The sequence below is a fragment of the Nocardioides ginsengisegetis genome (genome assembly GCF_014138045.1).
In the GTDB taxonomy this organism is placed as follows: Bacteria; Actinomycetota; Actinomycetes; order Propionibacteriales; family Nocardioidaceae; genus Nocardioides; species Nocardioides ginsengisegetis.
The window spans coordinates 224079-279541 of the sequence record NZ_JACGXA010000001.1 but is presented as its reverse complement, the minus strand read 5'-3'; the positions used below and the strand labels follow the sequence as shown (position 1 = coordinate 279541).

Below are 55463 nucleotides of genomic sequence, written 5' to 3'. Positions count from 1 at the left end.
GATCGGCCGGGCCTTCTCGATGACCTTGTCCACCGCCTTGACCAGCGCCTCGCCACCCACGACCAGCGAGCGGGAGCCGTAGGTGTCCAGGCCCTTGTGGGCGATCTGGGTGTCGCCGTGCAGCACCTCGACGTCCTCGAAGGCGACCCCGAGCCGGTCGGCCACGATCTGGCTGAAGGCCGTCTCGTGGCCCTGCCCGTGCGCGGACGCGCCGGTGACGACCTCGACCTTGCCGGTCGCGAGCATCCGCACGCTCGCGTGCTCCCAGCCGCCGGCGCCGTAGTTGAGCTGGCCGAGCACCCGGCTGGGCGCCAGCCCGCACATCTCGGTGAAGGTCGAGACGCCGATGCCGAGCTGGACCGGGTCGTTGGACTCGCGGCGCCGCCGCTGCTCGGCGCGCAGCTCGTCGTACCCGAACATGTCCATCGCCCGGGCGGTCGCGGCCTCGTAGTTGCCGGAGTCGTACTCCAGCCCGGCGACGGTGGTGAAGGGGAACTCCTCGTGCCGGATCCAGTTCTTCTCGCGCACGGCGATCGGGTCGACCCCGAGCTCGGCGGCCAGCTCGTCCATCAGCCGTTCGATGGCGTACGTCGCCTCCGGGCGCCCGGCGCCCCGGTAGGCGTCGGTCCAGGTCTTGTTGGTGAAGACCGTCTGGCAGTTGAACCGGTAGGCCGGGAACTTGTAGATCGCGTTGAACATGAAGGCGCCGAGGACCGGCACGCCGCCGCCGACGATGGCGACGTAGGAGCCGAGGTCCGCCAGCAGGTCGACCTTGAGGCCGGTGACCCGGCCGTCCTTGGTCGCGGCGAGGGTGAGCTTCTGCCACTGGTCGCGGCCGTGGTGCGCCGAGACCAGGGACTCGCTGCGGGTCTCGGTGTACTTCACCGGCTTGCCCAGCCGGCGCCCGACCGCGAAGGCGATCATCTCCTCGGGCGTCTGCTGGAGCTTGCCGCCGAAGCCGCCGCCCACGTCGGGAGCGATCACGCGGATCTTGGACTCCGACACCCCGGTGGTGGCAGCGAGCGCGAACCGCAGGATGTGCGGGATCTGGGTCGCCGACCACACGGTGATCTGCTCACCCGTCGGGTCGACCACGACCGACCGGGGCTCCATGAAGGCCGGGATGAGCCGCTGCTGGCGATACTCCCGCTCGATCAGGATGCCCTCGGAGCGGGCCCGGTCGATCGCCTCGTCGACGTTGCCGCCAGTCCCGGCGTCGGCGGAGTCGAAGCTCCAGAACGCCGACTTGTTGGTGCCGAGGTCGGGGTGCGCCAGGACCTTGTCCTCGGCAGCCTCCTTGAGGTCGAGCGCGGCGGGGAGCTCGTCGTAGTCCACGTCCACGAGCTCGGCGGCGTCACGGGCCTCGGCGGCGCTGCGCGCGACCACGACGGCCACGATCTCGCCGGCGAAGCTGACGCGGTCGCTCGGCATCGGCAGGTGCGTGGGCGTGAGCTGCTCGGTGGTGATCGCCCAGGCGTTGATGCAGACACCCTGGGACTCGCCGAGGTCGGCGCCGGTCAGCACTGCGACGACGTTGGTCGCCGCCTGCGCGGCGCTCGTGTCGATCCCGGTGATGCGGGCGTGGGCGAAGGGGCTGCGCACCATCGCAAGGTGCAGCATGCCCGGCAGCGTGATGTTGTCGGTCCAGCGCGTGCGGCCGGTGATCAGCCGCTGGTCCTCCTTGCGGCGCCGGTCGCGACCGATCTCGCGCTCGACCTCGGGGCGTTGCTCGACCGCGGTCATGACGTCGCCCCCGCGGTGGCGCCGGCCGCGTGCTGCACGGCCTTGACGATGTTGTGGTAGCCGGTGCAGCGGCACAGGTTGCCCTCGAGCCCGAGGCGGATCTCCTCCTCGGTCGGGTGCGGGTTCTCCTTGAGGAGGTCGACGCTCTGCATGATCATGCCGGGCGTGCAGAAGCCGCACTGGAGGCCGTGGCACTCGCGGAACGCCTCCTGCACCCGGTGCAGCTGGCCGTCCTGCGCGAGGCCCTCGATGGTGGTGACCTCGTGGCCGTCGGCCTGGACGGCCAGGACGTTGCACGACTTCACGCTCGTGCCGTCGAGGTGGACCGTGCACGCGCCGCAGTTGCTGGTGTCGCAACCGATGACGGTGCCGGTCTTGCCGAGGCGCTCGCGGAGGTACTGCACGAGCAGCATGCGGGGTTCGACGTCGTCGGAGACCGATGCTCCGTCGACGGTCAGGCTGATGCGCGTCATGGACGACTCCCTGGGCATGGCCGGATACGTGTGATGCCGATCACGCTAGGAGCGCGGGGTTGCCAACAGGTTGGCCAGGGCGTCCGCTAGGAGCGGGCGACCGCCAGCCGGCCCTTGAGGAGCGGCACGGCGGGGTGCCGGCGCCCCGCGAGCGAGGCGAGGCAGACCTCGATCACCTCGGCGTCGTACGGCGCGAGCTCGCTGTAGCGGACCACCGCATCGGGCTCGGGGTCGGCGAGGAGCGCCTCGCGGACGGCGACGGCGACGTACTCGGCCAGCTCCCCCAGCGCCGGGGAGTTGGTGCCGGGGAGCAGGTCGCCGCCGTAGGCCTCGACGGCCGCCCGGACGTGGCCGCGGCGGAGCAGGCCGAGGACGTGCTCCACGTCGGTGACGACCGGCATCATCAGCCGGTAGGGCCGCGAGGACAGCTGGCCACCGAGCGCGGAGCGCAGGTGGGAGACCTCGGCCTTGAGGGTCGAGAAGGTCACCGCCTGGTCGCCGTAGACGAGCGCGTGCAGCTGCTCCAGCGACAGCCCCTCCGGGTGCATGGCGAGCAGCGCGAGCACCTCGGTCTGGCGGCGGTTGAGCAGCAGGCGCTGGCCGTCGAGCCGCGTCTCGGCCGTGCCGAGCAGCGTCATCACCAGACCGGGGTCGTCGGTCTCGTCGGCGACGACGCCCGGGTGGTGCGCGGAGTGGGGCATGGCGGTCTCGATGAGCGCGGCCATCACCCGGGCCGTCGCGAGCCCGATCGGGTGGGTGCGGTCCCAGGTCGTCGATAGGTCGAGGACGCCGAGCTGCGCGCCCGTGACGGGGTCGTGGACCGGAGCGGCCCAGCACACCCAGTTGTGCACGATCGGCGCATAGTGCTCCGCACTGAAGACCATCGCCGGCCGGTCGAGCCGGTTGGCCAGGTCGAGGGCATTGGTGCCGACGCTCTGGTCGTCCCAGCGGCCGCCGGCCACGAAGTTGACCGTCTCGGCCTTGCGTCGCATGACCCGGCCGCCGTAGGTCCACAGGATCCGGGTCTGCGCGTCGGTGACCGCGATGACCAGGTCGCCGTCCTCGGCCGTGCGGCGCAGCTCGGCCTCCACCCGCTGGACCGCGGTCTGCAGCGGGGAGCCGCGCCACAGCGCGGCGGTCTCGCCCTCGTCGGCCAGCGGGGCGTGCGTGACGTCGTGGCTGATGGCGGCCTCGGAGCGGGCCCAGCTGCTCAGGATCTCGGGCCGGACGAGCGGCTCGGCCTCGTCGCCCTCCTCGACGAACGCGGTCCAGGCGCGCATGGCCTCGACCCTGCGTCCCTGCAGCTCGCTGCGCGCCACGGTCCCCCCTGGGAGTCGTCGTTGCCGCAAAACTAGCACCGGCCAGGTGACGGGCGTCACAGTCCGTCTGGGCCTGCCCGGGTCAGGCCAGGTCGCGGTGGATCCGACCCTCGGTGGCGCCGAGCCGCTCCCCCGAGCCGCCCCACCGGCCGGCGATGATCTCGGCGGCGATGCTGATGGCGGTCTCCTCCGGGGTGCGGGCGCCGAGGTCGAGGCCGATCGGGCTGGAGAGCCGGTCGAGCTCCTTGTCCTCCAGGCCCGCCTCGCGCAGCCGCGCGATCCGGTCGTCGTGGGTGCGGCGCGAGCCCATCGCGCCGACGTACGCCACGTCGGGGAGGCGGAGTGCCACCTCGAGGAGGGGGACGTCGAACTTCGGGTCGTGGGTCAGCACCGTGATCACCGTCCGGCTGTCGATGCGGCCGGCGTCGCGCTCGGCCTGGAGGTAGCGGTGCGGCCAGTCCACGACCACCTCGTCGGCCTCGGGGAAGCGGGTGTTGGTCGCGAAGACGGGCCGGGCGTCGCAGACGGTGACGTGGTAGCCGAGGAACGAGCCCACCCGCGCGACCGCGGCGGCGAAGTCGATGGCGCCGAAGACCAGCATCCGCGGCTTGGGCGCGAACGCCCACACGAACACCCGCATCCCCTCGCCGCGGCGCTCGCCGTCGGGGCCGTAGGTCAGGGTCGCGTTGTGGCCGCTCGCGAGCAGGCCGAGGGCGTCGTCGTGGACGGCGTCGTCGGCGCGCGTCGAACCGAGCGATAGTCCGGCACGTTTCTGTTGTTCCGGATCGGTCCCACCAACGATTTCGTGACGGACTATCCCCTCGTCGGGGCGGACGACCAGGCGGCGCCCGAGCCACGCCGGGTCGGGGTGCTCGATGACGGTGGCGAGGGCGACCGGGCGGCCCGCCTCGATGTCGGCGGCGATCTGCCCGAGCTCGGGGAAGGTGTGCTGGTCGACCTTCTCGACGTAGACGTCGAGGATGCCGCCGCAGGTCAGCCCGACGGCGAAGGCGTCGTCGTCGGAGACGCCGTAGCGCTGGAGGACGGGGGTGCCGGAGGCGACCACCTCGCCGGCCAGCTCGTAGACGGCGCCCTCGACGCAGCCGCCGGAGACCGACCCGACGGCGTCGCCGGAGGGCCCGACCAGCATCGAGGCACCGGCCGGGCGGGGCGCGGACTGGAAGGTGGCCACCACGGTGGCGACGCCGACGGTCTCGCCGGCCCGCCACCAGGTCAGCAGCTCGGGCAACACGTCACGCACGGGAGACCACCTCCACGAGGTCGGCATAGGTCGCCAGCGAGTGGCCGGCGAGGAAGTCGTCGACGTGCGGCAGGACCGCCAGCACGCCCTGCTGGACCGGCTCGTAGCCGGCCTTGCCGCGGTGCGGGTTGACCCACACGACGCGGTGGGCGACGCGGTGCAGCCGCTCGACCTGCTCGGCCAGCAGCGCCGGGTCACCGCGCTCCCAGCCGTCGCTGAACACCACGACGACGGCGCCGCGGGCCATCCCGCGCTGGCCCCACCGGTCGAGGAAGATCTTGAGGGTCTCGCCGAGCCGGGTGCCGCCGGACCAGTCGGGCACGGTCTCGCCCGCGGCGACCAGCGCCCGGTCGGGGTCGCGCAGCCGCATCGCCCGGGTCAGGTGGGTCAGGCGGGTCCCGACCGTGAACGTCTCGACCACGCCGCGGCGGCGGCCGGTCGCTGCCGCGACGGTGAACCGGTGGGCCAGGCGCAGCAGGGCGTCGGCGTACCCGCTCATCGAGCCCGACACGTCGACCAGGAGCACCAGCCGTCGGGGCCGGACCCCGCGGCGGCGCCAGGAGATCTCCGCCGGCTCCCCCATCCGGCGCAGCGAGGAGCGCAGGGTGCGGGAGGCGTCGACCTGCCCGCGGCGCCAACGTTGGTGGCGGGCCGTGCGGCGCACCGGCGGCCGGGGCCGCAAGCTGGCGAACATGCCGGCGAGCCGCTGCCGCTCGGCCGGGGACAGGCGGGCGACGTCGCGGTGCCGCAGCACCTCGGCGGCGCTGGCGCGCGCCCGCACCACCTCCTCGGACTCCTCGCCCTCCCCCTCCCCGTCGGTCTCCGGCAGGTCGGAGAACGCCGGCACGGTCGGCGGCGCCGGGCGCGAGCGCGGCAGCCCGTCGCGGGCGTTGAAGTAGGCCTCGAAGACCTGGTCGTAGCGCTCGAGGTCGTCCGGGCCGGCGCACAGCGTGGCCCGACCCGCGTCGTACGTCGTCCTCCGGTCGTGCAGCCCCAGCAGCGCGACCGCCTCGAGGAAGCCGTGGGACCGGTCCTGGGTGACCGGCACGCCGGCCGCCCGGAGCGCGCGCGTGAAGCCGAGCAGCACCTCGTCGGCGCCGCGCACCCAGACGTCGGTGTCGCTCATGTGCGCAGCATCTGGTCCAGGGCGTGCCGGACCCGGTCGGCGTCCTCGCGGTACTTCACGAGGGCGCCGAGCGTCGCGGCGGCGGTCGCCAGGTCGAGGTCGGTCGTGCCGAGGTGGTGCAGCGCCCGGGCCCAGTCGAGGGTCTCGGCAACGCCCGGTGGCTTCTGCAGGTCCTGGCGGTCGCGCAGCTGCTGCACGACCTCGACGACCTGGCGGGCCAGCCCGGCCGCGACCTCGGGCGCGCGGGATCGGACGATCTCGACCTCGCGCTCCAGGCCCGGGTGCTCGATCCAGTGGTAGAGGCAGCGGCGCTTCAGCGCGTCGTGCAGCTCGCGGGTGCGGTTGGAGGTGAGCACCACGATCGGCGGGGTCGCGGCCCGCACGGTCCCCAGCTCGGGGATCGTCACCTGGTAGGTCGAGAGCACCTCCAGCAGGAACGCCTCGAACTCGTCGTCGGCGCGGTCGACCTCGTCGACCAGCAGCACCGCGGGGCTCTGCTGGAGCGCGGCCAGCACCGGGCGGGCGAGCAGGAAGCGGGCGTCGTACAGGCTCTTCTCGGCCTCCTCGACGTCGGCGGTGCCGCCGGCCGCCTCGAGGGCGCGCAGGTGCAGGATCTGCCGCGGGAAGTCCCAGTCGTAGAGCGCCTGGGTGGCGTCGATCCCCTCGTAGCACTGAAGCCGCACGAGCGGCAGGTCGAGCGCCTCGGCCAGCGCCTCGGCCAGCGCGGTCTTGCCGGTGCCGGGCTCACCCTCGAGCAGCAGCGGCCGCTGCATCTTCAGCGCGAGGAAGCCGACGGTGGCCAGCGAGTCGTCGCAGAGGTAGCCGGTCCCGCCCAGGGCGGCGGCGACGTCGCCGGTCGACTGCAGATCCATGTGTCGAGGCTACTTCGGGGCGCGTTGGCCCGGGGTTGGCGGCCGGTCGGCTGCAGGTCAGCCGGGGGTGTCGCGGTCGCGGCCCGTGGCCAGGTCGCCGCACTCGACCAGGAAGACCATGTGGGTCGCGAGGTAGTCGCGGGCCCCGCGGTCACCGGTCGCCGTCTCCAGCACGCCGTGCCAGTGGTCGCGGCCGATCAGGACCGGGTGGCCGGGCTCCCCGGCGTACGAGGCCCGCGCGAGCGTGCCGTGGTCGGTGCCGAGATCGGTGACCCGGCGGACCACGTCGGCCGAGACATCCGGTAGGTCGACCAGCGAGACCACCGCGGCCGAGGCGTCGCCGTCGGCGACCGAGGCGAGCCCGGCACGCAGCGAGGCGGACATGCCCTCGGCCCAGTCCTCGGCGACGACGACCGCCACGCCGAGGTCGCCCAGCAACGGGGACGCCTCGTCGGCGGCCGCGCCCAGGACCACGGTCACGTGGTCGCAGCCGCCCTCACGCAGCGCCCGGACGCCTCGGACGAGCCACGGCTCGCCGCCTTCGTCGCGGACCAGCGCCTTCGGCTGGCCCATGCGGGTGCCGGCACCGGCGGCGAGGAGGATTCCCTGGAGCGTCACGCGCCCACCTTGGCAGACGGACCCCGATCAGCCGGGGAACGCCTCGGCGTAGAGCGCCGCGAGCCGGGCGTCGTAGGGGCCGCTGAGCCCGCAGACCGTGACCCGGCCGTCGGTGGCCGAGACGAGGTAGCGGCCGCCGTCCTGGAACTTCACCGCCCCGACGAGGGCCTGCATCACCTCCGGGTCGGCCTCGACCTTGACCAGGTCGGTGGCGTCGCCGGCGTAGAAGTGGGTCGGGACCAGCGTCACCAGGTCGGCGGAGATGTCGGTGACGGTGCCGTCGAAGGCGATCGCCTGCGTCGAGAGGATCCGCGCGGACGGGACCATGCACTTGCCGCTGGTGGCGGCCGGCGCGGAGAGCTGGGTCACCGTCGGGTCGCCGCCGGCGCTGGGGACCTCGTTGCCGGAGTCGTGCCTGAGGAACCCGAAGACCCCCACGCCGGCGATCAGGACGACCGCCGCGGCGGCGACGATCCAGGTCAGCAGGCCGCGGCCGTGGGTGCCGTCCTCGCGCGTCTCGGGCGGCTCGTAGTGGTGCACGTCGTTGTGCAGGTCCTCGGTCCGGTCAGTGGCCATCGTGTCCTCCAGGAGTCTGGCCACCCGAGACGGGTCAGCCGGTGGCAGGGCGGACGCCGGGTCGATCGCGCGCAGGCGGGCCAGCAGCGCGTCGTCCCGGTCGAACTCGTCGAGCTCGCTCATGACGTCCTCCCTTCTCTCGACTCCTCATGTCCGGCCACCCCGGAGGCCTTTCGCAGGGCCTCCTTGAGCTTCTGCCGGGCCCGGTGCAGCCGGATCGAGGCGGCGTTGGAGGTGATGTCCAGGACGGTCGCGATCTCACCGGGACCCAGCTGCTCCCATGCCCACAGGCGCAGCAGCTCGGCGTCGTCGGGGCGCAGCCGGGCGAGCGCCTCGGCGAGCTCGTCGTCCCCGTCCTCCCCCGGCCCGGGCACGGTGGCACGGGGCGGGTCGACCGCCGCGATCTTCGCGGCCAGCCGCTCCTGGCGCCGCGCGCTGCGCTCGGCGTTGGCCAGGCAGTGGCGGGCCACGCCGTAGGCGTAGGGCAACGGCTCGGCCGGCAGGTCCTCCAGACGGCGCCAGCAGACCAGCAGGGTCTCGGCCAGCACGTCCTCCGCGGTGGCGGGGTCGGTACGCCGGGCCAGGAACCGCCGCAGCGGCTCGACCAGGCCGGGCGCGGCCCGCTCGAAGCGGGCGCGCCGGTCGTTGCCGTGTCGGTCGTCGTGTCGGTCGTCCCCGTGTCCGTCCACCTGCCCCACGGTGTCACATGTCCGGACGGGGGCCGATCCTTTCACCGCCGCACGGACGGGTGCCTGCGGTAGTGGTCGCGCCAGATCAGCCGGTGCACCGGGATCCAGCGCGGGATGTCACGCAGGCCCGGGATCAGCGGGACGAACATCAGGGCCAGGGTGAGGACCATCATCAGTCCCCACACGAGCGCGTCGGCGTTCTCCGACGTGGAGAACGGCTGCACCTGGTACCAGAACGTGTAGAGCCACATCCACGGCTGCCCCGGGTAGTTGCCCGTCTCGTTCATCATGCCCCACTGGTCACCGCCGAGCTTCTGCGCGACCGCGAGGTCCTCCAGGTAGGCGCCGTCCGAGAGCAGCAGCATGGCTCGTGTCTGGTCGCCGCCGTAGAAGTTGCCGGACGACGTCAGGCCGCCCTCGAGACCGCCCGACTGCGCCACGGCGAGGAGCCCTGCGGCCAGCTCCGGCACGGGGCCGTAGTCACCGGTCGCGGCCTTGGCCGGGTCGCCGCCCGGTGCGGCGGCCAGTGCGTCCGAGTAGCCGGTGGCCCAGGCCTGCTGCTGGGTGGAGGACGCGGCGCGCCACTGCTGGACGGCCGACGTGACGGCGTCGTTCCCCGTCTGGGCCTCGAGGGGCTGGAGCACCAGGTCCGCGGAGTCGACCGGGATCCGGACCCCGCCCCACTTCTGCAGGGGGAGCCCGAGGAGCTTCTGGCCGTCGCTCGCGTGGTTGTACGGCGCGCCGTACGTCGCGCTCGTGGTCGTGCCGGCCAGCTCGGCGGTGGCCGTGGCCACGACGTCGGCGGGATCGGCCGTGGCCCAGCCCTGCATCGTGATCGCCTTCTCGTCCGGGGAGGAGAAGGCAGCGGCGAGGACCGCGGTGAGCAGCGTCATCGCCACCAGCGCGATGACGAACTCCTTGACCAGGTCGTAGGGGCGGGTCGGGAAGTCGTGGGAGTCCGGGGTCGTTCCCCGCGGCGGCCGGACGGCGATGGTGACCATGTCAGCGTCCCTCCCCAGAATCCGGCAGAGCATCGAGCGGCGGGACGACGCCGTGGCGGCGGACCAGCACGATGTGCCACACGACGACCGCCACGACCACGACGGGCACGAGCAGCGCGTGCCACAGCAGCATCTGGCCCGGGTTGAGCACGTTGAACCAGGCGCCGACGCCGATGGAGTTGATGCCGTCCTTGGCCTCGGCGCTGATCCACTGCGAGTCGAAGTTCGACTGCGAGAGGTAGCCCGTGAACGCCGCGCCGATCGAGGTCACGAACGCCACGACGCCGGTGCTCCAGGTCAGCGCGCGCCGGCCGCGCCAGGCCGCCATCCAGAACTTGCCCCAGAGGTGCACGACCATGGTGGCGAAGAACAGCTCCACGCTCCACAGGTGCATCGAGTTCACGAAGTGCCCCAGCGACGACTCGTGCCACCAGGCCGCGCCCCCGACGGCGAGAGCGGCACCCGTGCCGAGCACCACCAGCAGCGAGGCGAGCGAGAGCACCCCGAAGACGTAGATCCAGGAGGCGACGTACGCCGGCTGCCGGTCGGGCAGGGCCTGTCCCGGCGGGACGAGCGTGGACAGGCGCGTGCGCAGCCCGACGGTCCAGCTGCGCTGGTCCTCGGGTGCGACCCGGGTGCTCATCGCGGGTCCCGGTCCGTCGGGTCCTCACGCTTCCCGTGCGGGAAGGGCAGGACGATGGCGAGCAGGAAGACGACGACCATCGAGACGATGATCGAGGCGTTGGTGGCGCTGATGCTGATGACGCCCCAGTGGAAGTAGTGCCCCGCCGCGAGGGCGATGGAAGGGTGGAGCCACATGTCTGACCACCTCGTGCCCGGGGCGCCGGGTGTGGCACCCGCTGGCTCCAGCGTGGGGCGCGGAGCGGGTCACCGGTAGGGCCGATGGCCCGGGCCGAAGGTCCCCTCGTGGGTCAGCCGACCCGGTCCCAGCCCCGCCGCGGCCGGTGGCTGCCGAGCTGGACGTCCCGGCTGCGGTAGACGATGTAGGGCCGGGTCAGGTAGCCCAGCGGCGCGCTGAAGACGTGCACCAGCCGGGTGAACGGCCACAGCGCGAAGAGCCCGAACGCGACCAGCGCGTGCAGCTGGAAGCCCAGCGGGGCGTCGGCCATCAGGGACGCATCGGGGTTGAAGGCGAGGAACGAGCGGTACCAGACCGAGACGCCCTCGCGGTAGTTGTAGTCCCCGCCGACGGTCAGGATCGAGCCGGCCACGGTGTTCCACATCCCCAGGACGATCACCGCCGCCAGGAAGGCGTACATGACCTTGTCCATGGTGGTGGTCGCGGAGAACACCGGTCCCGTGGTGCGGCGGCGGTAGACCAGGATCGCCATGCCGACCACGGTCATCACGCCGGCGAGCAGCCCGCCGGCGACCGCCACCACGTGGTAGGCGTGCTCGCTGATCCCCACCGCGTCGGTCCACGACTGTGGCACCAGCAGGCCTATCACGTGACCGCCCACCACCCCCAGCATCCCGAAGTGGAAGAGCGGGCTGCCGATGCGCAGCAGCCGGCTCTCGTAGAGCTGGGAGGACCGCGTCGTCCAGCCGAACTTGTCGTAGCGGTAGCGCCACAGGTGCCCCACGACGAAGGTCGTCAGGCAGACGTAGGGCACGACGACGAACAGGAAGGCGTTCATGGGCGGGCTCCCGGGAAGGACGGCATGGGCAGCAGGGTGGTCTCGTAGGACGCCCCCGGGCTGAACTGCGGGCTCGCGAACGGCGCGAGCCCCACCTCCTCCTCGGGCGGGCCCTCGGCGGCCAGGCGGCGTACGGCGTCCCGCTCGTCGCCGCGCAGCCGCGGCAGCGTGGCGGTCACCGCGTCCACCAGGGGTGCCCACGGCGAGGACGCGTCCTGCAGCGAGAGCCGCAGCAGCTCGAGCCCGGCGCGGTGGTCGAGCATCAGGTCGCGGCCGCGCTCGGGGTCCACCGTCGCGGCAAACTCGAGCACGACGCACAGGTGGTCGGGCAGCTCCGCGTCGTCGAGCTGCCACCCCGCCTCCAGGTAGGTCTGCTTGAAGCGCAGCAGGGCCATGCCCCGCTTGCGGGTGTCCCCGTGGGCGAAGTAGGTCAGGAACAGGTTGCAGCGACGCCGGGTGTCGAAGGTCTCGACGTAGTCGGCCTGGAGCTCGGGCAGCGGCGTCGTCTCGAGGTGGTCGAGGAACTCCCGGATCCGGTCCCCGAGCGTCGGCGGCAGCCCCCGGGACGCCGCCCTGATCAGCCCGGCCCGGTCGAGGACCGCCTCGTCGGGATAGTCCAGGAGCAGGGAGACCGACTGCCACGCGATCGTGAGCTGCTCGGCCGGCAGCGCCGGCCGCGGCCGCCGGCCGCTCATGACTCCGGCCCCTTCGGTGGGAACAGCCCGGGAGGTGAGCCCTTGCCGTCCCAGTTGAGGAGGTTGACCCGGCTGCCCTTGTTCGTCGGCCCGGCCAGCGTGTCGGAGGTCTGCCGGTCCTGCAGCATCTGGAAGTTCTCGACCGCGATCGGCGTCGGCACGCCGGACCCCTCGCCGAAGAGGTCCTGCTGGCCGCCGCCGTAGTCCGAGACCGAGCACTCCGTGGACAGCTCCTCCAGGGAGTGCGCCTGCTCGGCGTGGGCCGGCGGGATCACGTAGCGCTCGTCGTACTTCGCGATCGCGAGGAGGCGGTACATGTCGTACATCTCCTCCTCGGTCATCCCCACGGCTGCCGGGATCGAGGCATCCGGCTCGCGGCCCATGTTGATGTCGCGCATGTAGCAGCGCATCGCGGCGAGCTTCTTCAGCACGGCGTCCACGGGTGCGACGTCGCCTGCCGTGAACAGCTCGGCGAGGTACTCGACCGGGATGCGCAGGGCGTCGATCGCCGCGAACAGGTTGCCCGTGTCCTCGGCGTCCTCACCCGTGTCGCGCACGACGTCGACCACCGGCGACAGCGGCGGGATGTACCAGACCATCGGCATCGTGCGGTACTCCGGGTGCAGCGGCAGCGCGACCTTGAAGGTGTTGATCAGCGCGTGGATCGGCGAGCGCTGGGCGGCGTCGACCCAGTCCCGCGGGATGCCGGCCTGCTCCGCCGCACGCACCACCTCAGGGTCGTTCGGGTCGAGGAAGACCTCGCGCTGGGCCTCGTAGAGCCCGTGCTCGTCGGTGGTCGACGCCGCCTCGAGCACCTTGTCCGCGTCGTAGAGCACCAGGCCGATGTAGCGCAGCCGGCCGACGCAGGTCTCCGCGCAGACGGTCGGGAGACCGACCTCGATCCGCGGGAAGCAGAACGTGCACTTCTCGGCCTTGCCGGTCTTGTGGTTGAAGTAGACCTTCTTGTACGGGCATCCGGAGACGCACATCCGCCAGCCACGGCACCGGTCCTGGTCGACCAGGACGATGCCGTCCTCCTCGCGCTTGTAGATCGCGCCGCTCGGGCACGACGCCGCGCACGAGGGGTTCAGGCAGTGCTCACAGATCCGGGGCAGGTAGAACATGAACGTCTGCTCGAACTCGAACTTCACCTTGTCGGCGATGTTCTTGAGCATCGGGTCGCGGTGCGCGTTCGCGGTCGAGCCACCGAGGTCGTCGTCCCAGTTGGCCGACCACTCGATCTTCATGTCCTTGCCGGAGATCAGCGACTTGGGCCGCGCCACGGGCGTGTGCTCCTGGGCGGGCGCGTCGGTGAGCGTGGCGTAGTCGTAGGTCCACGGCTCGTAGTACTCACCGATCGAGGGCAGCTTGGGGTTGGAGAAGATCGTCAGCAGCTTCCGGAACCGGCCACCCGCCTTGAGCATGAGCCGGCCCCGGCCGTTGAGCTCCCAGCCGCCCTTCCACTTCTCCTGGTCCTCGTAGGTCCGGGGGTAACCCAGCCCGGGCCGGGTCTCCACGTTGTTGAACCAGACGTACTCGGTGCCGGTCCGGTTGGTCCACGCCTGCTTGCAGGTGACCGAGCAGGTGTGGCACCCGATGCACTTGTCGAGGTTCATCACCATCGCCATCTGCGCCATGACCTTCACTGGTAACGCACCTCCTGCGAGCGCTTGCGGATCACGGTGACCTCGTCGCGCTGGTTGCCGGTGGGCCCGAGGTAGTTGAAGGCGAAGGCCAGCTGGGCGTAGCCGCCGATCAGGTGCGAGGGCTTCACCAGCAGCCGGGTGAGCGAGTTGTGGATGCCGCCGCGCTTGCCCGAGGTCTCCGCCAGCGGGACGTCGATCAGCCGGTCCTGCGCGTGGTACATGTACACCGTCCCCTCGGGCATCCGGTGGGACACGATGGCCCGCGCGACCACGACCCCGTTGCGGTTGACCGCCTCGATCCAGTCGTTGTCCTCGATCCCGACCTTGCGGGCGTCGACGTCGCTCATCCAGATGTTCTGGCCACCGCGCGAGAGCGACAGCATGAAGAGGTTGTCCTGGTACTCCGAGTGGATCGACCACTTGTTGTGCGGGGTGAGGTAGCGGACCGTGAGCCCCTCGACGCCCTGTCCGGGCGAGCCGTCGGAGACGTTGCCCAGGTCGGGCTCGGCGAACAGCGCCGCCATGTTGAGCGGTGGCCGGTAGACCGGCAGTCCCTCACCGAGCTCGGTCATCCAGTCGTGGTCGAGGTAGAAGTGCATCCGGCCGGTCAGCGTGTGCCACGGCTTCTTGCGCTCCACGTTGATCGTGAACGGCGAGTAGCGCCGCCCGCCGGTCTCCGAGCCCGACCACTCCGGCGAGGTGATGACCGGGACGGGCGGGCCCTGGGTGTCCGCGAAGGTGATCCGCTTGCCCTCGTGCTCCTCGGCGAGGTCGGCGAGCCGGACGCCGGTGCGCTTCTCGAGGGTCCGGAAGCCCTGCGTGGCGAGGTGGCCGTTGGTGGTCCCGGACATGGCCAGGATCGCCTCGCACACGTGGACGTCCCGCTTCAGCGACGGTCGTCCGTCGGCCACGCCGCCGCGCACCGCGCCGTTCTTGCGGCGCAGGTGCTCGACCTGCGCACCGAGCTCGAAGGTGACCCCCTTGGTGGTGGCGCCCAGGGTGTCGACCAGCGGGCCGAGCGCGTTCATCTTCTCGGCGACCGCGCCGTAGTCGCGCTCCACCTCGACCAGGCGGGGCATCGTGACGCCGGGGACCGGCTCGCACTCGCCCTTCTTCCAGTCCCGGACCACGCCGTGCGGGTTGGCCATCGCGTCGGGGGTGTCGTGCGTGAGGGCGACCGCGACCACGTCCTTGCGGACGCCGAGGTGGGTGGCGGCGAGCTCACTGAACTTCTCGGCGATCGTCTGCCAGGCGTCCCAGTCGGTGCGCGTCTGCCAGGGCGGGGCGATGGCGGGGTTGAAGGAGTGCACGAAGGGGTGCATGTCGGTGGTGTTGAGGTCGTGCTTCTCGTACCAGGTGGCGGCCGGGAGGACGACGTCGGAGAAGACCGTGGTGCTGGTCTGCCGGAAGTCGATCGTCATCAGCAGGTCGAGCTTCCCCTCGGGTGCCTCGTCGCGCCAGCGGACGTCGACGGGGCGACGCCCCTCGGGGGTCTCGGTTGCCCGCAGCGACGAGTCGGTGCCCAGCAGGTGCTTGAGGAAGTACTCGTTGCCCTTGCCCGACGACCCGAGCAGGTTGGCCCGCCAGATCGACAGGATGCGGGGGTGGTTGCCCGGGGCGTCGGGGTCCTCGCCCGCGAAGTCGAGCGCGCCGGACTTGAGCTGCTCGACGACGTACTCGCCGACGGGCTTGCCCGCGGCGGCCGCGTCGTCGCTGAGGTCGAGCGGGTTGCGGTCGAAGGTCGGGTACGACGGCATCCAGCCCATCCGGGCGCTCTGCGCGATCACGTCGGCCGTCGTCCGCCCGGCGAGCTGGCCCTGCCCGGTGGTCGCCGACAGGGTGTCCGCGCCGAACTGGTCGTAGCGGAACTGGTCGGTGTGGAGGTACCAGAACGCCGTCTGGATCATGTTGCGCGGCGGGCGGTTCCAGTCGAGCGCGTTGGCGATCTGGGTGTAGCCGGTGATCGGCCGGACCTTCTCCTGGCCGACGTAGTGGGCCCAGCCGCCGCCGTTGACCCCCTGGCAGCCGGTCAGGTTGGTGAGCGTGAGGAACGCGCGGTAGATCGTGTCGGAGTGGAACCAGTGGTTGGTGCCCGCTCCCATCAGGATCATCGAGCGCCCCTTCGACTCCTCGGCGTTCTGGGCGAACTCGCGCCCGACCCGGGCCGCGGCCGCGGCGGGGACGCCGGTGATGGCCTCCTGCCAGGCCGGCGTGTACGGGGACGCGGCGTCGTCGTAGCCGCTGGCCCACTCACCGGGCAGTCCGGGGCGCCCGACGCCGTACTGCGCCAGGAGCAGGTCGAAGACGGTCGTGACGAGGTGGCCGCCCACCCGGCGCGCGGGCACGCCTCGGGGCAGGTCGGCGGCGGCACCGTCGGCGGTGTCGAAGCGGGGCATCCGGACGACCACCGACTCCGTCGCCGTGTCGAGCAGGGAGAGGAGCGGGTCCACGTCGCCGAGCTCGAGGTTCCACCGGCCGACGCCGGCCTCGCCGTAGCGGTGACCGAGGGAGCCGTTGGGGACCACGGCCTCGCCGGTGCGCGCGTCGATCAGCACCGTCTTGAAGGCGGCGTTCTCCTCGCCCGCGTGCTCGGCCAGGTCAGCGGCGGTCAGGAACTTGCCGGCGGTGTATGTCGGCGTCCCTTCGTTGGTCGACCCTTCGGTGGTCGAGCCTGCCGACACCTCGTCGAGCCGCACGAGGTGCGGCAGGTCGGTGTAGGTCTTGACGTAGCCGGTGAAGTACGGCGTCTCCCGGTCGACGAAGAACTCCTTGAGCACGACGTGGCCCATCGCCATCGCCAGGGCGGCGTCGGTGCCGGGCTTCGCCGGCAGCCACTCGTCGGCGAACTTCACGTTGTCGGCGTAGTCCGGGGCGACCGCGATCACCTTCTGGCCGCGGTAGCGGGCCTCGGTCATCCAGTGGGCGTCGGGCGTGCGCGTGACCGGGACGTTCGAGCCCCACATGATCAGGTATCCGGCGTTCCACCAGTCCCCCGACTCGGGCACGTCGGTCTGGTCGCCGAAGACCTGCGGGGAGGCGACCGGGAGGTCGGCGTACCAGTCGTAGAAGCTCAGCATCGAGCCACCGATGAGGTTCAGGAACCGGGCGCCGGACGCGTGGGACACCATCGACATCGCCGGGATCGGCGAGAACCCCGCGACGCGGTCCGGCCCGTACTTCTTGATCGTGTGCACGTGGGCGGCGGCGACGATCTCGCTCGCCTCCTCCCACGTGGCGCGGACCAGCCCGCCCTTGCCCCGGGCGGACTTGTAGGCCTTGGCCCGCAGCGGGTTCTCGACGATGTGCTCCCAGGCCTTGACCGGGTCGCCACCGTGCTGGGCCCTGGCCTCGCGGAACATCTGCAGCAGCACGCCGCGCACGTAGGGGTAGCGCACCCGGGTCGGCGAGTAGGTGTACCAGGAGAACGCGGCGCCGCGGGGGCAGCCGCGGGGCTCGTACTCCGGGGAGTCGGGGCCGACCGAGGGGTAGTCGGTCTGCTGGGTCTCCCAGGTGATGATCCCGTCCTTGACGTAGACCTTCCACGAGCAGGAGCCCGTGCAGTTCACCCCGTGCGTGGAGCGCACGACCTTGTCGTGGCTCCACCGGTCCCGGTAGAAGTCGTCGGCCTGCCGGCCCCCGACCTTCGTGAGGGTCCGCAGGTCCGCCGAGACGGTCCCCTTGGTGAAGAAGCGCCTGCTGCGCACGAGCGCGTCGGCGAGCGACCCATCCATCCCGATCTGGCTGCTGTCGTTCGGCGTCTTCGTCAACGGATCCCCTGTTCCTGGGTGGCGTGCTGAGCGGCGGTGTGGCGGACGACGGTCAGGGTGAGCAGGAGCGCGAGGGCGGCGGTCACCGACAGGAGCCACAGCCCGATCGCGTAGGAGTCGGTGCGGCCGTAGACGTAGCCCATGACCAGCGGCGGCGCGAAGCCGCCGAGCCCGCCGGCCGCTCCCACCAGTCCGGTGACCCCACCGACCCGGGACGGCTCGGTCACCAGCGCGATGAGGGCGAAGGTCGCCCCGCTGCCGGCGCCGAGCGCGGCCGCCATCGCGAGGAACGCGACCGTGCCGACGTGCTCGAGCAGCGGGTGGGTCGCGGCGACGCCCGCGCCCACGACCACGACGGCGTAGCCGGAGGCGAGCACGGGGATCGGTCCGAAGCGGTCCGAGAGCCAGCCGCCGAGCGGCCGCATGACCACGGCGACGACGACGAAGCCGGCCATCCGGTTGGCGGCGTCGGCCGGGGTCAGGCCGTAGTCGGTCTTGAGGTACGCCGGCAGGTAGACCGAGAACGCGACGTACCCGCCGAAGGCGACGGCGTAGAGCAGGCACGCCTGCCAGGTGATCGAGAGCCGCGCGTTGGCCGAGAGCCGGGTCAGCAGGGAGCTGGTCGGGGCGGTGCGGCCGGGGGCGTCACGCAGCACCAGCCAGGCGACGACGGCGTACACCGCCAGGACCGCGGCCGTGATGAGGAAGGGCGCGCGGGAGCCGACGTTGGTGTAGAGCTTGACCGTCGTCAGCGCGCTGATCGCGGTGCCGCCCATGCCGGCGCCGAAGACGCCGATGGCCAGGCCGCGGCGCTCGGGCGGGAACCACGCGTTGACGAAGGGCACCCCCACGGCGAAGGCGGTGCCGGCGATGCCGAGGAAGAAGCCGCCGAACAGGAGGGCGGCGTACGAGGTCTGGGCGAAGAAACCGATGAACAGGACCGGGACGATTGTCACCGCGGAGATGATCGGGAACATCACCCGGCCGCCGAGCTTGTCGGTGAGGGCGCCGACCAGGATCCGGCCGAGCGAGCCGACGATGACCGGGACGGCGACCATCAGGGCGACGTCGGACTCGGTGAGGTGACCGAGCGTCCCCTTCTCGCGGAAGAGCGGGCCGAGCGGGCTGATCAGCGCCCAGGCCCAGAAGTTCACCGCGAACCCGATGGTCGCGGTGACGAGCATGACCATCGGCGACCGGGTGGCCACCCCCGACCGCGGTTCGTCGAGCATCAGGTCGTCCATGTGCGTCTCCTCACGCGGCCCACCCACCGTGGCAGACCCACGGCTCCCACTCCACCCGAATCGCGAAATGCCGGTGAGGGTCGGAGGTCCCGGACCGTCGGGACGCTCGGCCCGTCGGCAGTCCCCCCGGAGACGCAGCAGGGCCCCGGTCCGAAGACCGGGGCCCTGCTGGTGGAGCGTGTGGTGAGGCTGGACTCAGGTTTCGAGACGCGTCGCCGTTCCTCGCTTCGCTCGGTCCGGCCGACGCTCCTCAACCTGGCACCTGGCTTTGACGGGGTGCCAGCAAGCTGGCCCCCGTCAAGGGGTGCTCAGAAGTCCATGCCGCCCATGCCACCGGACGGGTCGCCCATCGGGGCGGCCTTCTCCGGCTTGTCGGCCACGACGGCCTCGGTGGTGAGGAACAGCGCGGCGATCGACGCGGCGTTCTGGAGCGCCGAGCGGGTCACCTTGGCGGGGTCGATGATGCCGGAGGCGATCATGTCGACGTACTCGCCGGTGGCCGCGTTGAGGCCGTGACCGGGGGTCAGGTTGCGCACCTTCTCCGCCACGACGCCGCCCTCGAGGCCGGCGTTGATCGCGATCTGCTTGAGCGGGGCGTCGGACGCGAAGCGCACGATGTTGGCCCCGGTCGCCTCGTCACCGACGAGCTCGAGCTTGTCGAACGCGGTGGCCGCAGCCTGCACGAGCGCCACGCCGCCACCGGCGACGATGCCCTCCTCGACGGCCGCCTTCGCGTTGCGAACGGCGTCCTCGATGCGGTGCTTGCGCTCCTTGAGCTCGACCTCGGTGGCCGCGCCGACCTTGATGACCGCAACGCCGCCGGCCAGCTTGGCCAGGCGCTCCTGCAGCTTCTCGCGGTCGTAGTCGGAGTCCGACTTCTCGATCTCGGCGCGGATCTGGTTGACCCGACCCTCGATCTGGGCGGTGTCGCCGGCACCCTCGACGATGGTGGTCTCGTCCTTGGTGATGACGACCTTGCGGGCCTGGCCGAGCATCTCGATGCCGGTCGACTCGAGCTTGAGGCCGACCTCCTCGGAGATGACCTGGCCGCCGGTCAGGATCGCGATGTCCTGGAGCATGGCCTTGCGGCGGTCACCGAAGCCCGGGGCCTTGACGGCGACGGACTTGAAGGTGCCACGGATCTTGTTCACGACGAGCGTGGACAGGGCCTCGCCGTCGACGTCCTCGGCGAGGATCAGCAGCGGCTTGCCGGACTGCATGACCTTCTCCAGGAGCGGCAGCAGGTCCTTGACCGAGGAGATCTTGGAGTTGGCGATGAGGACGTAGGGGTCCTCCAGCACGGTCTCCATGCGCTCCGGGTCGGTCACGAAGTACGCCGAGATGTAGCCCTTGTCGAAGCGCATGCCCTCGGTGAGCTCGAGGTCGAGCCCGAAGGTGTTGGACTCCTCGACGGTGATGACACCTTCCTTGCCGACCTTGTCCATCGCCTCGGCGATGATCTCGCCGACGGTGGTGTCAGCGGCGGAGATCGAGGCCGTGGCCGCGATCTGCTCCTTGGTCTCGATGTCGATCGCCATGTTGGACAGCTGCTCGGAGACAGCGGCCACGGCGGCCTCGATGCCGCGCTTGAGGCCCATCGGGTTGGCACCCGCGGCCACGTTGCGCAGACCCTCGCGGACCATCGCCTGGGCGAGAACGGTCGCGGTCGTCGTGCCGTCGCCGGCGACGTCGTCGGTCTTCTTGGCGACCTCCTTGACGAGCTCGGCGCCGATCTTCTCGTAGGGGTCCTCGAGCTCGATCTCCTTGGCGATGCTCACACCGTCGTTGGTGATCGTGGGGGCGCCCCACTTCTTCTCCAGGACGACGTTGCGGCCCTTGGGACCGAGGGTGACCTTGACGGCGTCAGCGAGCGTGTTCATGCCACGCTCGAGGCCGCGCCGGGCCTCCTCGTTGAAAGCAATAAGCTTGGGCATTTCAGCCATTCCTCACGCGTATGAGTTCATGGGGACCGATCGGTGGGCTGCCCGCGACGGACGGTCGAGGCAAGCTGACGAACCCTTTCTCGCCAGTGCCTGGACCTCAGCGTCACCGATCCGGTGTTGTCACTCTCATGCTACGAGTGCCAGCGTCATGTTTAGCACTCGACCCCCGAGAGTGCAAGGAGTTCGCGGCTACCGTGGGGGTCATGCACCTGCCCGACCAGCTCCGCACCCCCGTCCCCCTCATCGGCGCCCCGATGGCCGGCCCGGGCGGCGGCCGGCTCGCCCACGCGGTCAGCGCGGCCGGCGGCCTCGGGATGATCGGGGTCGCGGCCACCCGCGACGGCGGCTGGATCCGGGAGCAGGCGGCGATCGCGGGCGCCGACGGGACGCCGTACGGCGTGGGCCTGATGGCCTGGGCCCTGCCCGACGCCCCCGACCAGCTCGAGGCGGTCCTCGAGCTGCGGCCGGCGCTGGTCTCGGTCTCCTTCGGTGCGTACGCCGGCCCCCTCGGCCGGCTGCGCGAGGCCGGGATCCTGACCGCGACCCAGGTGGGGTCGCTCGACGACCTCGAGGCCGCCCTCGACGCGGGTGCCGACGTCCTGGTCGTGCGGGGTGCCGAGGCGGGCGGCCACGGACGCAACGCGATGGCCACGCTGCCGCTGCTCCAGCTCGTGCTGGACCGGACCAACCTGCCCGTCTACGCCGCCGGCGGCATCCTCAACCACCGCGGGCTCGCCGCCGTGGTCGCGGCCGGTGCCGCCGGTGCCTGGGTCGGCACCGCCTTCCTCGGCTGCGTCGAGACCGACACGTCCCCACGGGCCCGGCAGGCGCTGTTCGCCGCCACCGAGACCGGCTACGGGCGGGTCTTCGACGTGGCCCAGCAGGCGGCCTGGCCCCGCGAGTTCGGGGGCCGTGCCGTGGCCAACGCCTACTTCGACGCGTGGGTCGGCCACGAGGACCACCTCGACGAGGCGGCGCGCGAGCGCCACCGCAAGGCCGTGCAGGCCGAGGACTTCAGCACCGCCCACCTCTACGCCGGCGAAGGCGTGGTCGCGCTGGAGCACGAGCTCACCGCCGCCGACGTGGTGGCGGAGTTCGCCCGGGCACTGCCCTCAGCGTGAGAGCCGGGCCGCGACGGCCTCGGCGAACGGGATCGCGTTGAGGGGCATCACGTCGAGGTAGAGCCCGGGCTCGGTCACCTCGATCTCACTGACCACCAGCCCGCCGTCGTGGTGCATCATGTCGACGCGGCCGTAGACGATCTCGGCGCCGATCAGGTCCGCCGCCGCGGCGACGGCCCGGGCCGCCAGCAGCGCGGCCTCCTCGGTCAGCTCGACCGGCCGGGAGCGGCCGCCGAAGTGCTCGTGCACCCGGATCTCCCCCGAGGCGGGACGCTTGTCGACCTGGCTCACCGGTCGGCCGTCGATGACGAAGACCGAGGTCTCACCAGACTCGCGCACCGACTCCACGAGCGGTTGCACCACCCACGGCCCGCCCGGGCTGTCGGCCGCGGGCAGCCAGCGTCGGGCGTCGTCGACGACCTCGACGCCGAAGCCCCCGGCGCCGACGCGGGGCTTGACCACCGAGACGCCGAAGCCGGCCGCGGCGAGCCGGACCTCCTCGTCGTCGTCGGCGGTCCGGGTCGGCACGACGGGAAGGCCGGCCTCGGCGAGGTCGACGAGGTAGCCCTTGTCGGTGTTCCAGCGGAACACCTCGACCCCGTTGAGCAGGGCGGGGCCGATCCCCGCTGCCCAGCCGAGGAACTCCCCGAGCCTGCTGGTGTAGTCCCACGTCGACCGGACGGCCACGACCCGGGCCGCAGCCCAGTCGACCCACGGGTCGTCCCACCGCACCCACCGGCTGGCGATGCCGGCTGCGTCCAGGGCCGCGTCGAGGGCGGCGTGGCCGGGCTCGCCGTCGGGCCAGTCCGCACACGTGACGAGCAGGACGGGAGGCGGGCTGGTCATCCCACGGACCCTACCGATCCGACGGCTGTGCCGGGGGCTGGTGACCGAAGGGCACGTCCTCCTCCACGCCCAGGGCGGCCAGCACCGACGGCAGCATCGCCTTGGCGGTCCGCTTGTAGCCGAGCGCGCTGGGGTGGAACCGGTCCAGGCTGAACATCTCGTCGGGGTTGGTGATGAAGAACGGGCCGACCACGTCGGCCAGCGACACCGCGTGCGCGCCGGACCGGACCGCCGCCGACGCCTGCGCGGCGGCCAGCTGGCGCGACGCCCGCGAGCCGAGGGAGCGCAGCGGCTGCGGCACCGGTCGCAGCGCGCCGAGGTCGGGGCAGGTCCCCACGACCACCGCGCTCCCCCGCTCCCGCAGGACCGCGATCGCCTCTTCGAGGTGCTTGACCGAGTCCGCGACCGGCACCCGGTGGGTCACGTCGTTGCCGCCGACCACGATCACCGCCACGTCCGGCACGTAGCCCGGTCGCAGCCCGGCGATCTGGGCGCCGAGCATCGAGGACTCCGACCCGACCACGGCCCCGGTGGTCAGCCGCACCGACCGCTGCGTCGCCTTGGCCAGCCGGGTCGCGAGGCGGGCCCCGAACGTCTCCTTCGGCAGGTCGGCCCCGAGCCCGGCCGCGATCGAGTCGCCGAGCACGAGCAGCTCGATCGGGTCGCCGTACTTCTTCTTCCAGACCTTGTCCGCACGGGGCGCCTGCTCGCCGAGCGGCTTGCCGATCATCCGGCGCGCGGCCTCGGCCTGGCGGTGCAGGAGCTCGCGGGCGCCGTACCCGATCCCGCCGGTCGCCAGGCCCACGGCGGCGGCGCCGATACCGAGTCCGAACAGGCGTTGGAGGAGTCGTTCGCGGTTCACCCCCCAGAGGAACCACAGCGACCTGAACAGTCCCCGACGAGATCGTGTGCGGGACGTGTCGATTTCGCCCGCACTCGCCCGTCATCTCGGTGACAGACTCCTTCACACCACCTTGAGAGGACCGACCATGACCGAGTACGTCGTGCTGATTCCCGGCAACGAGAGCAGCTGGCTGAACGCCACCGAGGAGCACAAGGCGCAGATGTACGCCAAGCACGGCGAGTTCCACCGCCTGCTCGGCGAGCGTGGCCACAAGGTGGTCGGCGGCAACGAGCTCACCCACTCCGGCACCGCCAAGGTGGTGCGCGGCGAGCTCGACGCGATCACCGTCACCGACGGCCCGTACGCCGAGACCGTCGAGCAGCTGACCGGCTACTACGTCGTCGACACCGACGACCTCGACGACCTGCTGCAGGTCTGCGGCATCCTGGCCGGCGCCGAGGGCGCCATCGAGGTCCGCGGCACCGTCGACCACTCGGGCGGGATGTGACCGACCCCCTCGCCGCCGTCCTGCGTGACGAGTGGGGCCGCCTGCTGGCCCTGCTCGTCGCGCAGTTCCGGCGCCTGGACCTGGCCGAGGACGGGCTGGCCGACGCCTTCGAGGCCGCCGCCCGCACCTGGCCGGGTGACGGCGTCCCCGCCAACCCGCCGGCCTGGCTGCTGACCACCGCGCGCCGTCGGATCATCGACCGCCTGCGCACCGAGACGGTCGCGGACCGGGCGCTGCCGGTGCTGGCCGTCGAGGCCGACCTGACCGAGGAGGCGCAGCGCACGATGGCCTTCCCGGACGGCCCCGACGGGCCTCCCGGCCGGATCGGCGACGAGCGGCTCCGGCTCGTGCTGCTGTGCGCGCACCCCTCCCTGCCCCGCGAGGCGGCCGCCGCGCTGACCCTGCGGCTGGTGCTGGGCGTCCCGACCGAGGACGTCGCGCGGCTCTTCCTCGTCAGCACCCCGACCATGGCCGCCCGGCTGACCCGGGCCCGCAAGCGCCTTGCCGGACAGCACTTCGCCGTCCCGTCCGGCGCCGAGCTCGACGCCCGGGTCGGGGTGGTGGCCGACGTCGCCTACCTCGCGTTCACGACCGGCTACGCGCCCGCGTCCGGGGCCGACGTCCTCCGCGCCGACGTCGCCGGGGAGGCGATCAGGCTGGTCCGGGTCCTGCGGGACGTGCTGCCGCCGGACCACCCGTGCACCGAGCTCGACGCGCTGCTCGCGCTGATGCTGCTGCAGCACTCCCGCCGCGACGCCCGGGTCCGCGACGGCGCGATCGTGCTGCTCGCCGACCAGGACCGGTCGCTGTGGCGGCACGAGGACGTCGACGAGGCGGTTGAGCTGCTCACCCCGCTGGCCCACGCGCCGGCGGCGCCGTACCTCCTGCAGGCGTTGATCGCCGCCGAGCACGCCATCGCGCTGGACCCCGCGGCGACGGACTGGTCCCGGATCGCGGACCGCTACCGCGAGCTCGACGAGCTCACCGGCTCCCCCGTGGTCCGGCTCAACCGGGCCGTGGCGGTGGCCGAGGCGGACGGTCCGCTCGCCGGGTTGCGGCTGCTCGAGGGACTCACCCTCCCCGGCCACCGGCTGCCGGCTGCGCGTGCCGAGCTGCTCGCCCGGGCGGGACGTGGCGACGAGGCGCGCACGGCGTACGACGAGGCGATCGGCCGCTGCCACAACCTGGCCGAGCGCGCCCACCTGGTGGAGCGCAGGGCAGAGGTCCCCCCGGACTGAGCCCAATTCCTCCTGCGCGCGGCCGGTCGCCCGCGCCACGCTGGGCACATGACCACCGACGCACCGGCGCGCGGGCAGGTCCCGGTGAGCCCGGGACAGCTCGAGTGGCTCACGCACGAGATCGGCACCTGGCAGGGCGAGGGTCTGCTGACCGAGGCACAGGCGGCCGCGATCACCGGCCGCTACCGGGCCAGCCGACGCTTCTCGGTAGGACGGCTGCTGCTCACCCTCGGCGCGATGTTCGTCGGGGTCGGGCTCATCTGGCTGGTCGCCGCGAACCTCGACACGCTCTCGCCGCTCGGGCGCTTCGTCGCGGTCGCCGCGATCTGGCTGGCCGTGCTGGTCACGGGCGAGGTGCTCGCCCGTCGCCGGGCGGGCCACCCCGCGATCCCGGCGGCCGTGGTGGGCGCGGTACGCCTGCTGGCCGCGCTCGCCTTCGGGGCGGTCGTCCTCCAGGCCGCCGACAGCCTGGACGCCACCACCCAGACCGGCCTGGCCGGCTACTGGGCGCTCGGCGCGCTCGTGCACGCGTACGCCGTCCGGGCGACCATGCCGCTGCTGGTGGGCATCGCCACCGGGTCCTTCTGGTTCGTGACCCGGATGGGCGACGACCCGAGCGGCCTGGCTGCGGTGCTGTGCCTGACCGGCTCCGCGGTGCTGGCGGTCTCGCTGGCCGTGGTCCACCAGCGCTGGCTGCGCGGATTCGTGGCCCCGTGGCGGGAGGCAGGCGCGCTGCTGGCGCTCGTCGGCCTCTTCGTGGCCGCCCTGCCCTTCGTCGACGCCGCGCGCTTCGCGTGGACCCCGGCCCTGGGGATGGTCGTCGCAGCGGCCGGCGCCGCGGCCGTGGCCGCCCTGGTGCTCGCCTCGGGCACGGACCGGTTCGAACCCCTGGGTGCGCTGGCCGTGAGCGCGGTCGCCGTCGTCCTGGTCCTGTGGGACGCGGGCAGCGACACCGACGCCCCGCTGACCACGGGCGCCGTCCTCCACGCCGTCCTCAGCGTCGTCGTCTACGTCCTCACGGCGGTGGCCGTCGCCGTCCTCGGCACCCTGCGGGACAGCTGGCGGCTGACCGGACTCGCGACCGCGGCCCTCGTGGTCTTCACGACCTTCCAGAGCTTCGCCGTCTTCGCCCGGGTCGTCACCGGCGCCTGGCTCTTCCTGCTGCTCGGGCTGGTCTTCCTCGCGACGGGCGTGCTCTTCGACCGGGCCCGCCGGGAGATCGCCGCAAATCTCGAGGACGCCGACTGACCTGCCCGGCGGTCAGGCCCGGGTGGCGGGCTCGGACGCGGGCTCCTCGTCGGCGGTGTTGAGGCGCGAGTGGGACCGGCCGTAGCCGAAGTAGACGACCATCCCGATCGCCAGCCAGACCAGGAACCGGATCCAGGTGTCGACCGCCAGGCTGGCCATCAGGGCCACGCACGACAGGGCCGAGACGACCGGCAGCAGCGGCACCTGCGGGGTGCGGAAGGGCCGCTCCATACGAGGGTTGGTCCGGCGCAGCACCGCGACCGCGATCGAGACGACCACGAAGGCGAAGAGCGTGCCGATCGAGACCATCTCGGCCAGGGTGTCCAGCGGGACGAACGCGCCGAGCAGGCAGACCGCGAGCGTCGTGACGGCCGTGATGCGCGTCGGCGTACGGAACTTCGGGTGGATCCGCCCCACCGACGGCGGCAGCAGGCCGTCGCGGCTGAGCGCGTAGCCGATCCGGCCCATGGCGACGAGGTCGACGAGGATCACCGAGCTCAGGCCGGCGACCGCGGCGAGCCCGATCAGGAAGCCCGCCCAGCCCAGGCCCACCTGGTGGAAGGCGTCGGAGATCGGGGCGCCCTCGTCGAGGTCGGCGTAGTCGACCATGCCGGTCAGGACGAGGCAGACCAGCAGGTAGAGCACGGTGCAGATGACCAGCGTGCCGATCAGGCCGCGGGGCATGTCACGGCCGGGGTTCTCCGTCTCCTCGCCGAGGTTGGCGACGGCCTCGAAGCCGCTGTAGGCGAAGAACACCACCGCGGCCGCGACGAGCACCCCGACGAAGCCGTACGACGAGGGGTGGACGCCCGAGACCCACTGCCACAGCGGCTGGGCCAGGCCGGCCGCGTCGTCGTGCGAGGGCTCGGAGGGCGGCACGAAGGGCAGCAGGTTGGCGGTCTTGAGGAAGAACAGCCCGGCGACGATCACGAAGATGCAGACCGACACCTTGGTCACGACGAGCGCGTTCGTGACCCACTTCGACTCGCGGATGCCGACCGCGGCCACCACCCCCAGCACCGCGGCGATCAGGACCGCGCCGACGTTGACCGGCGCCGTCTCGCCGAACAGGCCGGTGGGCAGCCCCAGCGAGTCCTGGAGGTAGGCCGACCACCCCCGCGACACCACAGCCGCACCGAGGGCGAACTCCAGGATCAGGTCCCACGCGATGATCCAGGCGAAGATCTCGCCGATCGTCGTGTAGGCGTAGGTGTAGGAGCTGCCGGCCGTCGGGACGGCGGCCGCGAGCTCGGCGTAGCAGAGCGCGGCCAGCATGCTCACGACGCCGGCGATGGCGAACGAGATCACGATCGCGGGCCCGGCGTGGTTCTTGGCCTCGATCCCGGTCAGCGTGAAGATGCCGGTGCCGATCACGATGCCGATGCCGAACCCGGTGAGGTCCTTGGCCGAGAGCCGCTTGCTGAGGCCGGCCTGCTCGCCGTCGGGCGTCGGGTCGTTCTGGTGGAGGACGGTCTCCACGTCCTTGGTGCGCAGGACCGAGCTCCTGAGGGACATGCGGGACTACCTGTTCTGTGTCTGGCCGTGGTGTGTCTGGGCGCGCGGTCAGCCGCCGGCGACCGCCGGGATGACGGAGATCTGGGTGCCGTCGGGGGTCGCCGTGGCCAGGTTGTCGAGGAACCGGACGTCCTCGTTGCCGACGTAGACGTTGACGAAGCGGCGCAGCTGGCCGGCCTCGTCGAGGATCCGGCCCTTGATCCCCGCGTAGCTGGCGTCGAGGTCGTCCAGCACCTCCGCCAGGGTGCCACCGGCGGCGGTCACCTCGGACTCGCCACCGGTGTAGGTGCGGAGGATGGTCGGGATGCGGACGGACACGCTCATGGGGGCTCCTGTCGGGTGGTCGGGTGGGGCTCAGGCCGTGTTCAGGCCAGGCCGGTCGCCGCGAAGGCGGCGTACGACGGGTCGATGGTCGCAGCGGGACCGACCGAGTCGGCGACCGCGTCGAGGGTCTTCAGGCCGTGGCCGGTGTTGATGACGACGGTCTCGAGGCTGGTGTCGAGCTGGCCCGTCTCGACGAGCTTCTTCAGGACGCCGACAGTGGTGCCGCCCGCGGTCTCGGTGAAGATGCCCTCGGTGCGGGCCAGCAGCACGATCGCCTCGCGCACCTGGTCGTCGGTGATGTCCTCGACGGCACCGCCCGTGCGGCGGCAGATGTCGAGCACGTAGATCCCGTCGGCGGGGTTGCCGATGGCCAGGCTCTTGGCGATCGTGTCCGGCTTGACCGGGCGGATCGCATCGACGCCGGCCTTGTAGGCCACCGACACCGGGGAGCAGCCCTCGGCCTGGGCGCCGTACACCTTGTAGGGCTTGTCCTCGACGAGCCCGAGCTTGATCAGCTCCTGGAAGGCCTTGTCGACCTTCGTCAGCTGCGAGCCCGACGCCACCGGGATGACGATCTGGTCGGGGAGCCGCCAGCCGAGCTGCTCGGCGATCTCGTAGCCCAGCGTCTTGGAGCCCTCGGCGTAGTAGGGGCGGACGTTGACGTTGACGAACGCCCAGCCGTCCTCCTCGCCCGCGATCTCCGAGGCGAGCTTGTTGACGTCGTCGTAGTTGCCGTTCACGGCGATCAGCGAGTCGGTGTAGACGGCCGAGTTGACCTGCTTGGGCTTCTCGAGGTTGCTCGGGATGAAGACCACGGTCTTGATGCCGGCGCGGGCACCCGCCGCCGCCACCGCGTTGGCCAGGTTGCCCGTGCTGGGGCAGGCGAAGACCTTGGCGTGGAACTCCGTGGCGGCGCTCAGCGCACAGGCCACGACCCGGTCCTTGAAGGAGTTGGTGGGGTTGGTGCTGTCGTCCTTGACCCACAGGTTGTCGATGCCGAGCTCGCGGCCGAGGTTGTTGGCCCTGAGCAGCCGCGTGAAGCCGGGCTCCATGTTGGGGCTCTGCTCGATGTCGGACGGCACCGGCAGCAGCGCCTTGTAACGCCAGATGTTGGCGGGTCCGGCCTCGATCTCCTCGCGGGTCACCTGGGGGAAGTCGTAGGCGATCTCGAGCGGACCGAAGCACTCCGGACACGCGTAGTGCGGTCCCAGCTCCACCGCGTGCCCGCACTCGCGGCACGACAGTCCCTTGGCGTGCCCGAACGCGCCCTCGCGCAGGGTCGGCTCGGACGGGGTGGTCGTTTCGGCAACGACAGTGCTCATGAGTCCTCCTTCTCATCTTCCCCACCGCGTCTCTCGCGCCGGGCCGGAATTAGCACCGTTTCCACGAACCGCTTCCCGTCACGGACGACGGTGGGCGGAGGCTCGTGGCGGTTGCCGGGACTTCACTGGGCCGTTCCCTCAGTCCCTCTCGATGAGCTGGTTGAAACAGTACGGCGTGCGTCTCAGCATGCGCACATTGAGTCCACATGCTGGCGCGAGTCTTCGAGGGGCTGGTGGGTGCGCCGCGTAGCCGATCGCGCCTCGGCATCAAGGAGCTTCGCCCGCTTCGCGGCGCCTTCGGCGTCCTTGACGCCGAGCCTCGCGCGATCGGCTTCAGGCGGCGGTCGGGGCGGGGCTCCGCTGCGCTCCGCCGCCGCCCCGCCCCAGGCGCACCCCCGAACAGCTCGAGCGGTGAGCCATGAACCGAACCCGACTTGGAAACGGTTCACCAGGCACCGCCCGGCCGACCCGGCGGTGAGCCATGAACCGAATCGGGCAGGCAAAGGGTTCACAAGTCACCGCTCCCGCCGCCAGGGCGCCCGCGCATGCGGGCGCCTCCGTCAGGCCCGGTTGGTCCGCGCGTCGAGCGTCAGCTGCCTGAGCAGGTCCAGCACCCCCTGCGGCCCCTTCACGACCACGTCGCTCAGGGGGATCAGCGAGCTCTCCTCGTCGGAGGCCGAGCAGACCAGCAGCGTGGGGAGCCCCCGGCGACGCAGGTCCGCGACCGCCTCGAACGCCTCGACGTCGCCGAGGTCGTCGCCGGCGAACAGGAACCCGCCCGCCTCGAGCTCCTCCACGAGCGCCTCGACGACCAGCCCCTTGTGCATGCCGTGGGAGCGGATCTCCACGACGTTGCGGCCGGGCTCGACGACCAGGTCGTGGGCGGCGGCGAGGTCCCGCAGCCCGGGGAGGACGCGCTCGAAGGCACCCTCGGGGTCGGGGAGGCGGCGGGTGTGCACGGCCACGGCGAGGCCCTTGTCCTCGATGAACGCGTCGGCCGCGTCCGCCGCGCGGAGGGTGCGCGGCAGCTCCCGCAGGAAGCTCGCGAGGCCGGAGGGTGGTCGCGGTGAGATCACGCGGCGGTGGGTGGAGCTCCAGCGCTCGTTGCCGTACTGCCCGAAGAGGTAGAGCTCCTTGCCGGTGTCACCGATCTCGTTGCCGACCTGCTCCAGCCCGCCGAGCGCGAGGGCCTGGCGGGCCGGGCGACCCGTGATCACCGCGATCGCGGCGACCTGGGCGGCGAGCTCGACGAGGACCTCGGAGGCCTCGGGGTGGATGTGGGCCGCCTCGGGGTCGTCCACGATCGGCGACAGGGTGCCGTCGAAGTCGAGCCCGACGACGGTGGAGGCGGCGGCCCGCACCAGGGCGGCGTACCGCTGCTCCCCCTCGACTGAGGTGAACTCCATGGCCCAACCCAATCACGACCGGGGGTCGCGGTGGGCGGGAGGGAAGGATCAGGCGGCGTCTGAGGTGAGGATCACGGTGAGCCGGTCGAGACGCATCGGGTCGATGGCGGGCTCGAGGCGGCGGATGCCCAGGTCGAGGGCCAGCACCTTGGCCGCGGCCTTGAGGCGCTGCGGGTAGTAGACCGTCGAGCTCGGGATGGTGCCGTACCAGTTGTCGGAGCCGACGACCTGCCAGCCCGCGTCGGAGGCGCGGGACGCGATCCGTCCGGCGAGTCCGGTGATGCCGGAGTTGTTGTAGACCTCGACGTAGACGGCCGAGCGCTTGACGGCCGGCTCGAGGTGGCGCGGCTTCTGGACCTTCTGGGGCTCGGCCGAGGCCGAGGTCGACGGGCTGGGCGCCGCGTGGGCGACGGTGGTGACCTTGCGCTCGGTGGGCGCGGGGTCCCGGGTGGCGACGAAGGCGATGCCGGCCATGGCGACGGCGATGATGCTCAGCATCACGACGGGCGAGGGGAAGACCACGCCCCGCTGGTTGCGGGACCGGTGGGCGAGGCGGAACATGCTCAGACCTCGAAGCCCAGGCGGCGGGCGGAGCGCTGCCGCTGGCGGGCGGCCCGGAGGCGACGCAGGCGGCGGACCAGCAGCGGGTCGGCCTCGAGGGCGTCCGGGCGGTCGATCAGGGCGTTGAGGACCTGGTAGTAGCGCGTGGAGCTCATGTCGAACTTCTCGCGGACCGCGGTCTCCTTGGCGCCGGCGTACTTCCACCACTGACGCTCGAACTCGAGGATCTCGCGGTCGCGCTCGCTCAGGGTCGGCGTGGCCTCGGCCTCGAGGCCCTGCAGCGCGTTCGCGGCATCCATGCGCAATCTCCCCGTGTGATCAGATGGTGTTCCGACGCCAACTGTAGGCGACGAACCACATCGATGTCATTCGCACCCGGCGAGTCGCGGGGAGCAACTGAGACGCACCCGAGGAGGACCCGTGAGCGACACCTGCGGCTGGGGCGTCCTGGCCACCGGCCGGATCGCCCGGAGCTTCGCCACCGACCTCCGCGAGGTGCCCGGTGCCCGACTGGCGGCCGTGGGTTCGCGCAGCCAGGAGTCCGCCGACGCCTTCGCACGGGAGTACGGCGACGCCGCGACGACCGCCCACGCCTCCTACGCCGCGCTGGTGCAGGACCCGGCGGTCGACGTCGTCTACCTCGCCTCCCCGCACTCGATGCACCTCGAGCACGCCCGGATGGCCTTCGAGGCCGGCAAGCACGTGCTGTGCGAGAAGCCGCTGACCCTCAACACCGCCGAGGCCGAGGAGATGGTCGCGCTGGCGGCCCGGCACGACCGGTTCCTCATGGAGGCCATGTGGATGGCCTGCAACCCGGTCATCCGGGCCCTCCAGGACCCCGACCGGTTCGGGACGCCGCGGCAGGTGCACGCCGACCTGGGGTTCGTGGTCGACCGTCCGGCCACCGACCGGCTGCTCGACCCGGCGCTCGGCGCCGGCGCCCTGCTCGACATGGGCATCTACCCGCTGACCTTCGCGCACCTGCTGCTGGGCGAGCCGACCCGGCTCGCGGCGGTGGCCAACCTCAGCGAGAGCGGCATCGACCTCGACGTCGCGGTCGCCGGCCTGCACCCCGGCGGTGCCATCTCCGCGTTGAGCGCCTCGATGACCTCGGTCTCGCCCCGGACGGCCACGGTGGCGACCGACCGCGGGACGCTCGTCGTGCCGACACAGTTCCACCACCCGACGTACGCCGAGTGGACACCCGTCGGCGGCGAGACCGAGCGGATCGAGGGTGCCGAGCCGTTGCTCGGCAGCGGCCTGGGCAACGAGGCGGCCGAGGTGCAGCGCTGCCTGCGCGAGGGGCTGCGCGAGAGCCCGCTCGTCCCGCACGCGCAGACGTTGTCGCTGATGCGGCAGATGGACGACATCCGCGCGCAGGTCGGGGTCAGGTACGACGCCGACGGCGCTTGAGGTCCGTTGACTAGGGTTGGGGTCGTGCCTTCCGCTGGAACCGCCGATCTGGTCATCGTCGCCAACAGGTTGCCCGTCGACCGGGTGACCCTGGCCGACGGCAGCCCGGGCTGGCGCACGTCGCCCGGCGGGCTGGTGACCGCGATCGAGCCGGTGCTCCGCGCCAACGACGGCGTGTGGGTCGGCTGGCCCGGCGGCACCGAGCAGGACCTCCAGCCGTTCGAGTTCGACGGGCTCTCGCTCGTGCCGATGACCATGTCGGCCGAGGAGGTCAAGGACTTCTACGAGGGCTTCTCCAACGGCACCCTCTGGCCGCTCTACCACGACGTGGTGGCCAAGCCGGAGTTTCACCGCGAGTGGTGGGACGCCTACGTGGGCGTCAACCAGCGCTTCGCCGAGAAGGCCGCCGAGCTCGCGTCCGAGGGCGCGACGGTGTGGGTCCACGACTACCAGCTCCAGCTGGTGCCGCAGATCCTGCGCTCGCTGCGACCCGACCTGCGGATCGGTTTCTACCTGCACATCCCCTTCCCGCCGGCCGAGCTCTTCCAGCAGCTGCCGTGGCGCCGCCAGATCCTCGAGGGGCTGCTCGGCGCGGACCTCGTCGGCTTCCAGATGAACGGCGGCGCCCAGAACTTCGTGCGCCTCGTCCGCCAGCGGGTGGGCCACAAGACCCACCGTGACCTCGTCTACCTGCCCGACGGCCGCACCGTGAAGGCGGCGGCGTTCCCGATCTCGATCGACGCGAAGGGCTTCGAGGAGCTGGCCCGCTCCGAGCGGGTGGAGAAGCGTGCGGAGACGATCCGCGACGCGCTCGGCAGCCCCCGCAAGGTCTTCCTCGGGGTCGACCGGCTCGACTACACCAAGGGCATCTACGCCCGGCTGCGCGCCTTCAGCGAGCTGATCATCGACGGGCACTTCGACGTCGAGGACGCCGTCTTCGTGCAGGTCGCAACGCCCTCGCGGGAGCAGGTCGAGCAGTACCGCATCCTGCGCGACGAGATCGACCGGCTCGTCGGCCACATCAACGGCGACCTCGGCCGGATCGGCCGCCCGGCGATCTCCTACCTGCACTCCTCCTACCCGCGCGAGGAGATGGCCGCGCTCTACCGGGCCGCCGACATCATGGTCGTCACGCCCTACCGCGACGGCATGAACCTCGTCGCCAAGGAGTACGTCGCGACCCGCTACGAGGACGACGGGGCCCTGGTCCTCTCGGAGTTCGCCGGTGCGGCCGACGAGCTGCGCCAGGCCTGGCTGGTCAACCCCTACGACATCAACGGCATGAAGAGCGCCCTGCTCGAGGCCTACGCCGCCGACGAGCGCGAGCGCGGCCGCCGGATGAAGGCGATGCGCAAGACCGTGCTCCAGCACGACGTCGCCGCCTGGGCCGACGCGTTCCTGCTCGAGCTGGCCGCCGCCCGTGGCGCGCACGGCAAGACCGTGCGGCCCGCCAAGCGGTCCTGAGTCGATCCGATGATCCGTCCATGATCACCGTCTCGACCGACGTCGACCGCATCGACGTCGACCGGGTGCACCGCTGGCTCTCCGAGGACGCCTACTGGGCGCTGGGTCGGAGCCGCGAGGTCGTCGCGCGGTCGATGGCGCACTCGCTGAACGTCGGCGCGTTCGAGGACGGCGAGCTCGTCGGCTACGCCCGCGTGGTCACCGACCACGCGACGTTCGCCTGGCTCTGCGACGTGTACGTCGACCGCGGCCACCGGGGCCGCGGCGTCGGCAGGGCGCTGGTGGAGCGCGTCACGTCCGAGCTCGCCGGCCTCGAGGTGCGGCGGGCTCTCCTGGCGACCGGGGACGCGCACGAGCTCTACGCGGCGTACGGCTTCGGCCCCCTGGAGGACCCCTCCCGCTGGATGTGGCGGACCTTCGCGCCGCAGTGAGCCCCGGATGTGGCCCTTTCAACTGTCCATCCGGGCGCGTCGGGTGGCGGGGTCCGGTAATTTTCGACCCATGGATCTGATCCCCAAGGCCGATCAGGTCGTCTCCGCAGCGAGCAACGTCGCCCACAAGATGCTCTACGGCGGGCTGGCGGACCTCCGGCCGATGCCTCGCACGCTCATCGACGAGGGCACGCTGCGCGAGCTGTACCACTACCGGCCGGCCGCGAAGGTGCAGGAGCAGGGCGACCCCGTCCTGCTCGTGACCCCGCTCGCCGCCCCCGCGCTCTGCTTCGACCTGCGCCGCGGCTGCTCCCTCGTGGAGCACTTCGTGGCGGCGGGCCGCCCGACCTACCTCGTGGAGTACGGCGAGGTGTCGTTCAAGGACCGCGCCCTGGGCATGGAGCACTGGATCGACGAGGTCATCCCGACCGCGATCCGCGAGACCTCGATGCACGCCGGCGGCCGCCCCGTGCACCTGATCGGCTGGAGCCTGGGCGGGATCTTCTCGCTGCTCACCGCCGCCGACCAGCCGGACCTGCCGATCGCGTCGGTGACCGCCGTCGGGTCGCCCTTCGACGTGTCGCTGGTGCCGCTCGTGGCGCCGCTGCGGCCGCTGCTGAACATCGCTCCCGGCCGGGGCATCACCCGCACCTACCAGGCGCTGGGCGGGGCCCCGAAGCCGCTGGTGAAGTGGGCCTTCCAGCTCTCGTCGTTCCAGAAGATGGTGACCAAGCCGCTGGCCGTGGCCACCCACCTCGATGACACCGAGTTCCTCGCGCAGATCGAGGCGGTCGACCGGTTCACCGCCAACATGATCGCCTATCCCGGCCGGACGTTCGGGCAGCTCTACCACCGCTTCGTGAAGGGCAACGCCCTCGTCGGCGGGTCCATCGACTTCGGTGACCGGACCATCTCGGTGGCCGACATCAAGGCCCCGGTCCTGGTCTTCGGCGGCGCCACCGACGGCATCGCCCCGATCCCGGCCGTCAAGGCGGTCGTGCCGCTGCTGTCCTCGTCGGAGGAGGTCCGCTTCGAGGTCGTCCCCGGCGGCCACCTCGGCATGCTCACCGGCCGCTCGGCGCGCACCTCGACGTGGCGGGTGATGGACGAGTGGATCTCCCAGTGGTCCTCCGACGCCGAGGACGAGCCGACCCCGGAGGCGGCCGTCAAGAAGGTCCCGGCGAAGAAGGCTCCGGCGAAGAAGGCCGCTCCGCGGAAGTCGACGGCCTCCGGGGCCTCCGCGGCCTCGAAGAACGGCGTGCCCGCCACGAAGGCAACTCCCGCGAAGAAGGCGGCGGCCAAGAAGACCGCGAAGAAGTCCAGCCCGGACGCGATCGGGTCCAACCCGTCGCGTCGCTACGGGTCGGGCGGGTCGCGGGCGCTGACCCGCTGACGGCTCGGCGGTCGCGGGCGGGATCACCGGTGAGCCGGTGATCCCGGACGTTCTGGAGGGTTGCAACCCCCGGGAACGTACGGGAGTGCCCGGGCGGTGTGGCCCGTGGGACGCGTGATGCGCAGACCCGAACCCCGTCAGCGGGCCGGCGTGCTCCGCGCGAACTCCTCGACGGACGCCAGCGTGTAGCTGCCGTGGTCGGTGCCGAGGCCCTGGGCGACCTGCGCGGCGGCCGCGCACCCGAGCTCGGCGGCACCGCGGAGGTCCCGGCCCACCGAGAGCCCCCGCAGGAAGCCGGCGGAGAACGCGTCGCCGCAGCCGGTGGTGTCCACGACCTCGATCGCGTACGCCGGCACCTCGACCACCTCGTGGGCGGTCACGACCAGCGCGCCCTTGGCACCCTGCGTCACCGCGACGCAGCCCGCCCCGGCGGCGACCAGCGCGCGGGCACCCTCCTCGAGCGACGCGGCGCCGGTGAAGCCGAGGACCTGCTCGTCGTTGGGCAGCAGGTAGTCGGTGTGCGGCAGCGCGTCGGCGATCCAGGCCAGCAGGTCGGGGTCGCCGGGGGCGAGCAAGTCGACGGACGTGGTCGCGCCGATCGAGCGGGCGTGTGCGAGCAGCTCCCCGGCGGCCGGGCCGCCGAGGAACTCCGGCCCGCCCAGGTGCAGGTGGGTGATCCCGTCGAGGGAGGCCAGGTCGAGGTCGTCGAGGGTGAAGGCCCCGTTGGCGCCGATGCAGTGCCACGCCGGCCGGTCGCCGTTGGGTCGCACCGGGATCACCGAGGCGGACGTCTGCTGGTCGGCCTTGCGGACCAGCCCGTCGACCGACACGCCCTCGGCGGCCAGCATCGCGAGCAGGCTCGCGGCGATCGGGTCGTCCCCGACGGCGCCGTACGACGCCACCTCGGCGCCGAGCCTCGCCAGCACGACGGCGGTGCCGCCGGCGGTGCCGGCCGGGCTGAAGCGGATCGTCTCCACGAGCTGGCCCTCGGAGCCGTCGGGGATGCCGGTGATGCCGATGACGTGGGTGTCGAGGACGTGCACGCCGACGGTGGCGATCTTCATGCGGGGTTCTCCTGGGTCGTGCCGTACTGGCGGGCGATGGCCGCGACGATCACGGCCTCCTGCTCGGCGGGGGTGAGCTCGCGCGGCGTGCCGAGGGCGCTCGCGCGGTGGTGCAGGGCGGCCAGCCACTCCAGCAGCAGGGCGTGGTCGACGGCCTTGGCGAGGCTGGAGCCGATCGCGACCGAGCCGTGGTTGGCCATCAGCGCGGCCTGCCGGTCGACGAGCGCCTCCCGGACGAACGCCGCGAGCTCGGGCGTCCCGAACGTCGCGTACGCCGCCACCCGGATCGGACCGCCCAGCAGCAGCTGCTGGTAGTGCAGCACCGGCAGCTCGTCGAGCACGCAGGCGACCGCGGTCGCGAACGGCGCGTGGGTGTGCACGACGGCGCTGGTGCCCGTGGCGGCGTACACGCCGAGGTGGAGGTCGAGCTCGGACGTGGGCACCAGCGTGCCCTCGACCACCCGGCCGGAGAGCGTCACGACCGTGACGTCCTCGGGGGTGCAGTCGGCGAGCACGACGCCGGTCCCGGTGACCGCGACCAGGTCGCCGACCCGGGCGCTGACGTTGCCGGCGGTGCCGATGAGGAGCCCTTCGGCGGCGAGCCGTCGGGCGGCCGACGCGACCGCCGCGACCAGGTCGCCGGTCACGCGCTCACCGAGCCATCACCGCGGCCGTCACCGGGGGATCCCGGCCAGCCCGGCCGCGGTCGCGTGCCGCTCGAGGTAGGCGGTGACCATGGTGATGCCCTCCTCGATGAGGACCGGGTCGCCCTCGAAGTCGTGCTCGAAGGCCAGCTGGAAGACCCGGTCGCCCACCTCGACGGCCATCAGCGTCATCTGCTGGGTCAGGTCGGGGCCGGCGAGGCCGGTGTCGCGGGCGAAGGCGAAGAGGGTCTCGGCCACCCGGGCGTTGTGCTCGCGGCCGAACTGGTGCACCGCGGCGTTGGTGCGCCCGCGCAGGTAGATCTCCACGAACGCGCGCCGGCGGTGGTAGACCGCGACGAAGGCCAGCATCGTGGTGCGCACGACGCTGGAGACCGAGAGCACGTCGAGCTTCCCGAGGTCCTCGAGCACCTGGGCGTCCATCTCGTCCATGTCGCGCTGGGCGAGGGCGAGGAGGACGTCCTCCTTGTCGGCGAAGTACTGGTAGAGCGAGGCGACCGGGGCTCCCGCGGCCTGGGCGATGTCGCGGGTGCTCAGCGACTCCACGCCCTGCTCGACGACCAGCCGGGCCGCCGCGTCGAGGAGGCCCTCGACGCGGCGGCGGCTGCGCTCCTGCCGGGGGACCCGTCGCTTCGGGGGGGAATCGGAGGTCCGTACCGGAGGCATGGGCGTCAGCATACGACAGCAATAGAAAACTGACACATGTTCACGTTAGTATCGTTGAACCGCACCGCCCCGCGCCGACGTACCGAGCCCCAGGAGCCGCCATGACCCAGCCCCAGCTCTCCCGCCGCACCCTGCTCGGCAGCGCCTCGCTGGGCGGCCTGCTCGCCGGCGCGACGGTGGGCACCGGAGCCCTCACGGCCGGCGCCGACGCCGCGGCAGGGTCGCTGCAGGGCGCGCTCCCCCGCACGGTCGACGTCGTCGTCGTGGGTGGCGGCATCTCCGGGCTCGTCGCGGCCCGCAAGGTCGCTCGCGGCGGCCGGAGCGTGCTGCTCGTCGAGGCCCGCAACCGCGTCGGCGGCCGGGTGCTCAACCACCACCTGACCGGCGTCGGCGAGCACGGAGCGACCATCGAGTCCGGCGGCGCGTTCATCGGCCCCACCCAGACCCACATCGCCGCGCTGGCCAAGGAGCTCGGCGTCGCGACGTTCAAGGAGTACAACACCGGCAACTCGGTCTACGTCTCCTCCACGACCGGTCGGATGGAGTACTCCGGCACCGTCCCGCCGGACCCGACGATCCTCCCGGACGCGGCCAACCTGCTCCAGCAGATCGACACGTACGCCGCGGAGATCCCCGTCGACGCCCCCTGGACCCACCCGCGGGCCGCCGAGTGGGACGCCATGACGCTCGGCGAGTGGATCCGCGCCAACGCGGTCAACAAGGACGGCGTGGAGAACCTCATCCGCTGCTGGACCCAGCCCGGCTTCGGCGCCGACCCCAGCGAGCTCTCCTTCCTCTACACGCTCTGGTACGTCGCCTGCTCGGGCAACGAGACCAACGTCGGCACCTTCGAGCGCAACTCCGACACCGCGGGCGGCGCCCAGGAGCGTCGCTTCGTCGGCGGCTCCCAGCTCGTGCCGCTGCGCCTGGCCGCGAAGCTCGGCGACATCGTCGCGCTGGCCGCACCGGTCCACCGGATCGAGCAGAAGGACCACGGCGTCACCGTCCACACCGCCCGGGGCAACGTCGTGGCCAAGCGGGTCATCGTCGCCGCACCGCCGCCGCTGGTGCTCGACATCGACTGGTACCCCCACCTCCCGGCCCGCCGCCTCCAGCTGCTGCGCCACGTCGACATGGGCCAGCTGATGAAGTGCGACGCGATCTACAAGAAGCCCTTCTGGCGCGAGGCCGGCCTCAACGGCTTCGGCATCAACGACTCCGGCGCCTGCCGCGCCGTCTTCGACAACTGCCCCAAGCCCGGCGAGCCCGGCGTGCTGCTGGCCTTCGTCGGCGGCGACACCTGGCGCACCTACGGCGTGATGACCAAGGCCAAGCGTCGCAAGGCCGTCCTCGAGGGCTTCGCCGCGATGTTCGGCGACGAGGCGTTGCACCCGATCGACTACGTCGAGCACGACTGGACCCACGAGCGCTGGACCAAGGGCGGGCCGGTGGCCAACTACTCCCCCGGCACGATGCTGCAGTTCGGCTCGGCGATCCGGAAGCCGTTCGGCCGCGTGCACTGGGCCGGCACCGAGACCTCGACCTACTGGACCGGCTACATGGACGGCGCCTGCCGCGCCGGCGAGCGCGCCGCCGTCGAGGTGCTGGAGCAGCTGTGAGGCGACTGGCCGCACTCGTCACGATCCTCGTCCTCGCGGTCTCTGCCGCACAGGGGACGGCAGAGGCCGCACCGGCCCGCGAGAAGTGGGACACGCGGGTGTTCTCGCTGGTCCCGTCGCCGGGCTACCCGGCGTACGTCCTGGCGCACCGCAACGGACGCGTGTACGCCGGCAGCTACTCCAACCCGCAGGGCGACTCGCAGCGCTCGCGGGTCTTCGAGTGGTCGGGCTCCGGCGCGCTGCTGCGGTCGTGGACGGTGCCGGGCCAGGACCTGACGACCGAGCGCGGCGTGCAGGTGGCCAACCAGGACGCGCGCGGGCGGCTGGTGCTGCTGGAGAAGTCGCGGGCCCGGGTGATGACGCTCGACGTCCGGAGCGGCCGCTTCCACACGTGGGCGACGCTGCCGGACCTGCCGACGTGCACGCCCGGGACGACCGGCCCGGACTGCTCCCCCAACGCCGCGGACCTGCCGGCGATCCCCAACTACGCGACGTGGGGTCCGGGCGGGGCGCTCTACGTCACCGACTACGGCCAGGCGGTGATCTGGAAGATCCCGCGCGGGACGGTGGAGCCGCGGGTGTGGTTCGCCTCGCCGCAGCTCGACGGGTCCGACTTCGGGACGACCGGCATCGTCTTCCGGCCCGGTCGCCGCGACTTCCTGATCAGCCAGCAGTCGACGGCCGTCGACGCGTCGGTGCCGACCGACGGCAAGCTCTACGCCCTGCCACTGCTGGACTCCGGGCGCCCCGGCACGCTCGCGACGCTGTGGACCTCCTCCCCCGGCGACCTGCCCGACGGCTTCGGCATCGCGCGGTCCGGGCACGTGTACGTCGCCAACGCCGGCCTCTCCAACCAGCTCGTCGAGCTCGGGCCCGACGGCACCGAGATCGCCCGCTTCCCCGACGCGACCGCCAACGGCTCGAACGGCTCGTCGATCCCCTTCGACACTCCGTCCTCGGCGACCTTCTTCGGGACCCGGGTCCTGGTGGCCAACCAGTCGTACTTCGGCGACACCTCCCACCACGCGATCCTCGACGTCCAGGTCGGTGAGCGCGGGCGGGCGACGTACCTCCCGGACAACGCGTTCTGGAGCTGAGGGTGGGGAGGAATCGCCGTTCAACCGGTGATTCCGGCAGGGGCTAACGTGGCCGCCATGAGCGCGCTGGCGGGACTGGTCGAACGCGGGCTGGTGGCGCCCGACTGGGCGGAGGCGCTGGCGCCGGTGGACGAGCAGATCGGCGCGATGGGGCAGTTCCTGCGGGCCGAGATCGCGGCCGGGCGGGCCTACCAGCCGAGCGGGGAGCACGTGTTCCGGGCGTTCCAGCGCCCGCTCGCCGACGTCCGGGTGCTGGTCGTGGGGCAGGACCCCTACCCCAACCCCGCGCACCCGATCGGGCTGAGCTTCGCCGTACGGCGTGACGTGACGCCGCTTCCGCCGAGCCTGGCCAACATCTACCGCGAGCTGGCCGACGACGTCGGCGTCACCCCGCCCCCGCACGGCGACCTGACCGCGTGGGCAGACCGGGGCGTGATGCTGCTGAACAGGACCCTCACCGTGCAGCCCGGGGCGTCCAACAGCCACCGCGGCAAGGGCTGGGAGCCCGTGACCGAGCGGGCGATCGTCGCGCTGGCCGAGCGCGGCGGTCCCTGCGTGGCGCTCCTCTGGGGCTCCGACGCACGACGGCTCAAGCCGCTGCTCGGCCCGATCCCCGCGGTGGAGTCGCCGCACCCGTCGCCGCTGTCGGCGTACCGCGGCTTCTTCGGCAGCCGCCCCTTCAGCCAGGCCGACGCGTTGCTGGTCCAGCAGGGCGCGGCGCCGCCCGACTGGACGCTGCCGGTGGAATAAAGTTGATGCTTCAACCATTGGAGTGCTCATGAACGATCGCATGCCCGCGCTGTACATCGGTCACGGCGCCCCTCCCCTCCTCGACGACCCCACCTGGTCCGGCCAGCTCGCCGCCTGGGCGGCCGACCTGCCGCGGCCGAAGGCGATCCTGATCGTGAGCGCCCACTGGGAGTCCGCGCCGGTCAGCCTGACCGCCAGCGGCGCTCCCCTGGTTTACGACTTCGGGGGCTTCGACCCGAAGTACTACCGGATGACCTACGAGACGCCGGACGCCACCGCACTGGCCACCCGAATCGCGGGGCTGATGCCCGCCACCGAGCCGGTCCACCAGCACGCCAGCCGCGGCCTCGACCACGGCGCCTGGGTGCCGCTGCGGATCATGTACCCCGACGCGGACATCCCGGTGCTGCAGATGTCGCTGCCCACCCACGACCCGGTGCGCCTGATGGCGCTCGGCGAGCGGCTGCGGCCTCTCCGGGACGAGGGCGTGCTCATCATCGGGTCCGGCTTCCTCACCCACGGCCTGCCGTTCCTCACCGACTTCCGCCTCGACGCGGCCGCCCCCGGCTGGTCGAAGGACTTCGACGCGTGGGCTGCCGACGCCCTCGCCCGCGGCGACGTGGACGAGCTCGCGAACTACCGCTCGAAGGCCCCCGGCATGCCCTACGCCCACCCCACCGTCGAGCACTACACCCCGCTCTTCGTCACCCTCGGCGCCGCGACCACGCCCGACGAGCCCGGCCTCCAGGTGATCGACGGGTTCTGGCTCGGGCTCTCGAAGCGGTCGCTGCAGGTCGCCTGAGAGGTCGAATCGGGACTTTCGGTCACTCGAATCGGCACTTTCGGTCAACCCGTCGACCGAAAGTCCCGACTCGACTGACGAGAACCCCCGACTCGAGTGGTCAGAAGTCCCGATTCGACACGCACGGGCGGCCGGCAACGGGTTATTCGGCGGTGATCTCGTCCAGCTCGACGAGGTCGGCCTCGGTCGGCTCCCAGCGCAGCGCGGCCGCGTTGGCGCGGACCTGGTCGCCGGACGTGGCGCCGGAGATGACCGACGAGACGGCCGGCTGGGCGGCGAGACCGGCGATCGCGACGTCGAGGACGCTGAGGTCGCGCGCGGCGGCGTACGCCTCGACGGCCTCGATCCGGTCCCAGTCGGCGGCGTCGAGCCAGGACGACCGCGACGGGTCGAGCGCGGCGCGCGAGCCGTCCGGGGCTGCCGCACCGCGGCGGTACTTGCCGGTGAGCAGGCCGTACTCCAGCGGGAAGAACGGCAGCACCCCCAGGCCGAGGTGCTCGCACGCGGGGACGACCTCGTCCTCGATCGTCCGGTCGAGCAGCGAGTAGCGGTTCTGCACGGACACGAACCGCTCGAGGCCGGCCGAGCGGGCGGTCCAGTCGGCGTCGGCGACCTGCCAGCCGGCGAAGTTGGAGCAGCCGAGGTAGCCGATCTTGCCCTCGTGGACGAGGTCGGTGAGCACCGAGAGGGTCTCCTCGATCGGGGTCAGCTCGTCGGGCGCGTGCAGCTGGTAGAGGTCGATGTGGTCGGTCTGCAGCCGGCGCAGCGACGCCTCGACCGCGCGGCGTACGTAGCGGCGGGACGCCCGGGCGCCGAAGTCCTCACCGTTGGCGCCGCGCATGTCCATGCCGAACTTCGTCGCGAGCACGAACTCGTCGCGCTGCCCCTTGAGCGCCTGGCCCAGCAGCTCCTCGGACCCGCCGGCCGGGTCGCCGTAGATGTCCGCGGTGTCCAGCAGCGTCACGCCCACGTCGCGCGCCGCGGACAGGATGTCGGTGACCCCGTCGAGGTCGACGCGGCGGCTGAACGCGTTGCAGCCGATGCCGACGGCGCTGACCACCAGGCCCGAGTCGCCCAGCGGGCGATAGGTCATCTCGCTCACGGTCGCGACAGTACGACGCGGGGCAAGCCGTCAGCGGATGCGGGTCTTCCGCATCATCCTCAAGCCCCCGATCATGCTCTTCACGTAGGCGTCGTAGTCCTGGCCGGGGCGGGCGCCCATGACCTGCTTCTTCAGGACGGCGAGGTTCTGCACGTCGGTGTACTTCAGCAGGCCCTGGTCGCCGTGGCGTGCGCCGACCCCCGACTGCTTCACCCCGCCCGAGGGTGTGCCCTTGGACGCGAACGCGGTGGCGAGGATGTCGTTGACGTTGACGTTGCCCGACTCGATCCGCCGCCCGACCTGGCAGGCGGTGGCCAGGTCGCCGCCCCAGACCGAGGCGTTCAGCCCGTAGTCGGTGTCGTTGGCCAGCGCGACCGCCTCGTCGACGGTGTCGTAGGAGTGCAGCGCGACGACCGGGCCGAAGGTCTCGGTGACGCCGCAGAGCATGTCGCGGGTGACGCCCTCGAGGATCGTCGGCTCGAAGAACGCCGGCCCCAGGTCGGGCCGCGCGCGGCCGCCGGTGAGCACGGTGGCGCCCTTGGCGACGGCGTCCTCGACGTGCGAGGCCACGCGGTCCTTGTGGTCGGGAGAGACGAGCGAGCCCATGTCCGGCCCGAAGTCGTACGACGCCCCGATGGTGAGCGCCTCGGTCGCCGCGACGAACTTCTCCCGGAACTCCGCGTAGCGCGAGGCCGGGAGGTACATCCGCTCGATGTGCATGCAGATCTGGCCGGTGTTGCCGAATGCCCCGAACAGCGCGCCCTGCACGACCTCGTCGAGGTCGGCGTCCTCGAGCACGATCATGGGGTTCTTGCCGCCGAGCTCGAGGCAGCAGCCGATCAGGTTGCGACCGGCCCGCTCGCCGATGACCCGCCCCGTGGCCGTGGAGCCGGTGAACATCACGTAGTTGGCGTTGTCGATCAGGGTCGGCCCGACGTCGGGCCCCTCGCCGCACACGACCTGGAAGAGGCCCTTCGGCAGCCCGGCCTCCTCGAGCATCTCGATGCCGTAGAGCGGGGACAGGGCGGTCTTGTTGTCGGGCTTGAGGACGATCGCGTTGCCGGCCATCAGCGCCGAGATCGAGTCGGAGATGCCCGTGGCGAACGGGAAGTTCCACGGCGCGATGATCCCGACGACCCCCTTGGGCTGGCGGATCTCGGTCGAGGAGGACAGGAACGGCACCGGCCCGCCGCGCTTCACCGGAGCCAGCAGCTTCGGCGCGCGCTTGAGGTAGTGGCTCATCACCATCACCGGGTCGCAGGTCTCCTCGATCGCCATCCGCCGGTTCTTGCCGCTCTCGGCCTGGATCAGGTCGGTCGTGGTCTGCGCGTTGTCGAGGAAGAGCGTGTGGGCCCGCTTGAACACCGCGAGCCGCTCGGACAGCGGCCGCGCGGCCCACGCGCGCTGGGCGGTGCGGGCCACGGCGTACGCCGCCTCGATGTCGGCCGGCGTCGACTGCGGCAGCTCGACGAGCACCTCGCCGGTGTAGACCTCGGTCAGCTTCCAGGTCCCGCCGCTGGTGGACGGGACCCGCGAGACGAGCCGCTGGAGGAAGGCGTCGGTCAGCGACGCGGGTCGGGTGAGGGTCATCGCAGCACCAGCTCCGCGGCCATCTCGCCGATCATGATCGCCGGTGCGTTGGTGTTGCCGCCGGTGATCGACGGCATGATCGAGGCGTCCGCGACGCGGAGCCCGTCGATGCCCCGGACCCGCAGGTCCGGCGTGACCACGGCGAGCTCGTCGACGCCCATCCGGCAGGTGCCGACGCCGTGGTAGACCGACGTGGCCCGGTTGAGGATCGCGTCGCGCAGCGCCTGCCCACGTACGGCGGCGCCGGGGTGGATCTCCTCCTTGACCGCGCCGCCGAAGGCCGCGCCGCCCATGATCTCCCGGACCATCTCCGAGCCCTCGGTGAGGACGTCGAGGTCGGCCGGGTCGGCGAGGTACTGGAAGTCGATGAGCGGGGCCGCGGTCGGGTCGGCCGACGCGAGCCGCAGGGTGCCCCGCGACCGGGGGTAGATGAGCGTCGTGAGGACGGTCAGCGCCGTCCGCGGGTCGACCTTGTGCCGGATCGGCGCGTCCTGGTTGGGCGAGACGTAGGCCCACGGCAGCAGGTGCAGCTGGAGGTCGGGGACGTCGGTGGCCTGGGAGGTGCGGAGGAACGCCAGCACCTCGAAGACCGAGTTGGCCAGGAAGCTGCGGCCCGGCCGCACCGTCTCCTTCGCGAGGCCGGAGGCGAAGAAGAGGGCGTTGCCCTTCATCCTCGAGCTGGTCGCGTGGAAGGTCAGCGCGTGGAAGAGGTGGTCGTGCAGGTTGTCGCCGACCGGCAGGTCCGCGAGGACGTCGATGCCGTGGTCGGTGAGGTGCTGCGCGTGGCCGATGCCCGAGAGCATCAGGATCTGGGCCGAGCCCACGAAGCCCGCGGAGAGGATGACCTCCTTGCCGGCCCGGACGGTGCGCCGCGCGCCGTTCTTGTCGGTGACCTCGACGCCGGTCGCCCGGCCGTGCTCGATCACCACCCGGCGTACGAGCACCTCGGTCTGGAGCTCGAGGGTCGGCGGGGCGAGGTGGTGGACGTAGCCGCGGGAGGCGCTGTAGCGCAGGCCGTCGGCGGCGTTCTGCTGCATCCGGCTCACCCCCTCCTGCGACTCGGCGTTGTAGTCGTCGAGCACCTTCACGCCGAGCGCGTCGGACGTCGCCTGCAGGAACTGCAGCGAGCCCTCCTGCGGGATCTTGTTGCGGGTGACCCGGATCGGGCCGCCGGCGCCGCGGTAGTCGTTGGCGCCGTCCTCGAAGTCCTCCATGCGCCGGTAGGCCGCGTTGACGTCGTCGGCCGACCAGCCCGTGTTGCCCTCGGCGGCCCAGGAGTCGTAGTTGGCGCGGTTGCCGCGGACGTAGACCATGCCGTTGATCGAGCTGGAGCCGCCCACGACCTTGCCGCGCGGGACCGGCATCTTCCGGTCGAGCAGGTGCTTCTGCGGGGTGGAGTAGTAGCCCCAGTCGACCCGCTTCTTGATCTCGGGCACGGCGTGCATCGGGCCGATCATGCCGGGCTTCTTCACGAGGTACTGCTCGTCGCTCTTGCCCGCCTCGAGCAGGATCACGCTCGCGCCGGACTGGGCCAGCCGGCCGGCGACGGTGGCGCCCGAGCTGCCGGACCCGACGACGACGTAGTCGGCCTCGCTGGACCGGTGGACCTGCTTGGGCATGGGGCACCTCGCGCTCGATCTGTACGAATCACCGGTCAACCCGTGATTTGCGCATAACTGTAACGCGTTCTAGTTTGCCCGTACAGGTCGTCCACGGGGAGACTCCCCGGGGTGAAGATCCTCTCCGTCCAGTCCTCCGTCGCCTACGGCCACGTCGGCAACTCCGCCGCCGTCTTCCCGCTCCAGCGGCTCGGCCACGACGTCTGGCCGGTGCTCACCGTGCACTTCTCCAACCACACCGGGTACGGCGCGTGGCGCGGGCCGCTGCTCGCGCCCGACGACGTACGTGAGGTGATCGCCGGGATCGAGGACCGCGGCGTGCTCGGCGAGGCGGACGCGGTGCTGTCCGGCTACCAGGGCGACCCGGCCGTCGGCGGGGTCATCCTCGACACGGTGGCGCGGGTCAAGGCGCTCAACCCCGACGCCGTCTACTGCTGCGACCCGGTGATGGGCGACGTGGGCCGCGGCATGTTCGTGCGGCCGGGGATCCCGGAGTTCATGCGCGACACCGTGCTGCCGGCGGCCGACGTGCTGACCCCCAACCACTTCGAGCTCGACTTCCTCGCCGGGCGGACCACGAGGACCCTCGAGGAGGTGCTGGAGGCCGTCGACGCGGTGCGTGCGCGGGGACCCCGCGACGTGCTCGTCACGAGCGTGCTCCACGACGGCGTCGCCGACGGGTCCCTGGACGTCGTGGCCGTCTCGGACGCCGGCGCCTGGGCCGTCACCACTCCCCTGCTGCCGATCAGCCCCAACGGGTGCGGCGACGTGACGGCCGCGCTCTACCTCGCGCACCTGACCGCGACCGGCTCGGCCGAGGTCGCCCTGGCCAGGACCACCTCGTCGGTCTTCGCGATCCTCGAGGCGACGATCGCCGCCGGCACCCGCGAGATCCAGCTCGTCGCCGCCCAGGAGGCGATCGCGTCCCCGCCGGAGACCTTCGTGCCGCGCCGGTTGCGGTGACTCCCTAGGCTGACTTCGTGCTCGCCCGTCATCGCTGGTCGCTCGCCGCGACCCTGCTGGTGCTCGCCGGACTCTTCGGCATGCACGGGATGGCCGACCACTCGACGGGGCACACGACTGCGCACCAGGCCATGGCCACGGCCGTGCACGACGTCGCCGACGCGGCCCCGGCCGGCGACGTCGCGACCCCGGCCCCGGGCGCGCTCGAGCTGTGCGTGGCGGTCCTGCTCGGCGGGCTCCTGCTGCTGCTCCTGCTCGGCCGCGGCGAGCGACGTACGCCGTGGGCACTGCCGCGGGCCGTCACCGTGGCCGCACCCACCCCTCGTGGTCGCGACCCCGACCCACCCACGCCTGCCCTGCTCTCCGTGTACCGCTGCTGAGGCGCCGGGCGCTGTCGCGCGCCCTCCTCCCGCACGCACCCACACGAACCCAGGAGAAGCAGATGTTCCGCACCACCCGTCTTGTCACCGCGCTCGCAGCGGCCGCCCTCGTCCTCGCCGGCTGCGGCTCGTCGGACTCCGAGCCCGAGATCGCCTCGCACGGGGCGTACAACGACGCCGACGTCGCGTTCGCGACCCAGATGATCCCGCACCACGCGCAGGCCCTCGCCATGGTCGACCTGACCCACGGCCGCCCGCTCGACCCGCCCGTCCAGGAGATCGTCCAGCAGATCCTCGACGCCCAGACGCCCGAGATCGAGACGATGGCCGGCTGGCTCGACGACTGGGGCCGGAAGGTCCCGGCCACCATGAACGACCACATGCACGCCGACGAGGGCGGCATGGCCGGCATGGACTCCGACTCGGACACGCCGGGGATGATGACGGCCGACGAGATGGCAGGGCTGGAGTCCGCGTCCGACGCGGAGTTCCAGGACATGTGGCTGGAGATGATGGTCCGCCACCACGAGGGCGCCATCGAGATGGCGAAGACCGAGTCGCAGGACGGGAAGTTCCCCGCGGCCCTCGACCTGGCCGACAGCATCGCGACCTCACAGGCCAAGGAGATCGGCACGATGAAGGCGCTGCTCGCGCGGTGAATCAGTGGCCGCCGCGCGCGGTCAGTAGGACTGGCCGCGCGCGTAGCGGGCCCGTCGCGTGTGCCGGCCCTTGCCGCGGTTGCGACTCTTGTAGGTCGGGAGCTGCGAGTCGCAGTTGGGGCACACCAGGCGAAGGTTGTCCCGAGCGTTGTTGGCGGAGTCGCCGTCGATGTGGTCGAGGACGAACGCGAGAGGCTGCCCGTTCCACAACTCCGGGCCGCCGCACACGGCGCACAGACCGTCCTGCTCCAGCAGGATATGGCTGCGCACGTAGTGGCCCTGGTTGCTGCCGGGGAAGGCCGTGCCTGTCGCCAGCCAGAGCTCGATCTTGGCGCGCCTGTCGGATGCCCGCTGGCAGGCGTTGCTGCAATAGACGCGAGCCCGACGGCCTTCGCACTGCGCGCCACAGCCCCGACAGGTGAACATGTCTGCACGCTAGGCAGGGGCGCCGACAGTTCTGGTTCGGAGCCGGTGACAGGAGTCGAACCCGCGACATTTCGCTTACAAGGCGAACGCTCTACCAACTGAGCTACACCGGCCTCGCCGTCGACCGGGGGTCGGCGGCGAGGCCACATGCTAGTTGGTCGCCCCGTGTGCCTGAGGACGCGCCATGGCGCGTCCTCAGGCACACGCGGCGGGTCAGGCGGCGAGGAAGGCGTCGAGGGACCGTCGGATCCCCGCGGCGTCGAGACCGTGCGCGCGGACGTGCTCGCGGGCGGTGCCGTAGTGCCGGTGCTCGTCGCGGCCAACACCGAGGGCGAGCAGCCGGTGCGGGACGTCGCGCAGCGCCTCGGCGACGACCCGCGACGACGTCCCGGCCAGCCACGGCTCGACCAGCACGACGTCCGGCGAGCCGAGGACGGCCCGCAGGCCACGGCCGTCGAAGGGCCGGACGGTGGAGGAGTACAGGACGGTGACATCGAGCCCAGCGGTCGCGACCAGCACGTCGTCGAGCACCGGCCCGAGGGCGATGACGGTGGCGCCGGCACCGCGGCGTACGACGTGGAAGCGGCCGTGGGCGGGGTACGCCGCCGCGTTGGTCTGGCCGACCACCCGGACGTAGTGCAGGCCGTCGCCGGCCACGACCGTCCGCAGGATCGCGTCGACCTCGACGGCGTTCGACGGGGCGTGTACGTGCACGCCGGGCAGGGTGTCGAGCAGGGCGACGTCGCCGGGCGCCTGGTGCGTGCGGCCACCCCCGGGGATGTCGAAGGACCCGCCCGCTCCGACGAGCACGCCCCCGACGTCCTGGTGGCCGAAGCCGAGCTTGACCTGCTCGAAGGCGCGCTCCACGAGGAACGAGCTGAACGTGTGCACCACCGGCCGCATCCCGGTCAGCGCCATCCCCGCGCCGACGTTGACGAGCAGCTGCTCGCGGATGCCGACGTTGACGACGCGGTCGGGGTGGCGGGCCTCGACGTCGCCGAAGTACTGCGCGGAGATCTCGGCGTAGACCAGGGCGACGCTGTCGTCGGTGTCGACGAGGTCGGCGGTGGTGCGGGCGAACTGTTGGCGGGCGTCCATCACGACTTCTCCTCGACAGTGGCGATCACGGCGTTGGGGCGGCCGATCCCCCGGTGGGACAGGGCCTTCTCGAGCAGGTCGTGGTCGCGACCGTCGACGGTGACGGTGTCCCAGCCCTCGACCTCGAAGCGGGCGGCGATCCGGCCCGGCACGGCGTACGACGTGGACCGGTTGTCGACGACCACGACCGTCAGCGCGTCGAGCCCCAGCGCGGCGGCGAGCTCGGTCGCCTCGTGGTTGCTCCCCTCGTCGAGCTCGGCGTCGCCGACCAGCACGACCACCCGCGACGCGATGCCCTGCGCGCGCAGCCCCAGGGCCGTGCCGACCGCGAGCGGGAAGCCGTGGCCCAGCGAGCCGGACGAGATCTCGACGCCGGGCACGAGGTTGCGGTCGGGGTGGTAGCCGAGCGGCGAGTCGTAGGTCGCCCAGTCGGCGAGCCAGGACTCCGGGAAGAAGCCCTGGTCCACGAGGACCGCGTAGTAGGCCATCGGGCCGTGGCCCTTGGACAGCAGGAAGCGGTCGCGCGTCCGGTCGCCGGCGGTCGACGGCGAGACGTCGAGGACCCGCTCGTAGAGGACGCGGACCACGTCCAGCGTCGAGGTGGCGGCGGCGGAGTGCTTCTCGTCGCCGGTCATCAGGGACACCAGCCGGTGCAGCTCGGCGGCATGGGGATCGTGCGGTGTGGACATGCAACACAGGGTTCAACTTGAAGTCGAGTTGAAGTCAAGTCAGGCTCGACCCATGACCCAGCTGACGATCGGCCACCTCGCCGAGCGCGCCGGGGTCGCCACGTCCGCGATCCGCTTCTACGAGTCGCGCGGCCTGATCCGGTCGGTGCGGACGCCCGGCAACCAGCGGCGCTACGAGCAGGCCACCCTGCGCCGGGTCGCGTTCATCCGGACCGCCCAGCGAGTCGGGCTCAGCCTCGACGAGATCGCCGAGGCGCTGGCCACGCTGCCCGACCACCGCACCCCTACCAAGGCCGACTGGTCCCGCCTGAGCCGCGCGTGGCGCCCCCGCATCGAGGAGCAGATCGAGCGCCTCGAGCGGCTGCGTGACAAGCTCGACGGCTGCATCGGCTGCGGCTGCCTGTCGCTGAAGAACTGCGCCCTGAACAACCCCGACGACGAGGTCGCGCCCCGCGGCCCCGGCGCCGTCTTCCTCGAACCCGACCGGACGGAACCCCGATGACGAGCCTCCTGCACGAGCCCCACCACGACGGATCGCCCCTGTACGTCGGCGACGAGGTCCCCACGCTCGGCTGGTCGACCCAGGTGCGGGTCCGCACCGCCGCGGACGACCCCGTCGAGGCGATGTGGATCCGGACGACGTACGACGCGGAGCCGACGTTCCACCCGTGCGCCGTGGTCGCCCACGAGGGCGACACGGTCTGGTGGGAGGGCACGCTCCCCGTGCACAACCCGGTGACGCACTACCGCTTCCTGCTGGCGCACGGCAGCGAGCAGCGCTGGCTGACCGGCGCGGGTGTGTCCGACCACGACGTGCCGGACGCCTTCGACTTCCGGATCACCGCGCACGCGGCGGCGCCGGACTGGGGCCGCGACGCCGTCGTCTACCAGATCTTCCCCGACCGCTTCGCCCGCTCGGCGGCCGCCGACGAGCGCCCGACCCCGCACTGGGCCGTGCCCGCGGCCTGGGACGACGAGGTCGTCTTCGAGGGCTCCGACCCGCACACGCCGCTGCAGTTCTTCGGCGGCGACCTCGACGGGATCGTCGACCACCTCGACCACATCGGCGAGGTCGGAGCGACGGTCGTCTACACGACGCCGGTCTTCCCCGGCGAGAGCAACCACCGCTACAACGCCTCCACGTTCGACGGCGTCGACCCGCTGCTCGGCGGCGACGAGGCCTACGCCCGGCTCAGCACGGCCGTGCACGAGCGCGGCTGGCGGCTGCTCGGCGACCTGACGACCAACCACACCGGCGACACCCACGAGTGGTTCACCTCCGCCGTCGCCGACCCGGAGTCACCGACCCGCGACTGGTACTACTTCCGCCACGACGGCTCCTACGAGTGCTGGATGGGCCACGGCACGCTGCCCAAGCTCAACCTCGCGCACCCCGGCCTGCGGGCCGCGATGGTCGAGGGCCCCGACAGCGTGGTGGCACGGTGGCTGCGACCGCCGTACGACGTCGACGGCTGGCGGATCGACGTCGCCAACATGACCGGACGGCTCGGCCGCGTCGACGTCAACCAGGAGGTGGCGCGGGCGCTCCGCGCGACCGCCGACGCCGAGCGGCCGGACCCGCTGGTGATCGGCGAGCACAACCACGACGCGTCCAGCGACCTCGACGGCGACGGCTGGCACGGGACGATGAACTACTCCGGCTTCTCCTGGCCGGTGTGGTCGTGGCTCCGCGCCCCCGAGACGGCGGCGCGGCCCTTCGGCCGCCCGGTGCAAGTCCCCCGCCGCGGCGGCCCGCTCGTGCACCGCTCGCTGCGCGAGTGGCTGGCGCGCTACGGCTGGCGCGCCGCCTCTCAGTCGTGGAACATCCTCGGCTCCCACGACTCCGCCCGGATCCGCACCGTCGTCGGCAGCGGCGAGGCGCAGCGGGTCGCGGCCGGGCTGCAGTTCACGCTGCCGGGCGTGCCGATGATCTTCGCCGGCGACGAGATCGGGCTCGAGGGGGTGCTGGGCGAGGACTCGCGGCGTCCGATGCCCTGGGACCGGCCCGACGAGTGGGACCGGGAGACGATGGCGACGTACGCCGCCCTCGCGCGGCTGCGCACCGAGCACGACGCGCTGCGCCGCGGCGGGCTGCGGTGGGCACACGTCGACGACGACGCGCTCGTCTTCGTGCGCGAGCACCCCGCCGGGTCGCTCCTGGTCGCCGCACGGCGGGCCGCCGGCCCGGAGATCGAGCTCCCGTCCGGCCTGCTGGGGCTGGCCGACGGGACGGCACTGCTCGACACCTCCGGTCGCGGGGAGAAGCTCGCAGCCGCCGATGACGTGGTCACCCTCCCGGCCGTCGACGGCCCGACGCTCGCCGTGTGGGCCCTCTGAGCAATAGCCTCACGGGCATGGCACTTCGGATCGTCGCGAGCCGGCCGGACCCGGCGATCGTCACCCTCCCGTGGGACACCCCGCTGGAGGAGTGGACCGACGAGTACGTCGTGCCGCTGCCCCGCGGCCTGTCCCGGCACGTCGTGCGGATCGTGCGGCTGCGCGACCGGACCTACGCGGTGAAGGAGACGGTCGAGGAGATCGCCTTCCGGGAGTACCGCCTCCTGCGTGACCTCCAGCGGATGGGCCTGCCCGCCGTCGTGCCCCAGGGCGTGGTGACCGGCCGCGAGGACGCCGACGACGAGGAGCTGCCGGCCGCCCTGCTCACCGAGCACCTCCGCTTCTCGCTGCCCTACCGCAGCCTGTTCTCGCACGGCATGACCGCCGCCAACCTGCCGTCCCTGATCGACGCGCTCGTCGTGCTGCTCGTCCGGCTGCACCTCGCCGACTTCTTCTGGGGCGACGTGTCGCTGTCCAACGTGCTGTTCCGCCGCAGCGCGGGCGGCTTCGCGGCGTACCTCGTCGACGCCGAGACCGGCGAGCTCAAGGAGAGCCTGTCGGCGAGCATGCGGGAGTACGACCTGACCGTGGCGACCGAGAACGTCTTCGCCGAGCTGCTCGACCTGTGCGCCAGCGACTCGGTCGTCGACGAGGAGCAGGCGTTCGAGATCGTGGGGCTGCTGTCCGACCGCTACCACGCGCTGTGGGACGAGCTGACCGCCGAGGAGCGGTTCTCCGCCCACGAGATGTGGCGCATCGAGCAGCGGATCGAGCGGCTCAACGACCTCGGCTTCGACGTCGACGAGCTCGACATCGTCACCGACTTCGACGGCGACCAGGTGATCATCCAGCCGAAGGTCGTCGAGCTCGGCCACCACCAGCGCGAGCTGCAGAGCCTCACGGGCCTCAACGTCGAGGACGCCCAGGCGCGGCGGTTGCTCAACGACATCGCGGCGTTCACCATGGGCCAGGACCTCGGTCGCGAGGACCGCTACCTCGTCGCCAACAAGTGGCTCGACCAGATCTACGAGCCCCTGATCGCGATGGTCCCGCACGAGCTGCGCGGCAAGCTCGAGCCGGCCGAGATCTTCCACGAGATCCTCGTGCACCGGTGGTACCTCTCCGAGGCCGCCGGCCGCGAGGTCAGCATCTTCGACACCGCCCGCGACTACATCGACAACGTGCTGACCCGCAAGCCCGAGGAGGCGCTGGCGGCGGACGAGATCTAACTCGAGTCGATGCGGTCGAGCCGGCGTGAGGTGCCACGGCGTACGGGACTCACGCCGGCTCGACTGGTCTCAGGGACGGCAGACGCGGCAGGTGGTGAGGTGCGCGTTGTCCTCGCCGACGGGGTGCAGGTCGGAGCGGTGGGAGATCAGCTGGCAGTCGCGGCGGTGCATGGTGGCGCCGTCACCCGCGATCACGGGCAGGCCGGAGACGTCGAGCCCGTCGGAGCGGCCCGCCGCGGCGCGGGAGGTGACGTCGGCGAGGGCGAGGAGGGTGTCGGCGAGCCGCTTGGCGGTCTCCTTCTGGTCGGCCGCCATCCGCGCCAGCCAGGCACCGAAGTAGAGGAACCCCCCGGCGAACGTCAGGCCGAGGCCGAGCAGGCCGCCGGAGACGAGGTAGGACAGCTGGTCGTACTGGTAGGGCGTGTTGGCGGCGCCGTACCAGCCGA

At 72.0% G+C, this 55463-nt stretch carries 54 protein-coding genes, 1 tRNA gene and 1 riboswitch (2 of these 56 cut by a window edge); of the genes, 18 read left to right on the top strand and 37 right to left on the bottom strand.

Annotated elements, in window-relative coordinates; translation table 11 throughout:
• From FB382_RS01340 to groL, 18 genes are all read right to left on the bottom strand, one after another.
• On the bottom strand, nucleotides 1-1743 hold the 5' portion of the coding sequence (locus tag FB382_RS01340; RefSeq protein ID WP_182536154.1) for a xanthine dehydrogenase family protein molybdopterin-binding subunit. 726 nt of this gene lie to the left of the window's left edge; the window shows 1743 of its 2469 coding nt (coding positions 1-1743); its start codon is at nucleotides 1741-1743; the stop codon falls past the left edge of the window.
• Nucleotides 1740-2216 carry a (2Fe-2S)-binding protein gene (locus FB382_RS01335; RefSeq protein ID WP_182536151.1) on the bottom strand — a complete coding sequence of 159 codons (477 nt, stop codon included), beginning with the start codon at nucleotides 2214-2216 and terminating at the stop codon, nucleotides 1740-1742. The genes FB382_RS01340 and FB382_RS01335 overlap by 4 nt, the downstream gene beginning before the upstream one ends.
• A gap of 86 nt (nucleotides 2217-2302) precedes the next feature.
• Nucleotides 2303-3496, bottom strand: a complete 1194-nt coding sequence (locus FB382_RS01330) for a sigma-54-dependent transcriptional regulator family protein (RefSeq protein ID WP_220481220.1) — start codon at nucleotides 3494-3496, stop codon at nucleotides 2303-2305.
• Between the two features lie 121 nt (nucleotides 3497-3617).
• Complete coding sequence (locus tag FB382_RS01325; RefSeq protein ID WP_182536147.1) at nucleotides 3618-4796, bottom strand: XdhC family protein; 1179 nt, start codon at nucleotides 4794-4796, stop codon at nucleotides 3618-3620.
• A complete protein-coding gene (locus tag FB382_RS01320; RefSeq protein WP_182536145.1) occupies nucleotides 4789-5922 on the bottom strand; it encodes a vWA domain-containing protein in 1134 nt (377 codons plus the stop codon). Before FB382_RS01320 ends, FB382_RS01325 begins: the two co-directional genes overlap by 8 nt.
• On the bottom strand, nucleotides 5919-6794 hold the full coding sequence (locus FB382_RS01315) for an AAA family ATPase (RefSeq protein WP_182536143.1): 876 nt from the start codon (nucleotides 6792-6794) through the stop codon (nucleotides 5919-5921). The genes FB382_RS01320 and FB382_RS01315 overlap by 4 nt, the downstream gene beginning before the upstream one ends.
• A 57-nt stretch (nucleotides 6795-6851) precedes the next feature.
• Complete coding sequence (locus FB382_RS01310; RefSeq protein WP_182536141.1) at nucleotides 6852-7412, bottom strand: NTP transferase domain-containing protein; 561 nt, start codon at nucleotides 7410-7412, stop codon at nucleotides 6852-6854.
• A 27-nt stretch (nucleotides 7413-7439) separates the two neighbouring features.
• Nucleotides 7440-8111: a hypothetical protein gene (locus FB382_RS01305; RefSeq protein ID WP_182536140.1), complete on the bottom strand. Its 672-nt coding sequence runs from the start codon at nucleotides 8109-8111 to the stop codon at nucleotides 7440-7442.
• On the bottom strand, nucleotides 8108-8677 hold the full coding sequence (locus FB382_RS01300) for a sigma-70 family RNA polymerase sigma factor (protein WP_182536138.1): 570 nt from the start codon (nucleotides 8675-8677) through the stop codon (nucleotides 8108-8110). Before FB382_RS01300 ends, FB382_RS01305 begins: the two co-directional genes overlap by 4 nt.
• 41 nt (nucleotides 8678-8718) lie before the next feature.
• Nucleotides 8719-9678 carry a hypothetical protein gene (locus FB382_RS01295; RefSeq protein ID WP_182536136.1) on the bottom strand — a complete coding sequence of 320 codons (960 nt, stop codon included), beginning with the start codon at nucleotides 9676-9678 and terminating at the stop codon, nucleotides 8719-8721.
• 1 nt (nucleotide 9679) lies between these two features.
• Nucleotides 9680-10321: a cytochrome b N-terminal domain-containing protein gene (locus FB382_RS01290; RefSeq protein ID WP_182536134.1), complete on the bottom strand. Its 642-nt coding sequence runs from the start codon at nucleotides 10319-10321 to the stop codon at nucleotides 9680-9682.
• Complete coding sequence (locus FB382_RS01285; protein ID WP_182536132.1) at nucleotides 10318-10497, bottom strand: hypothetical protein; 180 nt, start codon at nucleotides 10495-10497, stop codon at nucleotides 10318-10320. Before FB382_RS01285 ends, FB382_RS01290 begins: the two co-directional genes overlap by 4 nt.
• Nucleotides 10498-10610: 113 nt before the next feature.
• The gene (gene narI / locus FB382_RS01280; RefSeq protein ID WP_182536131.1) at nucleotides 10611-11336 is read right to left on the bottom strand and encodes a respiratory nitrate reductase subunit gamma; all 726 of its coding nucleotides are present in this window, start codon (nucleotides 11334-11336) and stop codon (nucleotides 10611-10613) included.
• Nucleotides 11333-12031: a nitrate reductase molybdenum cofactor assembly chaperone gene (gene narJ / locus FB382_RS01275; RefSeq protein WP_182536129.1), complete on the bottom strand. Its 699-nt coding sequence runs from the start codon at nucleotides 12029-12031 to the stop codon at nucleotides 11333-11335. Before narJ ends, narI begins: the two co-directional genes overlap by 4 nt.
• Nucleotides 12028-13677, bottom strand: a complete 1650-nt coding sequence (gene narH, locus FB382_RS01270) for a nitrate reductase subunit beta (RefSeq protein WP_182536127.1) — start codon at nucleotides 13675-13677, stop codon at nucleotides 12028-12030. The genes narJ and narH overlap by 4 nt, the downstream gene beginning before the upstream one ends.
• Entirely contained in the window at nucleotides 13674-17444 is a 3771-nt protein-coding gene (locus FB382_RS01265) for a nitrate reductase subunit alpha (protein ID WP_425490041.1), read from the bottom strand. The genes narH and FB382_RS01265 overlap by 4 nt, the downstream gene beginning before the upstream one ends.
• Nucleotides 17441-18688: an MFS transporter gene (locus tag FB382_RS01260; RefSeq protein WP_220481218.1), complete on the bottom strand. Its 1248-nt coding sequence runs from the start codon at nucleotides 18686-18688 to the stop codon at nucleotides 17441-17443. The genes FB382_RS01265 and FB382_RS01260 overlap by 4 nt, the downstream gene beginning before the upstream one ends.
• 308 nt (nucleotides 18689-18996) lie before the next feature.
• Entirely contained in the window at nucleotides 18997-20622 is a 1626-nt protein-coding gene (groL, locus tag FB382_RS01255) for a chaperonin GroEL (protein WP_125037803.1), read from the bottom strand.
• Nucleotides 20623-20834: 212 nt separating this feature from the next.
• Between groL and FB382_RS01250 the strand changes: the two genes are divergently transcribed.
• Nucleotides 20835-21752: an NAD(P)H-dependent flavin oxidoreductase gene (locus tag FB382_RS01250; RefSeq protein ID WP_182536125.1), complete on the top strand. Its 918-nt coding sequence runs from the start codon at nucleotides 20835-20837 to the stop codon at nucleotides 21750-21752.
• On the opposite strand, the gene FB382_RS01245 is transcribed toward FB382_RS01250, so the two are convergent.
• Both FB382_RS01245 and FB382_RS01240 read right to left on the bottom strand, forming a co-directional pair.
• Nucleotides 21744-22598: an ATP-grasp domain-containing protein gene (locus tag FB382_RS01245; RefSeq protein ID WP_182536123.1), complete on the bottom strand. Its 855-nt coding sequence runs from the start codon at nucleotides 22596-22598 to the stop codon at nucleotides 21744-21746. The genes FB382_RS01250 and FB382_RS01245 overlap by 9 nt on opposite strands.
• 10 nt (nucleotides 22599-22608) lie before the next feature.
• A complete protein-coding gene (locus FB382_RS01240) occupies nucleotides 22609-23460 on the bottom strand; it encodes an SGNH/GDSL hydrolase family protein (protein ID WP_343055441.1) in 852 nt (283 codons plus the stop codon).
• Nucleotides 23461-23587: 127 nt separating this feature from the next.
• Between FB382_RS01240 and FB382_RS01235 the strand changes: the two genes are divergently transcribed.
• The 3 genes from FB382_RS01235 to FB382_RS01225 are packed head-to-tail and all read left to right on the top strand — an operon-like array spanning nucleotide 23588 to nucleotide 26436.
• The gene (locus FB382_RS01235) at nucleotides 23588-23950 is read left to right on the top strand and encodes a YciI family protein (protein ID WP_125037569.1); all 363 of its coding nucleotides are present in this window, start codon (nucleotides 23588-23590) and stop codon (nucleotides 23948-23950) included.
• Nucleotides 23947-25188 (top strand): DUF6596 domain-containing protein, encoded by a 1242-nt coding sequence (locus FB382_RS01230; RefSeq protein ID WP_182536121.1) that lies wholly within the window; start codon nucleotides 23947-23949, stop codon nucleotides 25186-25188. The genes FB382_RS01235 and FB382_RS01230 overlap by 4 nt, the downstream gene beginning before the upstream one ends.
• A gap of 48 nt (nucleotides 25189-25236) precedes the next feature.
• Nucleotides 25237-26436, top strand: a complete 1200-nt coding sequence (locus FB382_RS01225) for a DUF2157 domain-containing protein (RefSeq protein ID WP_182536119.1) — start codon at nucleotides 25237-25239, stop codon at nucleotides 26434-26436.
• A gap of 12 nt (nucleotides 26437-26448) precedes the next feature.
• On the opposite strand, the gene FB382_RS01220 is transcribed toward FB382_RS01225, so the two are convergent.
• The 6 genes from FB382_RS01220 to FB382_RS01195 form a co-directional block, all read right to left on the bottom strand.
• On the bottom strand, nucleotides 26449-27951 hold the full coding sequence (locus tag FB382_RS01220; RefSeq protein ID WP_182536117.1) for an APC family permease: 1503 nt from the start codon (nucleotides 27949-27951) through the stop codon (nucleotides 26449-26451).
• Between the two features lie 48 nt (nucleotides 27952-27999).
• The gene (locus tag FB382_RS01215) at nucleotides 28000-28275 is read right to left on the bottom strand and encodes a MoaD/ThiS family protein (RefSeq protein ID WP_125037566.1); all 276 of its coding nucleotides are present in this window, start codon (nucleotides 28273-28275) and stop codon (nucleotides 28000-28002) included.
• 41 nt (nucleotides 28276-28316) lie between these two features.
• The gene (gene thrC / locus FB382_RS01210) at nucleotides 28317-29597 is read right to left on the bottom strand and encodes a threonine synthase (protein WP_182536115.1); all 1281 of its coding nucleotides are present in this window, start codon (nucleotides 29595-29597) and stop codon (nucleotides 28317-28319) included.
• 9 nt (nucleotides 29598-29606) lie between these two features.
• Nucleotides 29607-29755: riboswitch (SAM riboswitch) on the bottom strand.
• 402 nt (nucleotides 29756-30157) lie between these two features.
• Nucleotides 30158-31003 carry a trehalose-phosphatase gene (gene otsB / locus FB382_RS01205; protein WP_182536113.1) on the bottom strand — a complete coding sequence of 282 codons (846 nt, stop codon included), beginning with the start codon at nucleotides 31001-31003 and terminating at the stop codon, nucleotides 30158-30160.
• Between the two features lie 48 nt (nucleotides 31004-31051).
• Nucleotides 31052-31564: a LytR C-terminal domain-containing protein gene (locus FB382_RS01200; RefSeq protein ID WP_182536104.1), complete on the bottom strand. Its 513-nt coding sequence runs from the start codon at nucleotides 31562-31564 to the stop codon at nucleotides 31052-31054.
• 2 nt (nucleotides 31565-31566) lie between these two features.
• A complete protein-coding gene (locus FB382_RS01195; protein WP_182536102.1) occupies nucleotides 31567-31863 on the bottom strand; it encodes a DUF3263 domain-containing protein in 297 nt (98 codons plus the stop codon).
• Between the two features lie 121 nt (nucleotides 31864-31984).
• On the opposite strand from FB382_RS01195, the gene FB382_RS01190 reads away from it, so the two are divergent.
• The 4 genes from FB382_RS01190 (at nucleotide 31985) to FB382_RS01175 (ending at nucleotide 36265) form a co-directional block, all read left to right on the top strand.
• Nucleotides 31985-32977 carry a Gfo/Idh/MocA family oxidoreductase gene (locus FB382_RS01190; RefSeq protein ID WP_182536100.1) on the top strand — a complete coding sequence of 331 codons (993 nt, stop codon included), beginning with the start codon at nucleotides 31985-31987 and terminating at the stop codon, nucleotides 32975-32977.
• A 24-nt stretch (nucleotides 32978-33001) separates the two neighbouring features.
• Nucleotides 33002-34441, top strand: a complete 1440-nt coding sequence (locus tag FB382_RS01185) for a trehalose-6-phosphate synthase (protein WP_182536098.1) — start codon at nucleotides 33002-33004, stop codon at nucleotides 34439-34441.
• A gap of 20 nt (nucleotides 34442-34461) precedes the next feature.
• Nucleotides 34462-34872: a GNAT family N-acetyltransferase gene (locus FB382_RS01180; protein ID WP_182536095.1), complete on the top strand. Its 411-nt coding sequence runs from the start codon at nucleotides 34462-34464 to the stop codon at nucleotides 34870-34872.
• Between the two features lie 70 nt (nucleotides 34873-34942).
• Nucleotides 34943-36265, top strand: a complete 1323-nt coding sequence (locus FB382_RS01175; RefSeq protein ID WP_182536092.1) for an alpha/beta fold hydrolase — start codon at nucleotides 34943-34945, stop codon at nucleotides 36263-36265.
• A gap of 137 nt (nucleotides 36266-36402) precedes the next feature.
• On the opposite strand, the gene FB382_RS01170 is transcribed toward FB382_RS01175, so the two are convergent.
• Genes FB382_RS01170 through FB382_RS01160 form a run of 3 tightly spaced genes read right to left on the bottom strand, consistent with a single transcriptional unit; the run spans nucleotide 36403 to nucleotide 38657 of the window.
• Nucleotides 36403-37329, bottom strand: a complete 927-nt coding sequence (locus FB382_RS01170; protein WP_182536090.1) for a carbohydrate kinase family protein — start codon at nucleotides 37327-37329, stop codon at nucleotides 36403-36405.
• Complete coding sequence (locus tag FB382_RS01165) at nucleotides 37326-37976, bottom strand: class II aldolase/adducin family protein (protein WP_182536088.1); 651 nt, start codon at nucleotides 37974-37976, stop codon at nucleotides 37326-37328. The genes FB382_RS01170 and FB382_RS01165 overlap by 4 nt, the downstream gene beginning before the upstream one ends.
• A gap of 27 nt (nucleotides 37977-38003) precedes the next feature.
• Entirely contained in the window at nucleotides 38004-38657 is a 654-nt protein-coding gene (locus FB382_RS01160) for a TetR/AcrR family transcriptional regulator (RefSeq protein WP_182536086.1), read from the bottom strand.
• A gap of 101 nt (nucleotides 38658-38758) precedes the next feature.
• Here FB382_RS01160 and FB382_RS01155 point away from each other — a divergent pair, with 101 nt between their 5' ends.
• Genes FB382_RS01155 through FB382_RS01140 form a run of 4 tightly spaced genes read left to right on the top strand, consistent with a single transcriptional unit; the run spans nucleotide 38759 to nucleotide 42925 of the window.
• Complete coding sequence (locus FB382_RS01155; protein WP_182536084.1) at nucleotides 38759-40276, top strand: flavin monoamine oxidase family protein; 1518 nt, start codon at nucleotides 38759-38761, stop codon at nucleotides 40274-40276.
• On the top strand, nucleotides 40273-41373 hold the full coding sequence (locus FB382_RS01150; protein ID WP_182536082.1) for an SMP-30/gluconolactonase/LRE family protein: 1101 nt from the start codon (nucleotides 40273-40275) through the stop codon (nucleotides 41371-41373). Before FB382_RS01155 ends, FB382_RS01150 begins: the two co-directional genes overlap by 4 nt.
• 57 nt (nucleotides 41374-41430) lie before the next feature.
• Nucleotides 41431-42123: a uracil-DNA glycosylase gene (locus FB382_RS01145; RefSeq protein WP_182536080.1), complete on the top strand. Its 693-nt coding sequence runs from the start codon at nucleotides 41431-41433 to the stop codon at nucleotides 42121-42123.
• 28 nt (nucleotides 42124-42151) lie between these two features.
• Entirely contained in the window at nucleotides 42152-42925 is a 774-nt protein-coding gene (locus tag FB382_RS01140) for a dioxygenase family protein (RefSeq protein ID WP_182536078.1), read from the top strand.
• Between the two features lie 142 nt (nucleotides 42926-43067).
• On the opposite strand, the gene FB382_RS01135 is transcribed toward FB382_RS01140, so the two are convergent.
• The 3 genes from FB382_RS01135 to FB382_RS01125 are packed head-to-tail and all read right to left on the bottom strand — an operon-like array spanning nucleotide 43068 to nucleotide 47236.
• Entirely contained in the window at nucleotides 43068-44018 is a 951-nt protein-coding gene (locus FB382_RS01135; protein WP_182541294.1) for an aldo/keto reductase, read from the bottom strand.
• Nucleotides 44019-44057: 39 nt separating this feature from the next.
• Nucleotides 44058-45617 carry a succinic semialdehyde dehydrogenase gene (locus tag FB382_RS01130; RefSeq protein ID WP_182536076.1) on the bottom strand — a complete coding sequence of 520 codons (1560 nt, stop codon included), beginning with the start codon at nucleotides 45615-45617 and terminating at the stop codon, nucleotides 44058-44060.
• A complete protein-coding gene (locus FB382_RS01125) occupies nucleotides 45614-47236 on the bottom strand; it encodes a GMC family oxidoreductase (RefSeq protein ID WP_182536074.1) in 1623 nt (540 codons plus the stop codon). Before FB382_RS01125 ends, FB382_RS01130 begins: the two co-directional genes overlap by 4 nt.
• Nucleotides 47237-47347: 111 nt before the next feature.
• Here FB382_RS01125 and pdxY point away from each other — a divergent pair, with 111 nt between their 5' ends.
• The 3 genes from pdxY to FB382_RS01110 all read left to right on the top strand — a co-directional run bounded on the left by pdxY (nucleotide 47348) and on the right by FB382_RS01110 (nucleotide 49238).
• Nucleotides 47348-48199 (top strand): pyridoxal kinase PdxY, encoded by an 852-nt coding sequence (pdxY, locus tag FB382_RS01120; protein WP_182536072.1) that lies wholly within the window; start codon nucleotides 47348-47350, stop codon nucleotides 48197-48199.
• A gap of 17 nt (nucleotides 48200-48216) precedes the next feature.
• A complete protein-coding gene (locus tag FB382_RS01115) occupies nucleotides 48217-48579 on the top strand; it encodes a DUF6153 family protein (protein ID WP_182536070.1) in 363 nt (120 codons plus the stop codon).
• A gap of 62 nt (nucleotides 48580-48641) precedes the next feature.
• Nucleotides 48642-49238, top strand: a complete 597-nt coding sequence (locus FB382_RS01110; RefSeq protein ID WP_182536068.1) for a DUF305 domain-containing protein — start codon at nucleotides 48642-48644, stop codon at nucleotides 49236-49238.
• 21 nt (nucleotides 49239-49259) lie between these two features.
• On the opposite strand, the gene FB382_RS01105 is transcribed toward FB382_RS01110, so the two are convergent.
• The 4 genes from FB382_RS01105 to FB382_RS01090 all read right to left on the bottom strand — a co-directional run bounded on the left by FB382_RS01105 (nucleotide 49260) and on the right by FB382_RS01090 (nucleotide 51451).
• Nucleotides 49260-49664 carry an HNH endonuclease signature motif containing protein gene (locus FB382_RS01105; protein WP_182536066.1) on the bottom strand — a complete coding sequence of 135 codons (405 nt, stop codon included), beginning with the start codon at nucleotides 49662-49664 and terminating at the stop codon, nucleotides 49260-49262.
• Between the two features lie 40 nt (nucleotides 49665-49704).
• Nucleotides 49705-49777, bottom strand: a tRNA-Thr gene (locus tag FB382_RS01100).
• A 100-nt stretch (nucleotides 49778-49877) separates the two neighbouring features.
• Nucleotides 49878-50762 carry a transketolase family protein gene (locus tag FB382_RS01095; RefSeq protein WP_182536064.1) on the bottom strand — a complete coding sequence of 295 codons (885 nt, stop codon included), beginning with the start codon at nucleotides 50760-50762 and terminating at the stop codon, nucleotides 49878-49880.
• On the bottom strand, nucleotides 50762-51451 hold the full coding sequence (locus FB382_RS01090) for a thiamine pyrophosphate-dependent enzyme (protein ID WP_182536062.1): 690 nt from the start codon (nucleotides 51449-51451) through the stop codon (nucleotides 50762-50764). The genes FB382_RS01095 and FB382_RS01090 overlap by 1 nt, the downstream gene beginning before the upstream one ends.
• 52 nt (nucleotides 51452-51503) lie before the next feature.
• Between FB382_RS01090 and soxR the strand changes: the two genes are divergently transcribed.
• Genes soxR through FB382_RS01075 form a run of 3 tightly spaced genes read left to right on the top strand, consistent with a single transcriptional unit; the run spans nucleotide 51504 to nucleotide 55017 of the window.
• Nucleotides 51504-51953: a redox-sensitive transcriptional activator SoxR gene (soxR, locus tag FB382_RS01085; RefSeq protein WP_182536060.1), complete on the top strand. Its 450-nt coding sequence runs from the start codon at nucleotides 51504-51506 to the stop codon at nucleotides 51951-51953.
• On the top strand, nucleotides 51950-53788 hold the full coding sequence (locus FB382_RS01080) for a glycoside hydrolase family 13 protein (RefSeq protein WP_182536058.1): 1839 nt from the start codon (nucleotides 51950-51952) through the stop codon (nucleotides 53786-53788). Before soxR ends, FB382_RS01080 begins: the two co-directional genes overlap by 4 nt.
• A gap of 17 nt (nucleotides 53789-53805) precedes the next feature.
• Nucleotides 53806-55017: a DUF4032 domain-containing protein gene (locus tag FB382_RS01075; protein ID WP_182536056.1), complete on the top strand. Its 1212-nt coding sequence runs from the start codon at nucleotides 53806-53808 to the stop codon at nucleotides 55015-55017.
• 69 nt (nucleotides 55018-55086) lie between these two features.
• Here the strand turns inward: FB382_RS01075 and FB382_RS01070 are convergent, their stop codons facing one another.
• Nucleotides 55087-55463 carry the 3' portion of a hypothetical protein gene (locus FB382_RS01070; protein ID WP_182536054.1) on the bottom strand. The gene runs 169 nt beyond the window's last position, so the window shows 377 of its 546 coding nt (coding positions 170-546); its start codon lies beyond the right edge, outside the window; its stop codon occupies nucleotides 55087-55089.

Coding starts and splice junctions, on each gene's coding strand:
- FB382_RS01080 (WP_182536058.1), top strand. CDS start 51,950: ATGACGAGCCTCCTGCACGAGCCCCACCACGACGGATCGCCCCTGTAC.
- FB382_RS01140 (WP_182536078.1), top strand. CDS start 42,152: ATGAACGATCGCATGCCCGCGCTGTACATCGGTCACGGCGCCCCTCCC.
- FB382_RS01125 (WP_182536074.1), bottom strand. CDS start 47,236: ATGCCCAAGCAGGTCCACCGGTCCAGCGAGGCCGACTACGTCGTCGTC.
- narJ (WP_182536129.1), bottom strand. CDS start 12,031: ATGAGCGGCCGGCGGCCGCGGCCGGCGCTGCCGGCCGAGCAGCTCACG.
- FB382_RS01130 (WP_182536076.1), bottom strand. CDS start 45,617: ATGACCCTCACCCGACCCGCGTCGCTGACCGACGCCTTCCTCCAGCGG.
- FB382_RS01220 (WP_182536117.1), bottom strand. CDS start 27,951: ATGTCCCTCAGGAGCTCGGTCCTGCGCACCAAGGACGTGGAGACCGTC.
- FB382_RS01295 (WP_182536136.1), bottom strand. CDS start 9,678: ATGGTCACCATCGCCGTCCGGCCGCCGCGGGGAACGACCCCGGACTCC.
- FB382_RS01095 (WP_182536064.1), bottom strand. CDS start 50,762: ATGGACGCCCGCCAACAGTTCGCCCGCACCACCGCCGACCTCGTCGAC.
- FB382_RS01285 (WP_182536132.1), bottom strand. CDS start 10,497: ATGTGGCTCCACCCTTCCATCGCCCTCGCGGCGGGGCACTACTTCCAC.
- FB382_RS01245 (WP_182536123.1), bottom strand. CDS start 22,598: ATGACCAGCCCGCCTCCCGTCCTGCTCGTCACGTGTGCGGACTGGCCC.
- groL (WP_125037803.1), bottom strand. CDS start 20,622: ATGCCCAAGCTTATTGCTTTCAACGAGGAGGCCCGGCGCGGCCTCGAG.
- FB382_RS01260 (WP_220481218.1), bottom strand. CDS start 18,688: ATGGACGACCTGATGCTCGACGAACCGCGGTCGGGGGTGGCCACCCGG.
- FB382_RS01320 (WP_182536145.1), bottom strand. CDS start 5,922: ATGAGCGACACCGACGTCTGGGTGCGCGGCGCCGACGAGGTGCTGCTC.
- FB382_RS01225 (WP_182536119.1), top strand. CDS start 25,237: ATGACCACCGACGCACCGGCGCGCGGGCAGGTCCCGGTGAGCCCGGGA.
- FB382_RS01250 (WP_182536125.1), top strand. CDS start 20,835: ATGCACCTGCCCGACCAGCTCCGCACCCCCGTCCCCCTCATCGGCGCC.
- FB382_RS01305 (WP_182536140.1), bottom strand. CDS start 8,111: ATGAGCGAGCTCGACGAGTTCGACCGGGACGACGCGCTGCTGGCCCGC.
- FB382_RS01145 (WP_182536080.1), top strand. CDS start 41,431: ATGAGCGCGCTGGCGGGACTGGTCGAACGCGGGCTGGTGGCGCCCGAC.
- FB382_RS01235 (WP_125037569.1), top strand. CDS start 23,588: ATGACCGAGTACGTCGTGCTGATTCCCGGCAACGAGAGCAGCTGGCTG.
- FB382_RS01160 (WP_182536086.1), bottom strand. CDS start 38,657: ATGCCTCCGGTACGGACCTCCGATTCCCCCCCGAAGCGACGGGTCCCC.
- FB382_RS01105 (WP_182536066.1), bottom strand. CDS start 49,664: ATGTTCACCTGTCGGGGCTGTGGCGCGCAGTGCGAAGGCCGTCGGGCT.
- FB382_RS01330 (WP_220481220.1), bottom strand. CDS start 3,496: ATGCGCGCCTGGACCGCGTTCGTCGAGGAGGGCGACGAGGCCGAGCCG.
- FB382_RS01090 (WP_182536062.1), bottom strand. CDS start 51,451: ATGTCCACACCGCACGATCCCCATGCCGCCGAGCTGCACCGGCTGGTG.
- FB382_RS01335 (WP_182536151.1), bottom strand. CDS start 2,216: ATGACGCGCATCAGCCTGACCGTCGACGGAGCATCGGTCTCCGACGAC.
- FB382_RS01315 (WP_182536143.1), bottom strand. CDS start 6,794: ATGGATCTGCAGTCGACCGGCGACGTCGCCGCCGCCCTGGGCGGGACC.
- FB382_RS01195 (WP_182536102.1), bottom strand. CDS start 31,863: ATGGATGCCGCGAACGCGCTGCAGGGCCTCGAGGCCGAGGCCACGCCG.
- narI (WP_182536131.1), bottom strand. CDS start 11,336: ATGAACGCCTTCCTGTTCGTCGTCGTGCCCTACGTCTGCCTGACGACC.
- FB382_RS01215 (WP_125037566.1), bottom strand. CDS start 28,275: ATGAGCGTGTCCGTCCGCATCCCGACCATCCTCCGCACCTACACCGGT.
- FB382_RS01180 (WP_182536095.1), top strand. CDS start 34,462: ATGATCACCGTCTCGACCGACGTCGACCGCATCGACGTCGACCGGGTG.
- soxR (WP_182536060.1), top strand. CDS start 51,504: ATGACCCAGCTGACGATCGGCCACCTCGCCGAGCGCGCCGGGGTCGCC.
- FB382_RS01135 (WP_182541294.1), bottom strand. CDS start 44,018: ATGACCTATCGCCCGCTGGGCGACTCGGGCCTGGTGGTCAGCGCCGTC.
- FB382_RS01170 (WP_182536090.1), bottom strand. CDS start 37,329: ATGAAGATCGCCACCGTCGGCGTGCACGTCCTCGACACCCACGTCATC.
- FB382_RS01155 (WP_182536084.1), top strand. CDS start 38,759: ATGACCCAGCCCCAGCTCTCCCGCCGCACCCTGCTCGGCAGCGCCTCG.
- FB382_RS01200 (WP_182536104.1), bottom strand. CDS start 31,564: ATGTTCCGCCTCGCCCACCGGTCCCGCAACCAGCGGGGCGTGGTCTTC.
- otsB (WP_182536113.1), bottom strand. CDS start 31,003: ATGGAGTTCACCTCAGTCGAGGGGGAGCAGCGGTACGCCGCCCTGGTG.
- FB382_RS01290 (WP_182536134.1), bottom strand. CDS start 10,321: ATGAGCACCCGGGTCGCACCCGAGGACCAGCGCAGCTGGACCGTCGGG.
- FB382_RS01175 (WP_182536092.1), top strand. CDS start 34,943: ATGGATCTGATCCCCAAGGCCGATCAGGTCGTCTCCGCAGCGAGCAAC.
- FB382_RS01075 (WP_182536056.1), top strand. CDS start 53,806: ATGGCACTTCGGATCGTCGCGAGCCGGCCGGACCCGGCGATCGTCACC.
- FB382_RS01110 (WP_182536068.1), top strand. CDS start 48,642: ATGTTCCGCACCACCCGTCTTGTCACCGCGCTCGCAGCGGCCGCCCTC.
- thrC (WP_182536115.1), bottom strand. CDS start 29,597: ATGAGCACTGTCGTTGCCGAAACGACCACCCCGTCCGAGCCGACCCTG.